This is a genomic window from Cohnella ginsengisoli, assembly GCF_029525555.1.
Lineage (GTDB): Bacteria > Bacillota > Bacilli > Paenibacillales > Paenibacillaceae > Cohnella > Cohnella ginsengisoli.
Genome location: NZ_JAPDHZ010000002.1, coordinates 1,534,385 through 1,590,961, shown reverse-complemented (window position 1 = coordinate 1,590,961; position 56,577 = coordinate 1,534,385). Strand labels below are relative to the sequence as shown.

Here is a 56,577-nt window from a genome sequence, read left to right as displayed (position 1 = left end):
CGTCCGGTGTTTGAAAACGCTGTCTGCCGGGTAAAGTTTCGTATAACCAACTCATGCACGAGAAGGGAGAGCATTCATATGGATCGGCATACGGAAGGCTGGAGCGACAAAATCAAAGGCGCCGTCAACCAGGCGAAGGGCGAGGCCAAGGACCAATGGGGCAACCTCACCGACGATCCCGGTCTCCAGGCAAGAGGCAAATGGGATAAAGCCAAGGGCAAGGTACAGGAAGAGATCGGCGAATGGAAGGAAAACACCAAGGCACGCACGGATCACTGACGTTTCCTCTTTATATAAGGTTTTGCCGGGCGTTCGCGCCGTCGGAACGCAGAAACGCAGCCCAAAGGCTGCGTTTTTGCTATAATCTAGCAATTTGTGCGAATATATAAACGATGCCAGCCATATAATCGATTAAAGACAAGGACAGGCCGTCGGCCTGAAGGGGCGGTACATTTGGAAAAGAAGGCGTCGATCCGCAAAATTCCGGTGCAATATCCGTTAGGGACAAAACAGATATCGGGCTTCGTCCTGCTTTTCTTGCTCTCGCTGGGCAACGTGATTCATGGCGCCGAACATTTTTTCTTGTACGTCCAAGCGGCGCTTATGACGCTGAGCGGCGGTTGCCTCGCCTATCTGCTCATTCGCCGGAAAGTGTTGAAGGCGGAGCTGACGCTGGCGGGCAGCCGTCTGACCGTGAACGGCCTTACGATCACGGGGGATTCGCTCCGCGAGCTGCGGATTAATCGAGGTCTCGTCGGCCTGCTGCCGCGCGGTAAAAAGGTCGTGCCCGTGCGTCTTTGCCTCGATCTGAAGGACAGGAGCGCCGGCTTGTTGTTGCTGCGTTGGGCTGAGAAGCAGGGCGTGCCCGTCAGGCAGGGGAGCTTCATGCGCTGGCTTTAAGGGCGAAGTCGCGCCCGTCGTCTTCGCGTCATTCCCCTTCGGATTCGACGATCGACTTGCCGGCCGCAAAGAGCACGGCGAGGCCGGCGACCATGCAGAAGGATAAGATGAGTATATATAGCATGCTGCGCAAACACCTCCTCGAACGGTCAGGGCTTCAACAGGGCTAAGAAGACGGCCAGCACGACGACGACGCAGAGCGCGTACAGCAAGCCTAGACGCGTCCATTTCTTCCCCGTGCCGCTGCCATAGCCCGCGTTTTCGCTCCGGTTGGCTTTGGACCAGCCGACGGTTAGCGTGCCCGCGAGCCCTGCGATCATGATGATGAATACCAAGCCGACCATATAAACCATGCTCATGGGGCCGCATCTCCTTTTTTCGGAGGCGCCAACCCGCCGGCCATTGCTTCGGGGTTAGCCTCCTTGTCGTTGCTACAAGCATAGGAGGCTTTTCGTCTGCCGGCATCCTCCAATCCGCCGATTTTTACGCCCATCCAATTTATCCTCCAATCGAAGGCCCTATTTCCTGCCGGCGCGCTTGCCGGGCTCCTTAGGTATGGGGATAATGGAAGCATTGGAGGGACGGCGCATGTGGCAACCCGATCGCGCGTTGGACAAGCCGGTGTACCGGCAGATCGCCGAGCATTTCGAACAGAGGATCAAATCGGGGGGAGCTGACGGCAGGCAGCCCGCTGCCCGCCGAACGCAAGCTGGCTGCGCAACTGGCCGTCAACCGGACGACCGTGATCCAATCCTACGAGGAGCTGCGCGCTTCGGGCTGGGTCGTGAGCAAGGTAGGCAGCGGCACCGTCGTAGCCGGCGGAGACGCCTCTCCGCTGCGTCCGGCGGATTGGCGAAAATATTTGGACGTCGGAACGATGCTGCCGAATTCGGACGCGATGCGCCGCATCCGGTCCGGATTGCGCAAGGAAGAAGGCCTCGTGGATTTCGCGAGCGGGGAGTTGTCGGAGGAGCTGTTTCCGGGAGAGACGGTGCGCGGCATTTTTAAAGAGCAACCCTACGATGGCCCGCTTGGCTACGACGACCCGCAGGGTTATGGTCCGTTTCGCGAAGCGTTGGCCGCCTTCTTGTCGAAGCATCTGCGTATAAGGTCTTCGGCTTCTTCCCTGTTGATCACGTCGGGTTCGCAGCAATCGCTTTTTTTTGATCGTGCAATGCTTGCTGAATCACGGCGATGCCGTGGGCGTCGAGACGCCTTCGTACTGCTTTTCGCTGCCGCTGCTGCAGTCTGCGGGGCTGCGGGTGTATCCGCTGCCGGTCGGCCCGGCGGGCATCGACCCGGATGACGTTCTGCGGCTGCATCGCCGGCACCGGCTCAAGATGCTGTTTTTGAATCCCAATTTCCAGAATCCGACGGGATCGGTGCTGTCCGGCGAACGGCGGGCCGCATTGCTGAGAATCGCGGAAAAGGAAGGCATTCCGATCGTGGAGGACGATCCGTTCAGCTTGACCGCATTCGACGGCCGGCCGCCGTTGCCGCTGAAGGCCGAGGATGCGGGCGGCCGCATCTTGTACGTCGGTTCGTTGTCCAAGATCGCGGCGTCGGGACTTCGGGTCGGCTGGCTGGCGGGCCCGCAGGAGATCGTCTCGCGGCTCGCGGACGCGCGGCAGCAGATGGACTTCGGGATGAGCGTCATCCCGCAGTGGCTGGCCGCCAAGCTGATCGAAGGAGCGGCGTTCGACAGGCAGATCGGCCGGCTGCGCGTCCGATTGGCAGAGCGTCTCGACGAGCTGCGCGCGAGCCTCGATTATCATCTGCCGGGCCTCGTATCGTTCGAACCGCCGGGCGGCGGTCTGAATCTGTGGGCGAAGTGGCTCGGAGCATCGGATCCGCGGCAGCTACGGGTACTCGAACGCGCGATGTCGGCGGGCGTCGCCTATGTACCGGGGCAAGTATTCGGCGCGGAAGAGCCGAGCTTGCGGCTATGCTATGCGAAGCCGGATGCGGGACAGATCGAACTCGGCGTCATGAGGCTGAAGGAGGCGTTGCTGCGAAGCTAGCGGAAGAGCGGACGCCGGCAGAGCCGCTGTTCAAGACAGTCCGCCCGGTTGGTGCCGCTATCGCGGTATGGGAGCGGCCGATGGCTTGATCCGTCGCCGGCGAAGCATCCACAGCGCTGCGAACAGCACTGCGTATGCGAAGACAGGAGCGGCCGCGCCCCAGGCTGCCGGCGCGTAGAACGCGAGGCTGGCGCCGGCGCCGTATGCGGCCGCCCGATAGGGCGCGACAAGGGCGGCCGAAGCGGCGCTCGTCGCTAGCGGGGCCGGCACGGGTTCGTCTTGCAGCCGTGCGGCGCCCCTCCACAAGCGCCATGCGCGGGGCAAGGCTGTCAGCCAGACGGCCCCGATCGGCAGCGCGATCAGCGCCATCTGCAGCGACGCCCGTCCGAAGGGGAGTGCGTCGTCGGAAGATCGCGCCAGCAGCCACACGGCCGCGCCTGCCCCGATGGCCGACAGCGTGGCGAGCGCGGTCCACGTGAGCAGCTTGCGAGACTTGCGGGAGAGCCGTTCGGCCGATCCGAACCATCTCAGCTTGCCGGCCCTGTTTCCGGCTGTCCATGCGAATGCGAGCAACATTAGCGTGAAGCACGCAGCGAGGCCGTTTAAGGCGCTGTACACGAGTCATTCCCCCCGTTCGATTCGTTCGTTATCTAACGTCATCATAACCTGCCGGCCCAGCCAGCCGGCACCTCCCCGAGGATAAAACCGCTTCCGACTTCGGGCGGGGCGGGAATTGGACTCGCGAAGGGCGCATCTCCTTAGGGGACGCCTTTCTTGGCTTTGCAAGTTCGCCCCTGCACCGATATAATTAAGGACAACCTGCGGACCATCCGCATTGAAGGAGAACGATCGACATGCACGATTGGAGCGAAGGCGGCAGACAAGCCGCCGGCGCCGGACGATTCGTGCTGGAGCTGAGGTCCGAGGCGGACACGGTGCGTTTCGCCGAACGGCTGGCGGACCTGTGCGTCCCCGGCGCGCTGATCGCGCTGGACGGCGATCTGGGCGCGGGCAAGACCCGCTTCGCGAAGGCGTTCGCGGCCGGTCTTGGCGTGCCGGGGATGGTGAACAGCCCGACGTTTACGATCGTCAAAGAGTACGAAGGCGGCCGATTGCCGCTCTATCATATGGACGTGTACCGCTTGTCGATCGAGGAAGCCGACGAGCTGGGACTGGACGAGTATTTCGAGGGCAACGGCGTTTCGCTCGTCGAGTGGGCTTCGCTCGTCGAACCGCTTCTGTCTCCCGAACGCCTGCATATACGGCTCGAGCTGACCGGACCGGAGAGCAGGCTGGCCATATGCGAACCGATCGGCGCCAGGTACGAGGCGTGGTGCAGGGAGCTTGGGCTTCGGCCGGCGAAGGGGGGAGGGGAGCGGCGATGACGTTAACGGATAATAGGACGGCAGGCGAAAATCCGCTGATGCTGTGCTTCGACACGTCTACGGCCGTGTTGGCAGCGTCGGTGTGCCGGGGCGCGGAGGTTCTGGCGAGCCGGCACTCCCATGCCGAGCGCAATCATGCCGTGCGCATCGTGTCCGATTTGAAGGCGCTGCTGAAAGAGGCTGGCGTCGGCGAGGTCGACGCGATCGCGGTCGGGCAGGGCCCGGGTTCGTATACGGGCGTGCGCATCGGCGTGTCCGCGGCCAAGACGCTGGCTTGGGCCTGGGACAAGCCGCTCGTCGGTCTCTCCAGCCTCGAGACGCTCGCGATGGCGGCGGGTCCTTATTTGCGCGGGGAAAAACAAGCGGCGGAAGCGGATCCCTTCGCCGCACGCCTAACGGGGCAGCCCGTCTGGATCGTCCCGATTATGGACGCGCGCCGCGGTCAAGTTTACGGCGCGCGCTTCGAGACGGCCGATGGATCCGTCTGGCGCAGGCTCGACGAAGACGCGATCCGGCTCATCGGCGATTGGGGCTCCGCGCTTGCCGCGAGCGCGGCCGAAGCGGGCGCGCAGCTCGCGTTCGTCGGCGAGATCGGCCCGCACGCGGCCGCCCTTGCGGCGCTCGAAGGCGCGGTCGCGCTGCCGCTGACGATAGACGCGGGCGAGATGGGCGAACTCGCGGCAGAACGACTGGCTCAGGGGCTCGTTGACGACGTTCATCGCTTCGCGCCCAACTACACGCAGCTGACCGAAGCCGAGACCAAGCTCGGAGACGGCGCCCGGACGGAGGGACAAGCTTGAACGACAAGATCGAGTTCCGGTCGATGAGTCTCGCGGACATCGATGACATCGTGGAGATCGAGCGGGAGGCTTTTACCGCGCCGTGGACGCCGGAAGCCTTTCATAATGAACTGACGCAAAACTTGTTCGCCAAGTATATGGTGATGTCCGAAGGCGACGAAGTGCTCGGTTACGGAGGCATGTGGCTCATCGTGGACGAGGCGCACGTGACGAACATCGCGGTACGCGAGGCGTATCGCGGCAAGGGTCTCGGCGAGCGGCTGCTGCGTGAGCTGATGCGGACCGCGGCCTGGCTCGGGGCGGCGCGGATGACGCTCGAAGTGAGAGTGTCCAACGAACGCGCGCAGCGCCTCTACCGCAAGTTGGGCTTCGGTCCCGCGGGGCTTCGGCCAGGCTACTATTCGGACAACAACGAGGATGCGCTCATCATGTGGGCGGACCTGGATCCGTCGCTTGGCCGGGAGCGCGGGGGGGGAAGTCATCATGATGGCGAACGTATCGGAAAAGAAAGATGGGAGCCTGCTGCTCGCGATCGAGACGAGCTGCGACGAGACGTCCGCCGCCGTCGTGCGGGGCGGGCGCGAGGTACTCTCCAACATCGTCTCGAGCCAGATCGAGACGCATCGCCGCTTCGGCGGCGTCGTGCCGGAGATCGCTTCGCGCAAGCACGTCGAGAGCATTACGGTGATTATCCAGGAAGCGTTGACGGAGGCCGGCGTATCGCGGCAGGCCATCGACGCGGTCGCCGTCACGCAGGGCCCGGGCCTGATCGGCGCGCTGCTGGTCGGCGTCGTGGCAGCCAAGGCGCTGGCGCTCGCGCTGGACGTCCCGCTGATCGGCACGCATCATATCGCCGGGCATATCTATGCGAACCGGCTCGTCGGGGATATCGTATACCCGGCGCTTGCGCTTGTCGTTTCCGGCGGTCATACGGAACTGGTGCTGCTGCCGGAAGAAGGCGTCTTCAAGATCATCGGACGCACGCGCGACGACGCGGTCGGCGAGGCTTACGACAAGGTTGCGCGCGCGCTGTCCTTCCCTTACCCGGGCGGCCCGCACGTGGACAAGCTGGCGCACCAGGCGGAGGAAGAGATCGTGCTGCCTCGCGCATGGCTGGAGGACGACTCTTACGATTTTAGCTTCAGCGGCCTCAAGTCGGCCGTGCTGGCGGAGATCAACCGGACGAAAATGAAGGGGCTGGAGCCGTCCTTCGGAGCGCTCGCGCGCGGGTTCCAGAGCTCGGTCGTCGACGTCGTAACGACAAAAGCGATGCGCGCAGCCGCCGAATTCGGCGCGCGCCAGCTGCTGCTATGCGGAGGGGTCGCGGCCAACCGGGGCATCCGCGAGCGGCTTGCGGCGCTCTGCGGGGAAGCCGGGCTGCCGATGCTCGTGCCGCCCATGTCCCTGTGCAGCGACAATGCCGCCATGATCGGCGCCGCCGCGGACTTGAAGTGGCGCAGAGGGCAGTTCTCGTCGCTGGATCTGGCAGCTTCCGCGCAGGTGTCGCTGGAGGCATGGTCCGTAACTTTGTAGGTTCATGTGAGGTTTTGAATTATTATGTTAATTTAGTTGACATGAACTGACGGCCGTGTTAAAGTAACAGCATACCCCCTTTTGAAAAGCGCTTGAACGGTTCGACACCGACCCCGTCGACCGTTCGGGCGCTTTTCTGCGTCTTGCCATCCGTTCCGATGGACATTTTTAAGGTTTCCGGATCCGTTCCATTCGGGAAGCGGTGCGGGCTCGAGTTCCTAATCGCGTAAAAGTCAATGGCTGCAGCTCCCAAATCAGCGCATGGAAGATGTGGGCAAAGTTATCCACACCCCCTGTGCGTAATGTGGATAAGCATCCGAAATGTGTTGGGAGAGTAAACGCAGCGTAATTTTGAAAACGTGGATTACATTTTCATTACAGTCGCATCGAAATTGTGGATTATGGGGGTAACTTGGGAATCCAAAGTTTCTTATAGCCTGATCAATTGTAGAATAGTGCGATACGAGGCTTTTTTTTTCGACTGAAAAGCTGACCGTCGTTATGACCGAAGTCGAAGATTAATCGTGGATAAAGTTGTGAATAAAAGATTTTTAAAATTTTTGTGAAAGATTGCGTAAAGGGGGGAGTCAATTTTTTTGATCAACATGCAAAGTAATCGGAAGCCATACTCCAGAGGGAAGACGCGCACTGGACAACGGGCCAGGTTCTGGGGAATATGCGATGGCGCTCGCGCAAGCCGGGTATCGGGTCGCGCTGACGGGTCTGTCGGTCCGATGCGGACGGCGCAGCGAGAAAAAGCCGCCCGGGAGCTTCGTCGGGTGACGAAGACGGGCGGCGACGTATTTGCTTGATCCCGATCGATGGCCACCATGCGGCACTTGACCGGGGCATCCGGGCATATCTGGATACGGACGTATTCAAGCTGGCCGATGAACCCACGATTCTCGGCGCATCGCCGCATTTGCTTTATGTGGGCAAAGTTCCCGAACGCTGATACGGCAGGCGCTTTCGCTCACTCCATCAACGATTCCCACAAGGCGAAGGTCGTCTCTAGCGCCAGCTGTTTCTCTTCCAGCTTCGACTGAACCTCGCGCAGCCGGACGAAGTCGGTGCACACTTCCGGCAGCGCCATCTCTTCCTCGAGCGCCGTGATCTCCGTCTCCAGCGTCGAGATGTCCGCTTCGGCTTGTTCCCGTTTGCGTTGCTTCGCGCGTTCTTCTCGCTTGGCCTGCTTGTCGGCCTCATAATCGGTTACGGGCGACAGAGCGGACTGGGACGCGCCGGATGCAGACGAAGCGCCGCCGGCGGCAGAAGCGGCGGCCCACTCCTCCAATTCGCGCTTTTTTGCGACCATTTCGTCATAATTTCCCAGGAAATGCACGGCCCCTTCAGGTCCGAGCTCCACGACGCGATCCGCGAGCCTGTTCAGGAAGTAACGGTCGTGGGACACGAACAGCAGCGTGCCGTCGTACTCCTCCAAGGCGCCTTCGAGCACCTCGCGGCTCCATAGGTCCAGATGGTTCGTCGGTTCGTCGAGCACAAGCACGTTGGCCTTCATCAGCATGAGCTTGGACAGCGCGACGCGCGCCTTTTCCCCGCCGCTAAGCGATCCGACGGTCTTGCGCACGTCTTCTCCGCTGAACAGAAAGTTGCCGAGCACGGTTCGGATCTCCGCTTCGGGCAGCATGGGATATTGACTCCAGACTTCTTCCAGCACCGTGTTGGCCGGATTGAGGCCGCGCTGCTCCTGGTCATAATAGCCGAGCTGCACGCCGGTGCCCCAGCGGATCGTGCCCGCCGCGAGCGGAAGCTGACCGACCAGCGCGCGCAGCAGGGTCGTCTTGCCGACGCCGTTGGGACCAAGCAGCGCGATGCGCTCGCCGCGCTTGGCCTCGAAGCCTACATGCCTGAACAGGGGGGCTGATGTCTGCCACAGGCGCGGCCGACGCATCGTACACTTGCAGCACGTCTTTGCCCGTGCGCCTTTCGGCCGAGAAGGAGAAGCTCGCCTGCTTCAGCGTGCCCGGACGCTCGAGCCGTTCGATGCGTTCGAGCGCGTTCCGCCGGCTCTGCGCGCGGCGCGTGGTGGTCGCGCGAACGATGTTCTTCTGGATGAACTCCTCCATCCGTTGAATCTCCTTGCGCTGCTGATCGTACAGTTTGACCTTCTGCGCGAAATCCGCCGCCTTGAGCTCCATGAAGCGCGTATAATTGCCGGTGTAGCGCGTCGCCGCTTGGCGTTCGATCTCGACGATAGAAGAGACGGTCGCGTCTAAAAAGTAACGGTCGTGCGAAACGATGACCATCGCGCCCGAGTACGTGCGCAAGTATTGCTCGAGCCACGTCAGCGTGTCGATGTCGAGGTGGTTCGTCGGTTCGTCCAGCAGCAGCAGCTCGGGCTGCACGACGAGCAGCCTGGCGAGCGCAAGGCGCGTCCGCTGCCCGCCGCTCAGCGATGAGACGACCGTTTGGGGCGCGAAGTCGCCGAAGCCCATGCCGTGAAGCACGGCCCGGATGCGGTTGTTCATCTCGAAGCCGCCGGCTTCGCGGAACCGGTCGTTCGCGTCGGCGTACTGGGCGAGCAGCGCTTCGTAACGGGCCGCGTCGGCTTGCTCGGCCGGATCGGCGATGCGCGCTTCGAGGCGTCCGAGCGCCCGCTCCTGCTCGAGCAGCGGGCCGAACGCGGCGTTCATCACTTCCTGGATGGTCAGTTGCGGGGCCAGCCCGCTGTTTTGCGCCAAATAACCGATCCGCAGCTCGCGCGGCTTGGACACCGAGCCTTGATCGGAGTCGAGTTCGCCAGCCAGGATCTTCAGGAAGGTGGACTTGCCCGCCCCGTTCACGCCGACGAGGCCGATGCGGTCGCGTTCGCCGATTTGCAGCGAGACGCCTTCTAATATAGGGGTGACGCCGTAGTGCTTGACGATGCCGGATGCTTGTAAAAGCAAGAGGATTCCCTCCGAACGAGATCTTTTAGTTGAATCAAGTTTATCGCAAATCTGCTTGAACGTCCAAAGCGCGCGAGGGCAGACGAAGGAGAACGGGGCCATTTTCTGTGAAAAAGCTCTTTGGCGTACGTAACGGAAAAATGATACACTGTTGCTATCTATGAATATGAATAGCAATGGACGAGGGATGGCGGATGAGTGCAAAGGAGCCGAGCGGCACGGAGAAGCCCGCGCTGCGCAAGGCGATGGCGGCCCGGCGCGACGCTCTGGCGCCGGACGAGCACGAGGCGCGTTCGCGCAGGCTCTGCGACATCGTCATCGCGCAGGCGTTGCAGCCGCTTAGCCAGAAGCTGGGGCGGCCGCTGACCGTGGTCTTGTACGGCGCATTCCGCTCGGAGGCCGATCCGGCGGGCGTGCTGGATTGGTGCGTCGCGGCAGGCCATCGGGCGGTCGCGCCCCGCATTCGGGAGGATGGCGGCGGCATGGAGCTGCGGGTCGTCGCTTCGGCGGCAGACTGGCGGCCGGAGCGCTACGGCGTCCCGAGTCCGGATCCGCTTCGCACGGAACCGCTTGCGGCGGGCGAACGTCCCGACGCGGTGCTGGTTCCGGGCATGGCCTTCGACAGGCAGGGCGGCAGACTCGGCTATGGCGGGGGGTACTACGACCGTCTGGCCAAGGCGATCGGACCGGGGCGGCTGCCCTACTGGATCGGCTTTGGCTATGCGCTTCAGCTGTCCGACGAAGCCTTGCCCAAGGAGACGCACGATCTGGCGCTCCAGGGCGTGGCGACGGAAGAAGGATTGATTTGGATTGCGGAGGAGGGGCCTTGATGACCGGCGGCGAAGGACGATTGACGCATTTTAACGAACAGGGCCGCGCCGTCATGGTAGACGTATCGGACAAGGCCGTGACGGCGCGCACGGCTGTCGCCGAGAGCCGGATCAAGATGGCGCCATCGACGCTGGCGCGGATTTTGGACCGTACGGTGGAGAAGGGAGACGTGCTGGCGGTCGCGCAGGTCGCGGCCATTCAAGCCGCCAAGCGGACGTCCGATTGGATCCCGATGTGCCATCCGCTGCCGCTGACTGGCGTGAACGTGAAGTTCGGCACGAGCGGCGACGACACGCTGACGATCGCGGCCGAGGTCAAGACGACGGGCAAGACCGGCGTCGAGATGGAGGCGCTGACGGCGGTGTCGGCGGCCGCGCTGACGGTCTACGATATGTGCAAGGCGCTGCAGAAGGACATGGTGATCGGGCCGACGATGCTGCAGAGCAAGACAGGCGGCAAGAGCGGAGATTACCGCGCGGAAGGTTAGGCCGGCCGAGCCGAAACCGCTGCGAAGTTTGAGGAGACGCGAATGGGGGGGATGGGCATGATTTGGAAAGTAGCGCTGCTTACAGCCAGCGACAAAGGCTCCCGGGGCGAACGCGAGGATACGAGCGCGCAGGTCATCCGGGAGCTGGTCGAGGAGGAGCTTGGCGGGGAGATCGTCGACTATCGCGTCGTGCCCGACGAACAGGACGAGCTGCGCGCCGCCCTGATCGAGATGTGCGACTACTTTCAGGCCGATCTGGTGCTGACGACGGGCGGGACCAGTCTCGGACTGCGCGACGTGACGCCCGAGGCGACGTTGATGGTGTCCGAGCGGACGGTTCCCGGCATGACCGAAGCGATGCGGGCGGCGGTCATGCAGCGAAGCAGGCACTATATGCTCTACCGCGGCGTCATCGCCATCCGCGGCCGCTCGCTGATCGTTAATCTGCCGGGCGACCCGAAGGGCGTCAACGACATGCTGATGGCGATCATGGATCAGTTGCCCGACGCCTTGCTGCTCGTGTCCGGCATCGGGAAGGACCGAGATTACTGATGAGCAATCCTTCCAAGCCGCACGAGACGGTGCTTCGCGAGGTGAAGGTGGAGGATGCCGTCGGGCTGACGCTTGCGCACGACCTGACGCAGATTTTGCCCGGGTCCTTCAAAGGGAGGTTGTTCAGCAAGGGTCACCGCGTCACCGCGGAAGACATTCCGAAGCTGAAGGACATCGGCAAGGAGCATCTTTACGTCATCGAGCTCGCGCCGGGAGATTTGCACGAGGACGACGCCGCGCTTCGGCTGGCTGCTTCGCTCGGCGGAGAAGGGATCGTGTACGGCGAACCCCATGAGGGAAAGGTGACGCTCAGTGCTGCGAGGCCGGGTCTCGCCGTCATCGCCCGCGAGGTGGTGGACGGCATCAACGGGTTGGGCGAGATCGCGCTCGCCACGATCGTCGGCGGACGATTCGTGCAGGCCGGAGAGGCGCTCGCCGCTTCCCGGGCGATTCCGCTCATCGTGCCCGAAGCCAAGATCGCCGCGGCGGAGGAGATCGTCGCGAGATACAGGACGGCGCACGGCGGCGCGGATCCGATCGGCGTCAAGCCGCTGCGCCGAATGCGCGCCGGATTGCTGTCCACGGGGACCGAGGTGTTCACGGGGCGCATCGCGGACAAGTTCGGGCCGGCTGTCCGGGCGAAGCTGGAGGCGCTCGGTTCGGAGCTGGCCGAGCAGCGCTTCGCGCCGGACGACCGACAAACAATTGTCAACCACTTGTACTACTTCCTTGAACGGCGTTATGATATGATACTGGTATCCGGCGGAATGTCCGTCGATCCCGACGACCGAACGCCAGGCGCCATCGCCGACGCGGGAGCCGAGATCGTCAGCTACGGGACGCCGATGCTCCCGGGCTCGATGCTGTTGTTCGGCTATTTGGAGGGCGTGCCGATCTTCGGATTGCCGGGCTGCGTCATGCACGATCCGTATACCTCGTTCGACGTGCTGCTCCCTAAGGTATTGGCGGGAGAACGGATCACGAGGCAAGAGATCGCCGCGATGGGCTATGGCGGACTGCACCGTTGACCGGCCAGAACTTATTCATTTCGGGCGCGATGCATGTTTACGCAGCATGCGCCATTTCGTTTTACGGTTTTCAGGCATGTCAAGACACCACGATAGGGGAGGGATAACCATGGGAGGTATTGGCGCATCAGGCTTGATCCTGCTGATCCTAATCGCCTTGCTGCTGTTCGGACCGAACAAGCTGCCAGAGCTGGGCAAGGCTTTCGGACGCACGCTTCGCGAATTCAAGAAGGGCGCAAACGATCTGATGGACGACAGCGAGCGTCCGGCTCGCCGCGAGGTCGCGGCCGCTCCGGAAGCGGAGCCGCTCAAGGCCGAACGCCGTCTGCCTGAATAACGGGCTGAAGATCGCCCGAACGGCATGAACTCGGTTAGCCCGGACGAACGCGATTCACGAATACGGAGGGCGGCTTGATTTTCGTGAGCCGTCCTGATTTTTTATGCCCGGTGGGGCGGAGGTCGCATATGGCGGAGCGCTCGGGCGCAAGCGCCGATACGTTGGAGATGGGCGGAATGCCGCTCATGGAGCATATCGGAGAATTGCGCAAAAGGGTTATTTATATCATCATCGTGCTGGTCCTCGCGCTGGTCGGAGGCTTGTTCGGCGCGGAGCCGCTGTTCGATTATCTTATCGACGCAGCGCCGTCGGGACAAATCGACCTTAGCGCCTTCTCGCCGTGGGACGCGATCAGCCTTTATATGAAGTTCGCTTTTATCATCTCGTTCGTCGTCGCGATCCCGTTCACGCTTTACCAGCTTTGGGCGTTCGTGAAGCCCGCGCTCGGGAAAAAGGAACAGCGGGCGACGCTGCGGTACATACCCGGGGCGCTCTTCATGTTTTTGGCCGGGCTGGCTTTCGCCTACTACGTGATTTTCCCGATGGCGTATTCGTTTACGGAGAAGGTTACGAGAAACCTGGGGCTGAAGCAAGTATATGGGGCCAACCAGTACTTCAGCTTCCTTTTCAACATCTTGGTGCCGATGTCGCTCTTGTTCGAGTTGCCGATCGTCATTTTGTTTCTGACCCGGATCGGCATCCTGAGCCCTTTGCTGCTGCGCAAGCTAAGGAAGCTGGCTTGGTTCGTCATGGCTGTCGTCGGCGTCGTCGTGACGCCCCCGGACGTCATCTCGGATCTGCTCGTGGCGGTGCCGCTCATTCTGCTTTACGAGATCAGCGTGCTGCTGTCGGCGAGCGCATACAGCAAGCGTATGCGGCGCGCTGCAGAACGGGAAGCCGCGTTGGACGAGGACGACTAGCGAATTTAGACGCGTTTGCCGCATAGAGGGCTAACCCAGCCTTCGCGGCAGACGCTTTTTTTTGTTTATCCAGATATAGCCAATGAGGGCGGCATAGCTTTCTCTACGCGTTTGAACGATATCCCCTCGGAGCAGGAAAGGCACCCGGTAGACGTTCGTCCACGGAGGGAGCTCCAGACTGCGAATTTTAAGCTTGGAACGATTATCCTGCCTTTATACAACAACTTTCCCGCCAGTCATTCTCCGAAACGGGCATCCACCACCTCTCTATTCTTTCACGGTCGCTCATCGGTATCGCGAGTTGCATGAGGCAGTGCTTAGGCGATTCGGCAGGTGTGCCTGACCGAAGGGGGATGCCGTTAAAACGGGATAAAAGCAGTCTTATAGGGCAAGAGAACCGTTCGCTTAGGGCAGTGGATTCAAGTTTGCCGACAAAAAGTTAAAATCCTTTCATGTATTCGACATAATCCGATATTATCCACTGCGAACATGTGCTAAAATGTGTCTGTGATTTAAAATGGAAGTGCTTACATAGAAAAGGCAAGCGACATTCATTCGGAGGGGTAAAGCATGCGCAATTCGGGACTCAGCTTGCAAACGAAGTTTTTAATCGGTTATGTGGCGATGGTCGTTCTGTTGGTGTTGTCGTTTATTTTGCTGGCGGCGGCTTCCGTGTTCAAAGGGCATTCCGCGTTATTAGTTGAAGTAATCGTCATTTACGCGCTTCTCCTGGTAGGCGGCGGTTTTGCGATGATGACCGTCTCGCGCAAGCTTCTGCATTCGATCGGAGGCGTGACGGGCACGCTTAAGAACATCGCGGGTTCGGGCGGCGACCTCACCCAGCGCATTCCGGTATACACGAAGGACGAGGTCGGCGACCTTGCCACGGCTGCTAACGCCATGCTGGACGGCCTTCAGAAGATGATGAAGGAGCTTCGGGAAAACACGGCCGAGCTCGCGGCGTCCGCCATCCAGCTGAAAACGGGCGCGGACGAAAACGCGAGAGTAAGCAGCGAAGTATCCAGGGCGGTGGAGCGGGTAGCCGCCGGCTCGGAGACGCAAGTTTCCCAGTCTCAGCAGATCTCGGCCGTCATGACCGAGACGATCGGCGGGCTGACGCAGGTCGCTTCCACGACGACCGGCGTTTCGGACGCGGCTCAGCTTACGAGAGACCGGGCCCAAGGCGGTTCCACGCTGCTTCAGTCGGCCTCAAGCGATATCGTGCAGGTCGAATCGGCGTTCCGCTCGCTGCAGGAGACGGTTCGCGGCCTTAATCACAAGTCGGAGAAGGTCATTGAAGTGATCGGATACATTTCGGAGATCTCGAGCCAGACGAACCTGCTCGCCTTGAACGCGGCGATCGAGGCCGCTCGCGCTGGCGAGCATGGACGCGGCTTCGCCGTCGTCGCCGGCGAGATCCGCAAGCTGGCCGACCAGACGCAGCAGTCCGCCGTGCAGATCGCGACGACGCTCGAAGCGATGTCCGGCGACATCACCAAGGTAGCCGCCATGTTCGAGCAGAGCGCGGAGCAGGTGTTCGGCGCCGTGTCCGGCATGCAGCACGCGGAGTCCGCGTTCAGGGAAATCGTCGGCGAAGTCGGCAAGCTGAGCGCCAATATCGGCGACGTCGCGGCGGCAGTCGAGCAGATGTCGGCGGGCAGCCAATCGGTGCAGCAGTCGATTAGCGACATTACGCGCATTACGGAAGAGAACGCGTCCTTCACCGAGCAAGTCACCGCGATGAGCCAGCAGCAGCTGTCCTCCACGGAAGAGATGGCACGCACGGCGGACAGGCTCAGCACGATGGCGGCCCGCTTGAAGACACTGGTCGGCAATTTCAGAACGTAAGCGGACGCAAAATGCCTCGGCCTAGGCGTATAGTCCGGGGTCTCTTGCGGAAACGATAAAAGGATGTCGAAAGAGCGCGGATTCGCACTTGATGCGGATCCGCCTTTACATTTTTAACGCAAAGGGACTTGAAATGGTTATCCAAAATCAGTATTATAGGTATTGGTTATTAGCACTTAACACGATTGAGTGCTAAACTTCGCAAACTTCTCCGTAACGGAGTAAAAAAAGGAGGCTATTTTCATGATCAAACCTTTGGGTGATCGCGTGCTTGTCGAAGCAAGCGCCAAGGAAGAAAAGACGCTGAGCGGTATCGTTCTGCCGGACACGGCCAAGGAAAAGCCGCAAGAAGGCACCATTATCGCGGTAGGCGCCGGCGCAGTCGGCAAAGACGGCGCGCGCATCGCGCTGGAAGTCAGCGTAGGCGATCGCGTTCTGTTCTCCAAATATGCGGGAACCGAGATCAAGTACGAAGGCAAAGAGTATTTGATTATGAAAGAAAGCGACATTCACGCGATCGTCGGCTAAGCCGGCGGATTAACCGCTGACATAAGCAATCGCAAGCAGCAGTACCTATCCTATTATGGGAACCACTTTCGAGGAGGGTTATTGAAGAATGGCTAAGGAAATCAAGTTTAGCGAAGACGCGCGCCGCGCGATGCTCCGCGGTGTCGACACTCTGGCCAATGCCGTTAAAGTAACGCTCGGACCGAAGGGCCGCAACGTCGTGCTCGAGAAGAAGTTCGGCTCCCCGCTGATCACGAACGACGGCGTGACGATCGCCAAGGAGATCGAGCTCGAGGACGCGTTCGAAAACGCGGGCGCTCAGCTCGTCAAAGAAGTCGCGACCAAGACGAACGACGTGGCCGGCGACGGCACGACGACCGCTACGGTTCTGGCGCAAGCGATCATCCGCGAAGGCCTGAAGAACGTCACCGCCGGCGCGAACCCGATGGGCGTCCGCAAGGGCATCGACAAGGCCGTTCGCGCGGCAGTCGAGCAGCTGAAGGCGATCTCCAAGCAAGTCGAAGGCAGCAACGACATCGCGCAAGTCGCCTCGATTTCCGCGGCTGACGAAGAAGTCGGCAAGCTGATCGCCGAAGCGATGGAGAAGGTCGGCAAGGACGGCGTCATCACCGTCGAAGAATCCAAGGGCTTCCTGACCGAGCTGGACGTCGTCGAAGGCATGCAGTTCGACCGCGGCTATGTCTCCCCTTATATGATCACCGACACGGACAAGATGGAAGCGGTGCTCGACAATCCGTACATCCTGATCACGGACAAGAAGATCTCTAACATCCAAGAGATCCTGCCTGTCCTCGAGAAGGTCGTCCAATCCGGCAAGCAGCTGCTGATCATCGCCGAGGACGTCGAAGGCGAAGCGCAAGCGACGCTGATCGTCAACCGTCTGCGCGGCACGTTCACTTGCGTGGCCGTCAAGGCGCCTGGCTTCGGCGACCGCCGCAAGGCGATGCTGCAAGACATCGCGGCTCTGACCGGCGGTCAAGTGATCACCGAAGAGCTCGGCCTTGAGCTGAAGTCCACGAACGTGAACCAACTGGGCTCCGCCCGTCAAATTCGCGTCAACAAGGAAAACACGATTATCGTCGACGGTGCAGGCGACTCCAACGACATCAAAGCGCGCGTCAACCAAATCCGCGCCCAAATCGAAGAGACGACCTCCGACTTCGACCGCGAAAAGCTCCAAGAGCGTCTGGCGAAGCTGGCTGGCGGCGTAGCCGTCATCAAGGTCGGCGCAGCGACCGAGACCGAACTGAAGGAGCGCAAGCTCCGCATCGAAGACGCGCTCAACGCGACTCGCGCAGCCGTCGAAGAAGGCATTGTATCCGGCGGCGGCACGGCGCTGGTTAACGTATACAACGCCGTAGCGGCCATCGATGCGACCGGCGACGAGAAGACGGGCGTCAACATCATCCTGCGCTCGCTCGAAGAGCCGATCCGCACGATCGCTGCCAACGCCGGCCAAGAAGGCTCGGTCATCGTCGAGCGTCTGAAGAAGGAAGAAGTCGGCGTCGGCTACAATGCCGCTACCGGCGAATGGGTCAACATGTTCGAAGCCGGCATCATCGATCCGGTGAAGGTGACCCGCTCCGCGCTGCAAAACGCGGCGTCCGTCGCCGGCCTGTTCCTGACGACCGAAGCGGTCATCACCGACAAGCCCGAGAAGGACAAAGCGCCTGCCGGCATGCCTGGCGGCATGGGCGATATGGGCGGCATGGGCGGATTCTAATCCACGCCCCCTCGAATACAGCCATACAGACCGGACTCCAATCGGAGTCCGGTTTTTTGCGTTGCGGGAAACCGCCAGCAGGGGTAATAAAACGGTTATGGGCACTATTTTTCACAGGCTACGAAGAAAGAGGGCGCGATCCGGATGGAATGGGAATGGCTGCTCCGCATCGCGGCCGCGGGACTGTGCGGAGCGATCATCGGTTACGAACGCAAGAGCAGGATGAAGGAAGCGGGCATCAAGACGCACTTTATCGTCGGCATGGGCGCGGCGCTGATGATGGTGCTGTCCAAGTACGGCTTTAGAGATCAGAGCGATTGGGAAAATGTGTCGCTCGACCCGTCCCGCATCGCGTCGCTGGTTGTCAGCGGCGTCGGCTTTTTGGGGGCGGGTATGATCATCCTGCAGAAGCAGACGGTTAAAGGGCTGACGACGGCGGCCGGCGTGTGGTCGACGGCGGGTATGGGCATGGCGATCGGCGCGGGGCTCTACATCGTGGGCGCCGGATCGGCGCTGCTGATCGTGCTTGGCCAGACGCTGCTGCAGCGCACCATCGGGCGTATCGGCCAGGCGGCGGCCGAGCATATCGGGATTCGGCTGGAGGACTGCGAAGGCGCGATGGAAGACCTGCTCGCCAAGCTGAAGGCGCTTCAGGTGTCGTTGATCGCGATTCAGACGAACCGAGACGACAAAGGCGGGGTGTCAGTCGATCTGGCGCTCAAGCTGCCCGCTTCTTGCGACAAGGAAAACTTGCTTGCGGCGCTGCACGGACTGAGCCATGTCCGGCACGTCGAATGGCAATAAAGCCATAAAAGTGCGCAAAAAACGCAAGATTTGTAAAGGGACAGCTTTTCCAGTCTATGGTACAATGAATACGCTTCAATGCGGACGGAGCCGGGAACGCCATCCCGCCATACCAATCGTCAAAGGGGAAGATCATTGTGCCTGCACTTGACATGCCATTAGAGCAACTAAAAGAATACCGGGGACGCAACCCGCGCCCGGCCGACTTCGACGAGTACTGGGAGCGCGCGCTCGCCGAACTGAAGGCGACCGATCCGCAGGTCGAGCTCGTTCCGAGCGAATTCCAGACGCCGCAGGCGGATTGCTTCGACCTGTACTTCACCGGCGTCCAGGGCGCGCGTATTCACGCGAAGTACATTCGTCCTAAAAACGTTCAGGAGCCGCACCCGGCCGTCGTTCAGTTTCACGGCTATTCCGGCAGCGCAGGAGATTGGAGCGACAAGCTCGCTTTCGCGGCGCTGGGCTATTCCGTGCTATCGATGGATGCCCGCGGTCAAGGCGGCAAGTCCGAGGACGTCGGCGGCGTGAAGGGCAATACGCTGAACGGTCATATTATCCGCGGGTTGGACGATCATCCGGACAATTTGCTGTTCCGCCATATCTTCCTCGACACGGCGCAGCTTGCGGGCATCGCGCTGGGCCTGCCCGAAGTCGACCCGTCCCGCGTCTACGCGGCAGGCGGCTCCCAGGGCGGCGCGCTCACGATCGCTTGTGCGGCGCTTGAACCGCGTATTTCCAAGCTTGCTCCGGTCTTCCCTTTCCTTTGCGACTACAAGCGTGTCTGGGAGATGGACCTGGCGAAGGACGCGTATCAGGAGCTGCGCGACTACTTCCGCCGCTTCGACCCTACGCACGAGCGGGAGGAAGAAGTATTCACCAAGCTCGGCTATATCGATCTTCAATACCTGGCCGATCGCATTCAAGGCGAAGTGCTCATGTTCGTGGGGCTGATGGACTCGGTCTGTCCGCCATCGACGCAGTTCGCCGCCTACAACAAGATCACGGCGAAGAAGGATCTCGTCGTTTATCCCGACTTCGGGCACGAAGGCCTGCCGGGCTCGAACGACAGAACGATGCAGTTCTTTATGCGGGACTAAACCGGTATACCGTGCTATACTCATTAAAGTACGGACTCCCCCCAGCGCGGGGGGGGTCTGCTTTTGTTATTTCACCCGAGGAAGTGAATGGCTTTGAACGTTTCATGGAAGAGGAATCTGTACGTACTCTGGACCGGCGTGTTTTTTTGCAGCATGGCTTACTCGGCCGCCATACCGTTCATCCCTTTGTTCCTGAAAAACGACCTGGGCGTGGCGCATCACGTCAATCAGTGGTCGGGCTTCGCGTTCGGCGTTACTTTTCTCGCAAGCGCGCTGATCGCCCCCTACTGGGGGGTCGCTGGCCGACAAATACGGGCGCAGGCCGATGCTGATCCGCTCGGGCTACAGCCTCGCGGCGTTGTACCTGATCACTTTTTTCGTGAAGGATCCGTACGTGTTTTTGTTGGTCCGGGTGTGCCAAGGCTTGCTCGCAGGCTACGTGCCGGCTTCGATCGCGCTCGTCGCGACGAACACGCCGGAGGAAAAATCGGGATACGCGCTCGGCGTCATGGCGACGGCCAGCGCAAGCGGCGGCATCATCGGGCCGCTCGTCGGGGGCGTCGTGAGCCATCTGACGAGCAACCGGGAGGCTTTTTTTATTTTCGGCCGCGGTGGTGTTTATCTCGGCGCTTATCGCGAGCTTTTTCGTCAAAGAGGAGAAGTTCAACCGCTCGGGCAAGCGGTCGAGCATTCGAGAGGATCTGTCGCAGGCGGTGCACAACCGCACGTTCATCACGCTGCTCCTACTCGTCGGCCTCAGTACCTTCTCCGTCATGATCCTCGAGCCGCTGCTCACGATCTACATGACGCAGCTCGGCGGGGAGCAGTCGGACGCGTCGCTGCAGGCGGGCATCGTCTTCTCGGCCGTCGGCATCGCGACGCTCATCGCGGCGCCGCAGTGGGGCAAGATCGGACAGCGGATCGGCTTCATCAAGGTGCTCGTCATCGGGCTCGCAGGCGGCGGCATCGGCAATCTGCTCCAATACTTCGTGGGACATTATACGGAATTCGGCGCGCTTCGATTCGTGTACGGCCTGTTCTTCGCGGGCGTCTATCCCGCGCTGAACGCCATGATCGTGCGGGTCACGGCACCGGCGTTCCGGGGACGCGCGTTCAGCCTCAGCCAGTCGTCCACGCAGCTGGCCACGATGCTCGGACCGGTGCTCGGCGGCTTGCTCTCCGGCTGGATACCGATCCGCTGGGTATTCGTGCTTAACGGCGTCATGCTGCTGTGCTCGGCCGTCCTGCTGTTCCGCAAGCGTCACTTGGACCGTCCTGAACCCGGCGCGGTCGGGGAGGGCGCGGCATGAACGTTTTTCTGCATATTCTCGTGAACAACGTACTTCCGATTTCAATATTGATCGCGCTGGGCATCGTGCTTCAGCGAAGCTTCAAGCTTGATATTCGAACGCTGTCCAAGCTGAACTTTTATTTATTTTCTCCGGCGATCATGTTCAAGCTTCTGTACAATACGGCGATCTCGCTTTCACTGTTCGGCACGGTCATGGCGTTTTTCGCCCTATTCATGCTGCTCCAGTACGCGCTCGTCTCGGCGGTCGTCCGTCTTCGCGGATACGAGCCGTCGATGCGCAGCGCGATGCGCTGCAGCGTGCTTTTCTACAACAGCGCGAACTACGGGATTCCGCTTAATCAGCTGGCGTTTCACAACAATCCGTATACGCTGTCCGTTCAAGTGCTGATCATGATGATGCAGTCCCTCATCCCGAATACATACGGCGTCTATAGCGTCAATGCGCACAAGTCGGATTGGCGCCAGATTCGCCGCGTCATTTTGTCGATGCCGGTCATCTACGTGATACCCGTGGCGCTGCTGATGCGCTACCTCTCGGTGCCGCTGCCGGATTCCGTCGTGACATCCGTCGATTATTTGTCCAATGCCTTCATCGGCACGGCGCTGATCACGCTCGGCGTTCAGCTTGGCAGCATGGCCTGGCGCATCAGCCGCAAGCTGCTGTCGGACATCGGCTTGTCCCTGTTGCTGCGCTTGGCTGCCGGTCCGCTGCTCGCATGGGGCGCTTGCGAAGCGATCGGCGCGCACGGCTTGCTGGCAAGCGCCTTGATCGTCTCGTCGGCCGTGCCGACTTCGCTCAGCAGCGTCCTGCTCGCCGTCGAGTTCGACAACGAGCCCGAGTTCGCTTCGCAGACCGTATTCGCCTCCACCGCGGTCAGCACGGTGACGGTGGCGGCGGTGATCGCGATGCTGGGCGTGTAAAGGCGGCCGCGAAGTCGTCGCACTGCCATTCTGGCGAGTGAATGAGTCGACCCGAGCGTCATCGTCTTTCAAACGCGCCTTGCAACCTTTCCTGATCTGGAAGCGTCTGGATGTTAGACGGATTCAGATCGGAGGGATGGTTGATGAGGAAATACGCGGTCTGCTGGATTCTATTCGCGCTGCTGATCTTGCAGGGGTGCGGGGATCGCGAGCGTTTTACGGGGACGGAGAGCGGTGGGGAATGGTCGAAGTCTCCTTCCGCGTCCGCTTCGACCGCACAGTTACCCGGGCCGTCTGCGGACGCTTTTAAGATGCCGGATGTCGTGCCGCATCTTGAGGTGACGGTCGGCGGCGCAACCTTCGAGGCACAAAAGGGCGGCTATTGCTGGGACGATAAGGAAAAAGGCATTAGCGAGTGCGCGGATGCGGCAGCGATGCCGCCCAGCATCGAAGACGTCAAGGTCAAGCTGCCCGCGCACGCAGGCGACGAGATTGCGCTTGCCTGGTCGGGCGATCCGCCGGACAGCGTGCACAGTATTGCGTACTTCCCCGGTACGGAGCGACCCGTCGAGGCCATCGAGGTGAAGGATGGAAAACTTCGGGTCGCGTCCGGCGAAGGGGATCAGCTGTACGTGGTGACGGCGGTCTGGCCGCAAGGGACCGTGCCTTACTTTTTCGGCGTTCGCGTAGAAGCCGACGAAGATGCCGAAAATGCCCGAAAGACGGACAACGCCCTGCGCCAGCTCGCTTGGGAAGCGATGCCGGAAGGCGACAAAACGTCCGTGGTTGGCGATTGGCACGAGGCAGAAGTGGATGCGGCGGGATTCGATCCGTCGGGCCTCGCAATCGTGAATAGCGAAGGCGACATGATCGATCTTCCTTCAACAGGCAGCGAGCGATGGAGCACGTTGACCTTTCATACGAAAAATGAAGCCATGCTCGGGCCGATGGTTGCGGTGATCGATCGCGAATCCCGCGAGCTGCTCGGCTGGGTGCTCCGTTTTTGAAACTTCAATACCGCTTGTACGACAGCTCGTTCTCGCCATAGGCGGGGACGGCTTTTTTTAAATGTAAGGAGAAAATACACAGTTGACAGCAGCCTGGAATTACTCTATATTTAGGATATGTTACTTAACTTAATAAAGCATGTTCCAAAATGTTAGTTAATTATGAGGAGGAAAATAAAATGGCAAAATCCGTATGGGGTATTGACGCGTCGCACAGCTCGATCGATTTCTCGATCCGCCACTTGATGATCTCGAAGGTAAAAGGCACGTTCCACACGTTCGAAGCGAACGTTAACGCGGACGCGGACGACCTGACGACGGCCGACATCGAGCTGTCCATCGACCTGTCCAGCATCGACACGCGCAACGCCGACCGCGACGCGCACCTGCGCAACGCCGATTTCTTCGACGTCGAGAACCACCCGAAACTGATCTTCAAGGCGACGAACATCGTCAAGACCGGCAATGGCGAATATGACGTGACCGGCGACGTCACGCTGCACGGCGTCACGAAGCAAGAAACGTTCGAAGTCACCTACGAAGGCGCTTCGAAGGATCCTTGGGGCAACCAACGCGCGGGTTTCAGCGCGAAGGGCAAGATCAAGCGCAGCGACTACGGCCTGACGTACAACGCGGCGCTGGAAACGGGCGGCGTCATGCTGGGCGACGACGTTGCCATCTCGCTCGAGTTGGAAGCCGTCAAAGCGTAATGCACTCACTTATTCATAAGAAGAAGCGGCGGAGCAACGGCTCCGTCGCTTTTTTTTGTTGCCGGATATCCCGGTCCGCAGGTATATTAGCGCTAAAGCGCCGGGCGGCTATCGGCGCGAACGCAAGGAGAATCGATATGCTCGAGATGTTCAGCTTCGACGCCGCGGTGCCCCTTCATCTGTTCGAATACGGATTGAAAAGGGAGCGCACCGAGCAGCATTGGCATTCCTTCTTCGAAATCGGCTACTGCCTCGAGGGCCGCGGCACGTTTTTCATCGGCGAAGAGACGGTGGTCGTCGAGCCGGGCACGCTGATGCTTTTTCCGCCATACGAGCCTCATATTGCCATGGCGGAGGCGGAAGGGTGCCGGTTCGCTTTCGTTTATTTCAGCGAGTCTTTGTTTTACCCCGAGGATCGGTACTTGCTGCGGCCCTTCGCGCGGGCGGCGATCTGGAACGAACCGGAATGGCGATCGCATCGGCCTTCGGCGTCCGAGCGGCCCGGACCGCTGCTCGCCGCCATGCTCGCCGAGTACGAATCGAAGCCGTCCGCGTACGGCCCGCTTCTGCGATCGTCGATGCTGACGCTCGCCGTCTGGCTGTACCGGTCCGAAGAAGCGCGGTACGGGCGCAGGGAATGGCGGGAGCGAAGCGACGCGCTCGAGCGACTGCGCCCCGCGCTGGAGGCGGTGGCCGAGCGGTTCAGGGAGCCGTTCGGCCTGCGAGAAGCGGCGGAGGCGCTGTCGCTTAGCGAATCGCGAACGCGTCATCTGTTCGTCGAAGGCGTGGGCAAGCGGTTCAAGGCGTACCTGACGTTCGTGCGCGTGCAGGAGGCGAAGCGCCTCCTCGCGACGAGCGACCTGTCGGTGACGGACGTGTATCTGGCTTGCGGCTTTCAGAGCGCGGCGCCTTTTTACCGTTCGTTTCGACAGCTGGTGGGCTTCAATCCGCAACAATACCGGGAGAGGTACATGGGCGAAGGATAGCCGTTTTTAAGAACAGAAGCTGGCCAAAACGAGATGAATGCGGGTGCCGTTCGCGTTAAGGTGAGGATAGAATTCACCGATACCGAAGGGGTGCGTAAACGATGGCGGGATGGGAAAAGTTGAGCAGGCTCGTGCGCAGGGAAATTATTCAGCGGGGCGAGGAAGGCTGCGCCGTAATCGGATTCGAGAGCCGGCTGGCGCAGTGCGGGGAAGACGAAGCGAAGCTGATGGCGCTGTATGAAGAATTAAGCGGGCTCGAGCCGATGCCGGACTTTCCGTTTGACGAGCCGTCGGATCTGGCCGGCATCCGCGCGCTGCGTCCCGATGCGGATCGGAATCGCGGCGGCGGCGTCCCGGATCTGAGCGAAGCGGTTTGGCGCGACAAGTTTCTCGGTGCGTGGTCGGGCAGACTGAGCGGCTGCGCGCTCGGCAAGCCGCTGGAGTCGTGGCCGATGATGGGCGGCACGAACGGCAATCCGGGCTGGCGCAACGTGCAGCTCTGGTTCGAAGGCGCTGATGCCTGGCCGATCCGCGGCTATACGCCGCAGCGATCGCGCGCCGAGTCCGAGCATATTCATCTGGCGCCATGGTGCATGAAGAGCACGCGCGAGCAGATCCGCTTCATGGAGAGCGACGACGATGTCCGGTACACGGTGCTCGGACTTCTGATGCTCGAGGAGAACGGGCTCGACTGGGACGCCTGGGATATCGGCAAGCTCTGGCATTCCCGACTGACTTTTCAACAGGTGTGCACGGCCGAGACGCAGGCTTATCTCAATTTTACGCAACTCACCTGGCGAGTCGCCCCGGAGAAGCCTTCGGACTGGGCCGACAAAATCGATTGGGTGCGCACGCATCTGAATCCGTACCGCGAATGGATCGGCGCGCAGATCCGCGCGGACGGCTTCGCTTACGGAGCCGCGGGCAATCCCGAGCTGGCCGCCGAGCTGGCTTGGCGGGACGCCTCCTTTTCCCACGTGAAGAACGGCATCTACGGGGAAATGTTCGCCGCCGCGATGATCGCGGCAGCCTTCACGGAGACCGATCCGGAGCGGATCGTCGAAGCGGGACTGCGCGAGATCCCGAGCACCTCGCGGCTTGCCCGCGACATTGCCCGGGCAGTGGACATCGCGAAGGACGCGAAGGATCAGATCGAACTCGTTGACCGCATCTGGGAGGCGTTCAAGCATTACGACCCGGTCCATACGAACAACAACGCGGCGCTGGTGGCGGCGGCGCTGATCCATTCGGGCGGCGACTTTGAAAAAGGGATCACGACCGCGGTGCTCGGCGGCTGGGACACGGACTGCAACGGCGCGACGGTCGGATCGATCCTGGGGGCCAGCCTTGGCGCGTCGGCTTTGCCCGCATCGTGGATCGAGCCGTTGAACGATACGTTTTACGCGGACCTGACCGGGTTCGACCCGATCTCGATATCCGCTTGCGCGGAGCGGAGCTACCAGGTCTTTCTTCGCATCCGCGAACAAGCCGCGACGCTTGCCGGAAGTTAAGGCGAACGCCGATCTATTTTGCGCCTTCCCCACATAAGCATGAAGAGAGTTCGTCCTGAATTCGGCATGCTTAAGGAAGGGATGTGAAGTCCCGGATGCGCAGAAAATGGGGACGCTGGCCGCCGGCCGGCAGAAGCTGGAGCTTGAGATTGCCCGCCTCAAGAGGCTGGAGGCGCGCAAGAAACGCGAGAAGCGCGTCCTTTCGGCCGAGGCCGTCGCCAGGCTTTGGCAGAAGCAAGGGCTTCGTCGCCCGGCCTGCCAGGAGCAGACCGTCCTTATCGGCGGGCGCGTATCCTTACCGGCCCCGTACGTCCGGCAGGCGCGCGAGGCGGACCCCGCGTTTGCCGCGAAGGTACTTTTTCCTCGCGCTGCTCGCGATCGCTCTTTTCGCCGCCGTTCAATCCTTTGTGTACCTCGATCGCTATCTGAGGGAGCCGCTCATGTTTCTCGCCAAGGAACGAATCACCGAGATGGCCGTTCAGGCGATCAACGCCGCCATTACCGAAAATATCGCGGCAGGCGCGGACGGCAGCAAGATGGTGAAGTGGAGAACGAACGCGGACGGCAAGACGGCGGGCATCGAGATCGATTATAAGGAACAAATGCGGATCACCGCGCAGACGATCGCTGTCGTCGAAAACGCGCTGAAGGAGCAGGAGGCGCTCCATGAGCGCATCCCGATCGGCCATGCCGTCGACAGCCCGTTCCTGTCGTCGCTCGGCCCGAGCGTGGCGGTCAGGCTCCACCCGATCAGCATCGTGCAGGCGGAGGTGCGAACCCGACAGACGAGCGCGGGCATCAACAATGTCCTCGTCGAAGTGTACATCCATGTGACGACCGATATCGCGATCGTCATCCCGTTCGACCGGGAGCCGAACCGGATCGAGACGGACATCCCTCTCTCCTACGTGATGGTGGCGGGGGACACGCCGCTTTATTATTACGACGGCAACGGCAATCCCGTCGGCAGCGGCGCTTCGCAGGCGCCGATTCTGAGCTTGCCGGAGCCTGCTGGGGCCGCCGGCCCATGAACGCCGGCTTGTTCCCTCCGAAGCCGGACTGCTATAATACTGGCAGCAAGCATCGAGCGAGAATGGAGGTCGGCGACATGGAGCTTCGCATATCGAAGGCCGCGGCGGCCTGCTTCCTGGAGGAATGGGAATACAGGCGGGGAGACAAGGTGCGCGTCTACGTCCGTTATATTAGCGGAGGCAGCGAGCCCTACGGCTTCGGCATCATGCTGGACGACCCGGTGGACCCCGCTGCCGAAGCGGATGCGGACGGCCTTCATTTTTATATGGAGAGCAAGGATGTCTGGTTCATCGAGCACGGCACGCTTACGATCGACCGCGACGAAGGCGGCATCGCCTTCAAGGTCGGATAGACATGACGCGCATACACTGACATCGCCGGAGGTAGAACCCTTGAGCAAGATCGCAGTCATAGGCAGCATTAATATGGATATCGTCAACCAGGTCGAAGCGTTCCCGCAGCCGGGCGAGACGATTCACGGCCGCGGTACCTCGTACCAGCCCGGAGGCAAAGGCGCGAATCAGGCCGTTGCCGCCGCACTGGCGGGGGACGGAGCGATCATGATCGGCGCCGTCGGCGACGACGCGTTCGGCGGCGTGCTGACCGATTCGCTGCGGTCGCGCGGCGTGGACACGGCGGGCGTGTCGGTCAAGGCCGGCTCGTCTGGGCTCGCGTTCATCACCGTCTCCGGGAGCGGAGAGAATACGATCGTCCTGTCCGCGGGCAGCAACGGCAAGCTGACGGAAGCGGACGTCTCGGGCGACGCGCTGGCGGGCGCGGAGATCGCGCTGCTGCAGAACGAGATTCCGGCCCAGGTCAACTTGCATGCGCTGAAGCTGTGCGCGAAGCTCGGGATCAAGGCTTGCTACAATCCGGCCCCGGCGGCGAAAATAGCTGCGGAGGCGCTCCAGCTCATCGACACGCTCGTCGTGAACGAGACCGAGGCGGAAGTCGTGAGCGGCTTGGCGGTGGACAGCCTGGAAGACGCCGAACGGGCCGCGCGCGCGCTGCAGGCCGAAGGCGTCGGGCGCGTGATCGTGACGCTGGGCGGCAAAGGCGCGCTCGCGCTCGATCGGGACGGCGCCGCGCTGCGCGTGCCGGCCTTCAAGGTCGAGCCCGCGGATACGACCGCCGCAGGCGACACTTTTATCGGCGCCTATGCGGCAGCGACGGCGGCCGGCCGGACCCTGACGGAGGCGCTGCGCTACGCGGCAGCCGCGGCGGCGATCTCCGTCACGCGGCACGGCGCGCAGAGCTCGATTCCGGCGAAGGCCGAGATCGAGCGGTTTCTGCAGGAACGGGCGTAATCGGAACGAGCGCGGCGAAGAGGAAGGCATCGTTGGCAGTTCAGTCGGGATTGCAGAAAACGGCGCTCAGCGGGCGCCGTTTTTTTTGTGCAGCATTGGATTTTAGTTAAAGTGGTTCTTCGGAACGCCTTCTTCGTTGATTCTACCGCGCATGGCTGCGCCGGCAAGCGCAAATGGGCGCTATCGAAGGCTGAGTGGGGAGCGTTGCGTCGTCGATAAGCGCAAGTTCGGCAATCATGCTGAGCTGGTCCACCGGAGATGCCGATAGCCGGAAAAACCGGTTAACTCGAGCTCCCCCTGGGCCGGTAAGGCCGCCGATAGCCGGAAAAACCGGCTAACTCGAGCTCCGCCGGGCCGCAAAGGCCGCCGATAGCCGGAAAAACCGGCTAACTCGAGCTCCGCCGGGCCGCAAAGGCCGCCGATAGCCGGAAAAACCGGCTAACTCGAGCCCCGCCGGGCCGCAAAGGCCGCCGATAGCCGGAAAAACCGGCTAACTCGAGCCCCGCCGGGCCGTCGAACCCGCCATTTGCCGATACGGACTCAACCGCCGCCCTCGTTGCGGCTCCGAAGCTCCTTGCGCTCGGACCGCTCCCAGTTATGGAGCATCGGATACGGATCGAACGCCCATTCCACCAAGCCTCGGTCCCGGTATACGCCGTAGTGCAGATGCGGCGGGAATTTGCCCTGCGTGCCCGGTCTTCCGTAACCCGAGCTGCCGACCCAACCGATCACGCGGCCGGGCTCCACGACATCTCCGGTTTTGATGCTTTTATCGAAACCGGACAGGTGCGCGTAGTAGTGGTACAGGTTGTCGATGTCCCTGATTCCGATACGCCAGCCGCCGAATTTGTTCCAGCCCTTGACCTCTACTACGCCATAGCTGGTACTGCGCACGGGTACGCCTTGGCCGGCGAAAATGTCCGTTCCCTCGTGGATTCTCACGCCGCCCCAGCCGCGCCGGTTGCCCCAGGTGCTGCGGTAGGAGTAGACGCTGTTCAGCGGCAGCGGAAATACATGCTTGGACAGGTCCAGCGTGCCGAACGCTGAGTAGATCTTGTCGAACTGCTGCACTCTTTGCACGGCTCTCGAGCTTTGGTAGTACGTCCACAGCCCGATCGCCACATGGTCGGCGCCCGGTCCCTGCATCATCGTTTGCCGAACGACTGAATAAAGTCTGTCGACGTCGTTATTTGGGTCGGCCTTGCCGTCGCCGGACCCGTCGCGGCCGATGCCGCCGAATACCGCGATCGAGAGCGGCGAGCGGTCCTCCTGATTCGGATTGAGCGCGCCGGCCCATCGCTCGGGCGAGACGTAAGCCCCGCTGACCGACTGCTCGCCGAGCGGACGCTCCTTGGGCCGGAGCCGCGTCATCGAGCGCTCGTATTGGTCGACGGCCGCCACCTTTTGCCAGGTCAATCCCGCGATCGCCGCGACGTGGTCGTAGAGCTCGCGCCGCGCCTTGTATTCGCCCCCCGGCTCTTGACCGTAAACATGAGATGCCAACGCAAAGCCCAAGGCAGATGCTGCCGCCACCCGCAGCGGATGCCGCAGGCAGCTCGCCTGCCGTCTTAGCCGTTCTAACATGACGCCACCTCGCATCGACTCCCCTTTCCCAAGTATCCGTAGCCTTTGCAGAACGTTGGTTTTTATGTGAATCATGCTATAATAAAGGACAGAAAGCGGGGGGAATGGCATGAAGAACGGCGAGAAGACGCCGAAGCCCGACTGGCTGCGCATCAAGCTGACGACCGGCGACAATTATCAGGAAATCAAGCAGATGATGAGGACCAAGACCCTCCACACGGTCTGCGAAGAAGCACGGTGTCCCAATATATACGAATGCTGGGCGAACCGCACGGCAACCTTTATGATACTTGGCGATATTTGCACGAGAGCGTGCCGCTTCTGCGCGGTGAAGACGGGGCTCCCGACGGAGCTCGACTTGCAGGAACCGGAGCGGGTGGCCGAAGCCGCCGAGCAAATGAACCTGCAGCACTGCGTCGTCACCTCGGTGGCGCGGGACGACCTGAAGGACGGCGGGGCCTCGATCTTCGCGGCCACGATCAAGGCGATTCGCCGCAAGCTGCCTCTTTGCAGCGTCGAGGTGCTGATTCCGGATTTCCAGGGAGATCTCGAATCGCTGCGCATCGTGATGGATGCCAAGCCGGACATTCTGAACCACAACATCGAGACGGTAGCGCGGATGTCGAACCGCGTGCGCGCGAAGGCCAAGTATCCGCGTTCGCTCGAGCTGCTGCGCAGGGCCAAGGAGCTGGCGCCGAACATTCCGACGAAGTCCAGCATCATGCTCGGCGTAGGCGAGACCTACGAGGAAGTGCTGGCCGCGATGGACGATCTTCGCGCGAACGACGTGGACATCCTGACGCTCGGTCAGTATCTCCAGCCGAGCCCCGCGCATATGGCGATCGCGCGCTACGTCCATCCGGACGAATTCAAGCAGCTCAAGGCCGAAGGCCTGGCGCGCGGCTTCTCGCACGTGGAGTCCGCGCCGCTCGTGCGCAGCTCCTATCATGCGCATTCGCAGGTGAAGTCCGCGGCGGCGACCGCGTCCGCCGCTCAAGCGGCGCCTGATACCGTACCTGCTACGGCGGCATCGGGCGGCTGACGGCGATCGCGCCGACGGCCATGAATACCTTATTCGCGCGCGGCCCCCTGCGGCCGGTGCACGGGAGACGGAAGGAGAGCCTTGCGTGATCTATCTGACCGGGAACAACGCTTATTCGGTTGTTCACGACCACAAGAACGGATGGAATCCCGAAGCGTTCCGGGAAAGATTCAGCGAGGTGCTGGAGCGATACGATTATATCGTCGGCGACTGGGGCTACAGCCAGCTTCGGCTGCGCGGATTTTTCCGCGAGCCGCAGCCGAAGGCGCCGAAGGAATCCGTCATTTCGCATTTGTATGAATATATACACGAATATTGCAATTTCGGCTGCGCTTACTTCGTCATCGAAAAGCTCGATCCTGCCGCCGTGCCCGAAGGCGCGGGCGTACGGCTGGAAGAGCTGCCGACCGGCGCGCCGGCCGCGGAGCAAGCCCCAGGCGACGGCGACGACGGTCAAGAGGGCGATCCGGCCGCTCAAGCGCCCGCAGCCGCGATCTCGCTGCCGTCGGGCGGCATGCTCATGCGCTGGCCGCTGAAGGAAAGGCCGGGAGGCCGGGTACCGGGCACGAGCCCGTCCGCGGTCGCGCGCGCCGTATCCGAAGGCGCGGAGCGGCGTGCAGCCGCGGCTCAGACCGCAGCCGCGAGCTCGCGCGACGAGATGTACGGGCGCGGCAGCCCCTTCGACGGCGCGCGCCAGGATCGCGGCGGCGACGGCCGTGACCGCAAGCCGGGAGGCGGCGGTTACCGCGGCGCTTCCGGCGGCGGATACGAGCGGCGGACCCAGTCCGGCGGCTACAACAAGCAAGAGCATCGCCAGCATCCCCGGGATGCCGGCGATCGCGCGTCGGCTTCCGGCGGCGAAGGCGGCGGCTATCGCGGCGGAGGCCAGCCATCCGGCGGCGCGCCGGGCGGCGGGCATCGCAGCGGCGGCGCGCCTGGCAAGTGGCAGAATAACAAAAACCGGCGCCGCGGGCCGCAAGGCGGGGGCCAGCCGGGAGGAACGCTGCCGGGCGGCGGGAATGCGCAGCAGAGGTATTCCTCCGGCGGCGGACAGCAGCAGGGCCAGCCCTCCGGCAAGCCGCGGCACGACGGAGGCCATCGGACTGAGCAAAGCCAGCGCGGCGAGCGGCCCGATCATGGCCAGCGGTCCGAACGGGGCGATCGTTTCGACCACGGTCCGCGTCCTGAACGGGCCGATCACGGCCAGCGGCCGGAACGTCCGAACGGCGGCGCCTCCCGTTCCGGCGGCGGACCGCGTACCGATGGCGGGAGCAGACCCGAACGGGGCGCTCCGGCAGGCGAGTAAGCAAGTTTGAAATGCACGACCGGCAGGGCGGCGATAGACTGCAGCCCTTCCGGTCTTTTTTTGGCATTTCAGCCACGAAAAAGCCCGCTGCCTCCGCATCGCACCGGGGTGCAGCAGCGGGGACGGCGGGCAGCGGGAGCGCCAGCCTTACTTGGTTTCCTCTTTTTCGTCCAAGCCGGTGAACTTTTTGCGCGGGAAGTCCTGGCTCACGATTTCCTTCGGCGATCCGATGAACGCGTTGCGGACCCGATTCCAGAACGGATGCGGCCGGTAACGGGCGAAGTGGATCTTCTGCTCCGCGACCGTGCAAATAATCGAGCGAACGCCTTGAAAACGCAAGGTCAAATGATCGACGAGCAGCGAGAGATCGTCGGACGGATCGGTCACGATATCGCAATGATGATGCTTCGGGAGGATGACGGACGACCCGAGCGTACGGTAAATCCGGTTGTTGATGGACGCCAGCTCCGCGATCTGCAGCGCCTCGAGCGACGGGTGGAGGATGGCGCCGTGCACGCTCTTGTTGTACCCCGTACTCCCCGAAGGCGTAGAGACGACGATGCCGTCCCCGCGGAACATCTCGAAAGGCTCGTCGTTAATGTTAAGCTGTGCGACCAGCGTGCCGCCGGGCCGTTTGAGCGTAAATTCGTTCAGGGCGAGATACGACTTGGTCTCCGTATCCGTGACGACCTGAATGTGCAGCAGCGGATAGCTGACTTTCTGCGGCTCGGTGGACGCGATCAGCGTGACCAGTTCCTCGAGCTCGTTTTTTTTCCAATCGGCGTAAAATCCCAGGTGGCCCGTGTGCACGCCGACGAAAGCCACGTCCTCGACGCGGTCCGCGAAGGAATGAAAGGCTTGCAGCAGCGTCCCGTCGCCTCCGATCGAGACGATCAGATCCGGACTGCCGGGGTTTGACGTCAGCCCGCGTTCGCGCGCGAGCTTGTGGAACGACTCCGCGAGTTCGCGGGACAGCGAATCGCCCCGGTCGAGCAGCGCATACTTCAATGGAATGCTCCTTCCCAGCTTAAGCGCTCAATCGTTGTCTGACATAGATGATAAACAATATCCGCGCTTAAGACAATGTCGGCGCGGCGCTCAGGCCGCATAGAGCCAGGGCCAGAGCAAGTAGACGAGCGCGACGCTGATCCCTGCGTGCAGCAGCCGCGCGCGCGCGAAGGGACCGTACCGCCAGCCGGTGCGTCCCATGAGTCCCGCGACCTGCGCGTGCACGGACAGGCCGGCCCAGGCCAGGACGAACGAAGCGACCGCGACGCGGTCGATCAACGCGGCGGGGATGCCGCCCGGACCGGCTCCGGCTGCCGACGCAGCGTTGCCCAGCGTCACCTCGAACGCGCCTTGCACGAAGGCCCCGGCGAGACCGGGCTCGAGGCCCACGGTCTGAAGGACGAGGACGATCGCGTGCTTGAGCGGCAGCAGCAGTCCGCTGTGCAGGAGCAGCTGGAGCGTGGCCGAGAAGCAGACGACCAGTCCGCCGACGACGATCATGAGGGCCAGCGAGGATTTGACGGCCTGGTTCAGCACGATGCCGAACGGCCGTCCGTCCGCCATGCGCGCTTCGTGCATCGCGAGGATCGCCTGTTTGACTCTGCCGATTCCAAGCCTTGATGCGCGGAGCCCGGTTTCATCGCGTAAAGCAGGATTATCAGGAGCCTGCCTTGACCGCTCCTCCGGTTCGGGCTCGTCCTTGCGCCACCGCAGCAGCAGCCCGAGCAGCATCGCACCCCCGTAATGCGCCGCGGCCAGCACCGGCACGATGTCGAGCCGTCCGAAAAATCCGAGGCAGACGGCGCCGATGAGGAAAATCGGATCGCTGGTCGTCGTCATCGCGACCAATCGCTCGCCTTCGCCTCGGCTGAGCAGATTTTGCTCCATAAGCCGGGACGTCAGGCGGGCGCCGATCGGATAGCCGGCCCCGAAGCTCAGCGCCAGCACGAAGCCGCCGGCCCCGGGAATGCGGAACAGCGGACGCATGAGCGGATCGAGCAGCGCGGCGGCCAGATGGACAATGCCGAATCCGAGCAAGACCTCGGACAGGACGAAGAAGGGAAACAGGGCGGGAAAAAGCACTTCCCACCAGACGGACAAGCCCTTGAGCGAGGCTTCGAGCGCGACGCCGGGCATGAGCAGGACGAGCAGCCCGATGAGCAGGACGCATGCGCCCGCCCCGGTCACCGCAGCCAGCCGCAGCCCTCTCCGGACGAAGCCGGCACTGCCTTTTCGCGACAAGATGAAGTCGGACACAAGCGCACTTCCTTCCCTGGACCAAGCTACTCTCTTGTCCGAGTATATGCGCGGCCTGCCGGAAAATTTCAAAGTCGGCGCCATGCGTTTGCCGAATCCCGGTTGCTTAACGGGAGCCGCTGCTATATATTGCAAGCATGGGTTTGTCAAAGCAGATTGCCGCGCAAGCTTTTCGTGAACGAAACGACAGCAAGGAGGGGCGCGATAAATGAGCAGCGCGAAAGCAGAATCGAGGCTTTATCGGGGAGATTGCCCCGTCATTCCGTACTTCGAGGCGCTGTCCGCCATCCCGCGGAGTTCGGGCCACGAAAAAGCCGCCAGCGACTACGTGGCAGCATTCGCGAGGGAGCGCGGATATGAAACCGTCCAGGACGCCTCGTTGAATCTCGTCATTCGCAAGCCTGCCTCGCAAGGTTACGAAAAGGCGCCGCCGGTCATCGTGCAGGGTCATCTGGACATGGTCGGGGAAAAAACGAAGGGGTCTCGCACGACTTCCTGCGCGATCCGATCCGGCTGCGATTGGACGGCGACTTCATGTCGGCCGAAGGTACCACCCTTGGCGGGGACAACGGTCTGGGCGTCGCCTTCGCGATGGCGCTGCTCGATGCCCGCGATGCCGCGCATCCCGCGCTCGAGATCGTGCTGACGACGGAGGAAGAGACGTCGATGAAAGGCGCGAGAAAGCTCGATCCCGGCCTGCTGCAAGGTCGAATGATGATCAACCTGGATTCCGACCGCGAGGGCATCCTCTACGTCAGCAGCGCCGGCGGGGCGCGGGCTTACCACACGCTGCCCGTCGCTTGGACGGATGCGGCCGGGGCCGGGCGCCCGGGTCGGCTGCGCGTATTCGGCCTCGTCGGCGGTCATTCGGGCGACGATATCGTCCACGAGCGCGCCAACGCCTGCGAACTGCTCGGGCGGGTGCTCGACGGCTTGCGCAAGCGGCTGCCGTACGCGATCGCGGACGTGCGGGGCGGCTTGGCGTCCAATGCGATCCCGCGGGAGGCCGAAGCGTCCTTATTCGTGCCGGAGGCGCAATTCGGGGAGGCCGAAGAGGAAGTGCGGGAATGGGAAGCAAAGTTCAGAACGGAGTATGCGGTATCCGACCCTGGCGTGAGCGTTTCTTTCGAAGCGAACGATGCCGGCGAGGTTAAGGCGAACGGGGTTGCGGGCATATTTTCCGAAGCGTCGAAAAGCAGGCTCGTCGATTCGCTGCTGCTTATCCCGAACGGCGTCCTCCGAATGGACAAAGCGATCCCTGGATTGCCGCGCACGTCGACCAACGTCGGGATCGTAAAATTGACCGAAGAGGGCGTGCGCTTCGAGAGCCTGGTGAGAAGTTCGCTCAGATCGGAGCTCGAAGCGGCCATGAGCCGGATGGAGGCGCTTGCCCGCATACTAGGCTGCGGCTTCGAGGCGGGAGATTACTACCCGGGCTGGCCCTACCGGATGTCGTCCCGGCTGCGCGACGTTTTTGTCGACGTTTATAGGCGCGAATGCGGGAAGCCGATGGAGGTCAAGGCGGTGCACGCAGGCATCGAATGCGGGATATTCGCCGACAAGATGCCGGACCTGGATGCCGTCTCGTACGGGCCCGACCTTTACGACATCCACACGCCTGATGAGCGGTTCCGCATCTCCTCCGTCGAACGGACATGGCTATATCTGCTCCAAGTGCTGCGTGCGCTATAGGATCCATCCGAATTGAAAACGCGGAAGAGGCCTGCCCTTGCGGAGCAGGTCTCTATTGTCCGCCGCATGGCGAAAGCAGGGATTGCGTTATGTCTCACGGAAATCGCGCTGCGCTCGGGTTTTGTCCATCTGCCGGAAGAGGAGGCCATAGAATTTTAACGTTTCGCGGGTTTTGGGATTTACTGCCACCATTTCTTGCTTGAGCGATACTTAATTTTTTTTGTAAGCGATTGCAAAAAAAGTAATGTCGCTGTTACATTCGTGTGGTACAATAGAACCACGATATTGCTTCAGGGAGTGATTAACGTGGCAGGAATCGTGGCAGGTCTTCTGATGTGCGCTTTCGTATATGTCATTCGGGAGTCGCTCAGCGGTCCCGAGGAAGAGATTTAGCTCCCGGATCAACCCGTTTTCTATTTTATCCGATCGCCCGACGAGGGCGATTTTTGTTTTGTGCAAAAACGGCAAAATTAGGATAGAAGTCTTATGTCTTTGTGGTATAATAAAGGGACTTCAGGTAGTAAGTCCCGATACTTGCAAAATGAATCGGGAGGAGATTGCAACCTATGAACTACGGAAGTGTGTACGAAGCGATCGGCGGAGCGGCTACCGTCCGCAAGATGGTCGAAGGATTTTACCCGAAGGTGCTGCAGCATCCGCTGCTGGCTCCGCTATTTCCGGAAGACATCACGCCTGTCATGGACAAGCAGTACATGTTTCTGACGCAGTTTTTCGGGGGACCTACATTATATTCCGACGCCTACGGGCATCCGATGATGCGGGGCAGGCATCTGCCGTTCCCGATCACGCCCGCGAGAGCCGAGGCATGGCTGGATTGCATGCGGCGGTCGCTCGACGAGACGGAGCTGTCCGAGGAACTCAAGGCCTTCGTGCTGGAGCGGCTGTCCGGTCCGGCGCATCATTTTGTGAACACCGAAGAGTAACTGACCGTCTCGCGCGTTCGCCGGGACGCGTCCACATGGAGGGATCGGGATGGAACCCCTGTACCAGACCAAGGTTGCATGCGTATGCTGCGAAGCCGAGTTCGTGACCTCCCGTGTTAGGCCGAGCCTGAAGCGCGCGATTCGTTCGGATTCGGACTTTTGTTCTTATTTCAAATCGGTCAATCCCGATTTTTATGTCGTGCGCGTCTGCCCGTACTGCGGATTCGCCTCGACGGAAAATTCAAACCAGCGCCTCGTGGACTGGCAGCGGAACGCCTATCTCGAGCGCATCGGCAAGCATTGGAAAATGAACGACTACGGCGGGGAGCGCAGCGCGGCCGACGCGCTGGCCTGCTACAAGCTTGCGCTTCTGACGGGACAGATCATCAAGGAAAAGGATCGCGTCGTCGCCGGCATCCTGCATCATATCGCTTGGCTGTACCGGTACGAGGGCAATGCGGAGCAAGAGCGCAGATTCCTTCAGTACGCGCTTGAAGCCTATATCAAGACGTATCAGTCGGAGCGCGAGCTGATGAACAACGCCCGCCTGCTGTACCTGATCGGCGAGTTGAACCGGCGTCTCGGTCATTTTCACGAGGCGGTCAGATGGTTCAGCCGGGTCATCCACGACAAGAGCATCATGGATTCGGCGATGATTCGCGCCTCGCGCGAAGGCTGGCATGCGGTCCGCGACGAGATGTCGGGCAGGGGCGCCGAATTGCCGGAAGAGATGCAGCGGATCGGAAGCTGAGGACGGCTCAGGCGCGGAGCGGCTTGTTCGCCAGCAGGTAGTCGCTGTCGGCGTCCACGAGCTGAAGTCTCGACCGGCAGCAGGGCATTACGATCGTGCGCTTCATGAGGCCGCCGCGCAGCTGGTCGAGCTCCTCGGTTTTCAGCGGCAGGCGAACGTGGGATTGACGGCAGAACGGGCATTCGGAGGCGTATACCTCGTTCATCTGGATGTCGTAAGGCAAGCTGTTGCGAAATGGGATCATGTCTTCCCCTCTCCTCTCTGGCAATACCGTGTCCATTAACGATACAATAGATGGGACGGGCTGACAATGTCCGGGTGCCGAAGGCAATCGGTACGCCGATCGCCGGCAACGCGAGAGAGGACGGGATCATAGATGACGGACAGCTACTCCCAGATATGGGATCTGGACCAAATTTTCTCCGGGGGTTCCGAATCCCCGGAATTTGCTGCGTTCTCGGAGGCGCTCGAAAAGGAGACCGGCGCGCTCCTCGCGGAGCTTCAAGCCGCAGGCGAAGAAGAGGTTGCGAGCGATGAAGCGTTGAACGACTGGACGTCCAGGCTGCAGGACCTAATGGCCAGGCTGCGCGAAGCATTCTCCTACGTGGGCTGCCTGTCCGCGCAAAATATGGAGGACCGAAAGGCGACGGCCTGGACGGAGAAGCTACAGACGTTGTCCGCCAAGCTCGGCCAGTCGCTCGACCTGTACGATGCGGCGCTGGCCCTGGTACCGGAGGAGCGGCTCGAGGCTTGGATCGCTTCGGAGTCCGTCTCCGAAATCGCCTTCGTCGTCCGCGAACGCCGGGACTTCGTCAAAGAAAAGCTGCCGCCTGCTCTCGAGGCGCTCGCCAGCGAATTGGCCGTCGACGGCTATCACGGCTGGGGCGAGAATTACCAGACCATCGTGAGCCGGATCGCGATTCCATGGGAAGAAGACGGCGAGACCAAGACGTTGTCCGCGGGACAGGCGTTCAACAAGCTGTCGAACCCCAACCAGCGGGTTCGCGACGAGATGGGTGCCAAGTGGGAAGAGGCTTGGGCGGGACAAGCGGATCTAGCGGCGGACTCGCTGAACCGGCTTGCGGGCTTCCGCCTGAAGCTGTATCAGGCGCGCGGGTGGCAGGATCCGCTTAAGGAGCCGCTGCTCATCAACCGGATGAGCCGGGACACGCTTGAGGCGATGTGGGAGGGCGTCTCGGGCGGGATGGAGCCGCTCAAGCGCTACATGGCGGCTAAGGCCCGGCTGCTCGGCAAGGAGAGGCTCGACTGGCACGACGTGTCGGCGCCGGTAGGCGCGGAAGGCGGCGCGATCGGCTACGACGAAGCGGCCGCGCTGATCAAGGACGCCTTCGGCAGCTTCTCGCCCGCACAGGCCAAGCTTGCCGAGCGCGCGTTCGGCGGGCGCTGGATCGAGGCCGAAGACCGGGCGGGCAAGCGGCCTGGCGGCTTCTGCACCGACTTCCCTTTAACCGGTGAGACGCGTATCTTCATGACCTACTCCGGAACGCCGGACAACGTCTCGACGCTGGCTCACGAGCTGGGGCACGCCTATCACGACGTCTGCGTGGACGGCTTGCCGCAGTTCGGACGGAACTATGCGATGAACGTGGCCGAGACGGCATCCACGTTCGCCGAAGGGCTCGTGAGCGATGCGCTGCTGCGGGCGGCAGGCAGCGACGCGGAGCGGCTCTCGCTGCTCGACGAGCGGCTGCAGCGGGCTTCGGCGTTCTGCAACAACATTAGAGCGAGGTTCCTGTTCGAGACGAGGTTTTACGAAGCGCGCAAGAGCGGAATGCTCGATGTCCAGGCGCTGAACGAGCTGATGGTGGCGGCGCAAAAAGAAGCGTTCGGGGATGCGCTGGCTTCCTGGCACCCGCACTTCTGGGCGGCCAAGCTGCACTTTTATGCGACGGACGTGCCGTTTTACAATTTCCCATACACATTCGGGTACTTGTTCAGCACGGGCATCGCGGCCGTGGCCGAGGCCGAAGGTCCGGGCTTTCACGAACGCTACGATCGGCTGCTGCGGGATACCGGCCTGATGACCGTCGAGGAACTCGGCCGGAGGCATCTGGGCGTCGAGCTCGACAAGCCGGCGTTCTGGCAAGCTGCCGTGAGCCGCGCGACGGCTGACGTCCATGCGTTCGAAGCGCTTTGCGGGCGTTAAACGTTCAAGGGTAGCGAGATATATTTTGGAAGAGAGCGGAAGAACCGCACACATGAGGTGTGCGGTTCTTTGCGTTGTACGCCCAGCATGGGCGTCATCTTTAGGGTGAAAGTCCCGAACGGGGGCTGGCGAGCGCCTACCGTAGCCAAGGGCAAGGGTGTCCGTCGCGAGGCGGAATCTGAAGGAAGCCGGAGGCAAATGCACGGGCCAAGGTATACGAACTGGATTCGAGGCAGGGTTAGCCGGATGAGTTGTCAACACACAACGAAATCCAAAGCCGCCAAGGGCTAACCCTGTAAACTCCAGTGGTCGCGGGCAGACAGATGGCGTTCTTATCTGGGGAGGCCTGCGGGATGAAAAAAAAAAAAAAGCGAAGTCATTTCGTAACCGCAACCGGGAGGTTGCGCTGAACCCGCAGGAGTCAGCAGAGGCCATAGTACGCAGACTGTTGCAACAGCTGCGGAAGGGCCGAACCGAAAGGAGAGAGGAAACCGATGCGTTCGCGCGATGAGCAACGACAGCCGAATATCCCGCAAGGGAGCTTGCTGCAAAGAGAAGCGGTGAAGCCGCAAGGGTATGCAGGAGCGCCGAGTTCATCGCCGGCACAAGTCGCCCCTTCCTCTCGCAAAGCCAGTAACGACTTGCTGGAGCGGATGCTCGAGGGCGCAAACCTGAGGGACGCGTACAAGCGAGTGGTCCAAAACGGAGGAGCGCCCGGTGTGGACGGTGTAACGGTAGCGCAGCTACAAGCTTACCTGAAAACGCACTGGGAGTCGGTGAAGACCGAACTCCTCGCGGGAACCTACAGACCTGCGCCCGTCAGACGGGTGGAAATCCCCAAACCCGGAGGCGGCGTACGGCTGCTTGGCATCCCGACCGTGATGGACCGACTGCTACAGCAAGCGCTTCTGCAAGTGATGAATCCGATTTTCGATGCCGAATTCTCTCCAAGCAGCTACGGCTTTCGGCCAGGCAAGCGTGCGCACGATGCGGTGCGGCAGGCTCAATCCTACATCCAGAGCGGACTGCGCTGGGTCGTAGACATGGACCTGGAGAAGTTCTTTGACCGGGTGAACCACGACATGCTCATGGCCAGAGTGGCACGTAAGGTGACGGACCAACGCGTCCTGAAGCTGGTTCGCGCCTATCTGAATGCCGGCGTCATGGAGAACGGGGTTTGCCAGCGAACGGAGGAAGGGACGCCGCAAGGCGGACCGCTTAGTCCACTACTGGCAAACATCCTGTTGGACGACCTGGACAAGGAGTTAACGCGCAGAGGACTGCACTTCGTCCGCTATGCGGACGATTGCAACATCTTCGTAGCCAGCAAACGCGCCGGAGAACGCGTCATGGGGTCGGTGGTTCGCTTTGTAGAAGGAAAGCTAAGACTGAAAGTGAACCGGGAAAAGAGTGCGGTAGCCAGACCGCGGGAGCGAAAGTTTCTAGGATTTAGCTTCATGAACAACCGGCAAGCGACGATTCGATTGGCACCAAAGACGATTTCTCGGTTCAAGGACAAGGTCCGGGAACTGACGAACCGTACGAAGTCTATGCCAATGGAGGAACGGATAAACCGGCTAAACCGCTATACGATGGGGTGGCTGGGCTACTTCCGGATGGCTGCTGCGAAGAAACACCTCGAGCAATTCGATGGCTGGATTCGTAGACGGCTGCGCATGTGCCTGTGGAAGCAATGGAAGCGAGTGCGAACGCGCATCCGCGAACTAAGAGCGCTGAATGTACGGGAGTGGGCCTGTTATGTCATGGCCAACTCCCGGCGCGGCCCTTGGGAAATGTCCCGGAACATAAACAACGCCCTTCCGACCTCCTACTGGGAGGCAAAAGGGCTGAAAAGTCTGCTTACTCGTTACAAGGAGCCTTGTTAACCTTTTGGAACCGCCGTATGCGGACCCGCATGTACGGTGGTGTGAGAGGACGGAGGCTAGCCGCCTCCTCCTACTCGATTTTCGGGGACTGGGCGCAGCCTGAAAATTGTTGAAAAGTAACAGAAAGTGAAAAAAAATAAATGATTTAGTCGAATTTTCTAAATTTATTGTTGAAATAATTAATATACCTACCCTATAATGATTCATAAGTCGTAGGTAATGCCTGGCGACAATGGGGAGTATCTCCCAGATAAAAGGAGGAGAATTATGACTTATGAGTTTGAAGTCCCGCTAGCCAGGCAGGTGGATATGGCATTTCGGCAAATGGAAGGCGAGTTGAAGGGCATGACGGCCGGGACGATCGTCCTGCAAGTGCGCAATGATACCGTTGGAAAATTCGGCATTCGCCATTTGCCGGTCGATCTGGCGGAACGCAGGACGACGGGGGATGCTAAGCCGGAAGGCTTGACGGATGGCTCGATCGGCGAGCTGCGGAAAGCGGCGGTGGAGTCGATCAAGCGCAAAACGAGCTGGACACATGGGGAAGTTACATATGATTTTGGAATCAAGCACGGCAAGTTATACTTAAGCGTGACGTTCGAATCGAACTACAATATGGCAAACGTTTTATTTCATGTGAACAACAGGAAATTGGGCAAGCGCGATAGATCCGGCGAGCATTGAGCGAGGGTTCGTAAGAGAAGAGGCAGGCGCCGTCGGCGCTTGCCTCTTCTTTGTCCCGTTCGCCACGCGCATGAATGGCGTTCAATTGAGCAACCGCAGTCTTTCGGCCACGATCGAGCCGGCCAGCACGAGCGCGAAGACGAGCAGCGCGAACCGGATGACGAAGCCTTGGCGGAAGACGGACAGCATAACGGTCAAACCTTTGAGGTCGATCATCGGTCCGAAGACGAGGAAGGCCAGAATAGCGCCGGGATGGAACAAGCCGTCGAGCGGTGCTGCCACGAAGGCATCGGATGTGGAGCAAAGAGAGAGCAGGAACGCGAAGCCCATCAGGAAAATATGCGACAACCAGCTATGGCCGGCAGCGGCCTCCAACGTCTGCGTTCGCAGCACGGTCTGAACGAGTGCGGTCAACGCGGCTCCGATCAACAAATACTTCCCCATGTCGCGAAGGTCGATCACGGCATGAGAGGCGATGGAAGAGACGACCGCCGACATGTGCGCGCGCCGACCTGCCGCCTCTGGAGCTTCATGCCTATGCTCATGCCCATGCTCATGCCCATGCTCATGCCCATGCTCATGCCCATGCTCATGCCCATGCTCATGCCCATGCTCATGCCCATGCTCATGCCTATGCTCATGCTCACGCCCATGCTCATGCTCATGCCCATGCCCGTGCTCATGCCCGTGCTCATGCTCATGCCCATGCTCATGCCCGTGCTCGTGCTCATGCCCATGCCCGTGCGCGCATCCGATCGGACCTGCGCCTTCCTTGAGCGGATTCCGCCGCAGGAAGAGCAGCAGGGCCGTGCCTGCGGCTAGCGCGACGGCCAAGGCGAGCAGCAAGCGGGCGATGGCCATCGACGGATCGCCGTCAAACGCGGCGACGGTGGACGCGAAGACGATCGGATTGACGACGGGGCCGGCGATGATATAGACGATGCCGATATAAGCGGGCAGCCCTTTGCGGATCAGGCGGCGGGCGACGGGGATCATGCCGCACTCGCACAGCGGGAGCGCGAGGCCGAGCAGGCTGCCGAACAGCACGCCGCCCAGCCGGCTCTTCGGCGCGGCGGCGCTGACGAGCCTGTCGCTGACGAACGTCTCGAGCGCCGCGGAGACCAGGGCGCCGAGCACGAGAAAGGGAAACGCGTCGAGCAGGACGGAAAAGAAAGAACGAAAAAAAACGGACGGCCAGTTCGGATTCAGTTTCCAAACGAGATATAGGCATCCTGCGGCAGCCGCCCAAGTCGCGCCGCGCAGCGCGGTTAAAGTCATGGCCGTGCACGCTCCTCTCCGATCGGACGCGCGCGGGTCACCGCCCGGCAAGGCCGGAGCGCCGCGTCGCCGTCAACGATTACAAATATGCGCGACTTGTCCGGTTCCAGAACAGCGAAATGACGGGCGCATGCGCGGATTGCGTCGTCGCCTTTTTAGGGCAGCCGAACCGGCGGTTGACTTCTAACGTTCCTCGCGTATAATGGACGATAACATACGAGGCGATGATGAGAACAAGTAAGCGTGGCAAGGAACTTCAGAGAGCCGGTGGCTGCTGCGAACCGGCGTTCCTCCAAGGCCGAATGGATCTCGGAGCCGACTGGGCAACGAATCTTTTGCGTCTTTCAGGCCATAGGCCCGCTTGACCGGCGAGGTTCCCATCCAGTCCGTCCGTTCCCCGTTACCGGAACCTAAGGCTTGCGTCGGGCGTCCGTCTTCCATGGGCGGCATGCGATCGGCGAGAGCGAATTAAGGGTGGCACCACGACTTCTTCGTCCCTTTGGCGGAGAGGTCTTTTTTGCGTTCACCGCGAGCTTGCCCGCAAGCGCGCATATCCCTGCGAACCGAAGGAGCAATGAACAATGAGCGAAGCAAACGGACAAAAGCGCGTCCTCTCCGGCATCCAGCCGAGCGGACAGCTGACGCTTGGCAATTACATCGGCGCGATGAAAAATTATGTATCCCTGCAGCACGAATGCGACAGCTACTTTATGATCGTGGATCTGCACGCGATCACGGTGCCGCAAGAGCCGGCGGCGCTGCGCGAGAATACCGAATCGGTGGCGGCTCTCTATCTGGCGGCGGGTATCGATCCGGCCAAGGCGGCCGTGTTCGTGCAATCCCACGTGCATGAGCACGCGGAGCTGGGCTGGATGATGACGACGCTCTCCTACATGGGCGAACTGGAGCGGATGACTCAATTTAAGGATAAGTCGGCGGGCAAAGAGGCGGTTGGCGCGGGATTGTTCGTGTACCCGTCCCTGATGGTCGCGGACATTCTTTTATACAAAGCGGACCTGGTACCCGTTGGCGACGACCAAAAACAGCATCTGGAGCTGACGCGCGATCTCGCGGGCCGCTTCAACCATCGCTTCGGCGAGACGCTGGTCGTCCCCGAGCCGTTCATACCAAAGGTGGGGGCGCGCATCATGTCGCTCGACGACGCCTCCAAGAAGATGAGCAAGAGCAATCCGAACGCGGGCAGCTACATCGCGCTGCTCGATCCGCCGGACGTCATCCGCAAGAAGCTGTCGCGCGCCAAGACCGACCTCGGCCGCGAGGTCGCATACGACCCGCAGAACAAGCCGGAGATCAGCAACCTTCTCAGCATCTACGCGAACTGCTCGGGAGAATCGATCGCGGACATTCAGAACCGTTACGAAGGCAAGGGCTACGGGGACTTCAAGAAAGATCTCGCGGAACAGGTCGTCGGCGTGCTCGAGCCGCTGCAGCGCCGCTACGCCGAGATCCGCTCTTCCGGGGAGATTCATCGCATCCTGCAGCAAGGCGCCGAACGGGCGCGCGCAGTCGCCGCGAAGACGCTTTCCGAGGTGAAGGAAGCGATGGGCTTCCTGCCGCCGCTCAAATAAGACGCGGAAAAGAAAAAGGCCTGCATGGTCCTCCGAGGAGGCCTGCAGGCCTTTCATTCCGATTAGCGCTGCTGAATCTCACGCCGCTTCGAGATCTTCGACTTGAGCGTGAAGCCCCAGCCGATGAAGGCGAACGCCAGCACGGCTAAGCCGGATGCGAGCCATCCGTTATAATCGATCGATATCGCCGTACCGAGCAGGAGCAGCATCGAGACGACCGCGAACAACAGTCCCAAAGGTTTGTTCAAAATGTGTTCACCTCCGAGTATAGTTTTCTCCGAGCATAGCATAATAACAACGCAAGCTTGCAACCAACACCAATCTAAGCAGGGCGAAAGGAGAAATATCAATCATGGCAAGCAATAGCTCCGGTTCCCGTAATCAAGTTCTGGTCCCTCAAGCAAAGGCTGCGCTGCAAAGCATGAAGACGGAAGCCGCTCAATCCCTGGGCGTGCAAATTCCGGCTGACGGCTACTACGGCAACGTAACGTCCCGCGACGCCGGCTCCCTTGGCGGCTATATCACCAAGAAGCTGGTTCAAATGGCCGAGCAACAACTTTCCGGTGGCAGCCGCTAACATCCGTTAGCTCACCGAAAGCCCGAGGAAACCCCTCGGGCTTTTATTGTGCGCCTAAGCGTCGCCCAGGTCAACCTTTGCGGCAAAAAAAAGACCGCTCTCGCGAAAAAGACGGCGAACGCCGTCTGATCGCGAAGCGAATGGGAATCGAACGGCCGGTCAGTAAGCGTTCATGCGAAGACGCTTCTCGAGGCGGTCGTCGCTGAGCCAGCCTACGTACGATTGAACAACCTTAAAGGAGGCATCCATCATGACCGTCGCCACGAACGGATACTGCTTCCGGTGCCGGTAACGGATATCGATCCAGCGAACCTCGTAGCCCCAAGGCTGCTCTCGGACTTGCGCGCAAGGAAACGGCGTGACGTTCAGCAGCGCCTGCACGTCCTTGTTCTTTTTTGGAAGCTTCGACCGCCGGATGGACGTCGCACTTCGTATGGTCGATCCAGTGAACCGCGCCTTTGTCCCATTCGCCGATGGCGAACGTGCAGTCCGTCGATTGACGCACCAGGTTCCAACGATGCAGGTTCAGCGTGGGCAGCAGCGTGTACTGGTCGCCTTCGCGCCGTTCGGGATCCCGGGACGGGATGCGGGCCGACAGCCGACGATGCACGACGCTCCGCCAGGCGTAATAAACGGCCAACATGGCGTACAACACGGGAAAGACGACGGTGGGGCTCGCCCAGCCCGTCAACCAGAGCAGAATGGCAACCAGATGCGCGCCGAAAATAAACGGATCGAAAATATGAATGATATTCCATGCGATCCATTTGCGCGTCACGGGCCGGAAAGCCTGCGTGCCATAAGAGTTGAAGAGGTCGCTCAGCACGTGGACGATCACGGCGAGCAGCACCCACAGGCCGATATGCCACCAGGACACGCTTCGGAAAAGAAGCGAAAGCGCCAGCGTGATCAGGACGGCCCACCCGGCGATGGCAGGAAAAGAGTGGGACATGCCCCTGTGGTTTTTGATATAATCGGCATTGCTCTTCAATCGCAGCACGGTGTCGAAGTCGGGGGCTTGGGAGCCCGCGATCGTGCCGATCAGCACCGCGACAGGGCCGTACGGCTCGTAGGCGATGACGGGATCGATCAAGGCGAGTCCGCCCAGTCCGAGCCCGAAAACGAGATGCGTCCCGGAATCCATGATCATGATCTCCTTTGCCGTCAGATTCGCCGCGTGGCGCGGCATCGGTATAGTATGGGCGCAGCTCCATTCAAATATGAGGGGAAGAAGCCGCATGTCTTTGATCTTGTTTTGCGAATACAGCATTCCGGAAGCGCACCGGGAACGCTTTCTGGCATGGGTCCGCGAGACGCCGTCAAGATGGGAGGGCGCGGAGCTGGCGGAAAACCGGGAACAGCCCGGCGTATTCGTCGAGCTTCGTCGGTCCGCGAACGAGCGAGAAGCATCGGACATAAAAAAAGAACGCCTCGAAGGGCGTTCTTGGTCGGAGATGGTTTCATGGGTGAAGGGGGGGACGGCAGGGCTTAAGGGTGTGGACCTTCGCCCCCGTTGACTTCGTCTCCCCCCGGAATCGGGCCGATTAGCGGCGAGTGATCGGATTGCTCGCCGTGCCGAAGGGCAAATTATAAATAAGCGGCTCGTCGAACGTGATGTAGTCGAGGTTCAGCGTAAGCAGCAGGTAACGCATGCCCGTCGCGGGATCGCTGATGATGATGTGATCGCGTCCGGCGGCTTCGAGGACGCCCTTGAAGATTTTGGCGTTCCATTCGCTGTTGTTCTCGTAGGTCATGTAAAGCGTGGCCACTTTGCCGAGGTTCATGCGCAGGATGTTCTCGACGTAGGACTCCTCGCGGCCGGGCGCCTGGATGAACGTGGTGACCGGCAGGCCGCCTGGTGCGGCCGGGGGCATCATGTTCATCGGCATCGAACCGTTCGGAACGGCCGCCATGCCGGAAGGCATTGCGGGCATCATGCCGACGTTCGGGTGCGCGGCCGTCGTTGCGTTCATCGGCATCTGCTGCATGCTTCGTTGGGGCCAAGCCAGTTGATTGTACAAGGGAGATCCTCCTTTAATTGGGGCGCCTAAGCGCGGGTTAATAAACGAGCGGGCAATCGGACCGACCATCCTGTCGCTTCGCAGCGGTCCGTGGCGAGTCGTCGCCTGCCCGGTCGCCTGGGCGAATGTCTCCGTACAGTGTATTGCGCCCATGGGCGAAAGGTGACAGCGAACGCCGACGCTTTTTTGACGCTTTGAAGGCGGGCGGATGTCGACCCGATGGCGCACAGGTGGCGATTTGATGAACAGCCCCGCGCGAACATTGTCAAGGTGTGCAGATTTGGTTATCATCTAATAGAAGGAAATAGATAAACGATTCGGCCGTTCTCGGCTTTTTATGTTTGAAGGAGGCACACCGTGTTCAAAGATCTTGTGGCCCTGACCAAGCCGCGCATCATTCGTCTTAACCTCGTCGCGGCATTTGGCGGGTTCTGGGTCGCATCGAGGTGGCAAATCGGGAGCTGGGACTTTTGGCTGAACCTGCTCTGGATGCTCATCGGCACGACGCTGACGATGGCCGCGGCTTGCGTCTTCAACAATTACTGGGACCGGGACTTCGATACGAAAATGTCCCGCACGAGCGACCGTGCGCTCCCGCAGGGACGGCTCTCCCCGGGCTTCGTCCTCGGCTACTCCATCGCGCTGGGCGTGCTCGGGATCGCCACGCTGTTCATTCTCGTCAATCCGCTCTGCGGCTGGCTGGGACTGCTTGGCATGTTCGTCTATGGCATCGTCTACACCATCTGGCTGAAGCGCACCTCCACCTGGAGCACGTCGATCGGCGGGATCTCCGGCGCCATGCCGCCCGTGATCGGGTACTGCGCGGTGACCGGCGAAGTGGACGCCGGCGCATGGATTCTGTTCGCGCTGCTGTTCCTCTGGCAGCCGCCGCACTTCTGGTCGCTGACGATCCGCCGCGTAGAGGAATACCGGGCCGCCGGCTTCCCCGTACTCCCGGTCGTGAAGGGCATTCTTCGCACCAAGTGGCAGATGATTCCTTACATTTTGCTCCTGCTGGTCGCCTCGATCCTGATGTATACGTACGACTACGTCGGCATTTATTATCTGGTGCTGTCGGTCGTGATCGTCGGCGCATGGCTGATCCACGCGATCTCGGGACTTGTCGCCAAGGATACCGAGAAGTGGGCGAAAATGGACTTTCTGTTTTCCGTCAATTATTTGATGATTATGTTCCTCGTGATGATACTCGATACGAACGGAGTGTAGCGTAACATGTCCCAAGAGTTCGAAGGACCCGGCGTATCCGGGAATCAAGATCGGCCCGGCGCGGGTCCTGCGCCTCTGAACGTCAATGCCAACGGCACCGTTCAGGTCAAGCCTGCGAAGCCTTGGTACGTGCGGTACGGCTTTTCGCTCGCGCTGTTCGCGCTGCTGCTCGTGTTGATCGCCTGGCTCCTTATCCGCCAGCAGCAAGCCGACAAGCTCCCCGACCAGGGAGCCGCGCCCGACTTTACTTACCAGGATATCGACGGCAACGACGTTAGCATGAGCTCGCTCGACGGCAAGGTGCGCTTGGTCTACTTCTTCTTCACCAACTGCCCGGACGTCTGTCCGCCGACGACGTTCATGCTCTCGCAGGTTCAGGACAAGCTTAAGGCAGACGGCCAGTTCGGTAAAAACGTGGACATCGTCTCCGTGACGATCGATCCGGTTCGCGATACGCCGGAAGCGCTGCGCACGTTCGGCGACAAGTACCACGCCGACTATACAGGCTGGAAGTTCCTGCGCGGCGACGAAGCCGAGACGGCGGATCTCGCTTCCAAGTACGGCTTGCTCGCGGTCAAGGACGCGGACGGATTTTTCTCCCACGCCAACCTGATCGTCCTCGTCGACAAGAAGGGACGCATGCGCCAGCAGATTTTGCCGGAGTCGTCCGGCGTTCCGAGCTCGGCGTCCGCCGACGACATCTACGCGATGGTCAAGAAGCTGATGTAAAATCGATAAAGCACCCCTTAGCGCATCGATGGATGCGACGAGAGGTGCTTTGTTTTTTTGCTGACACGGGTGGCTTGGGATAGATGCCGGCGTCGATCGCTATTCCTTCCAGCGGTCGGCATCGGGAGCCGGATATAGGATGAATTCGTCGAGCCCCGCCTTTTCCAACTGCTGTATCAGATATTCCTCTGGCGTGCCCTCTACGCCGGCGTAGCCGCGCCTGGTGTAGATGTGGTCCGCATCCGGGAATACGTCGCGCAGGACGCCGCGGATGCGTCTCCCGGACGAATCGTTGTCCATGTATAAGTAGACGTGCCGCCGGCCGATCGCCTTGCGCAGCGCTTCGATCCGGCTCGTGCTGAGCGTACCGAAGGTGCAATGGATCGGCACTTCCGGAGACAGGACGCGCGCGAGCCGGCTGCGGTCGTTTTTTCCTTCGACGATGATGGCGATGTCCACGCGTTTGCGCCTCCTGGTGCCGCGAAGAACCGTATAAGCGCCGGTTTTCGACGTCCGTATTTTGTTTTATTGTACCACAGGCTCCGGGTATTCTAAGCGTAAGGAGGGACAGGCGCGTTTGAGACCGCTGTCAAAAAGTTTTAGAATAGGGCCTATACGCAAGGACCATCTCTCTCCGGGAAGTGATGCAGGTTGAAGCCGAAACGGATGCTCAGGGATTACATCAAGTCGAAATGGCACGTATACGGTTTTGCGATCCTGCTCATCGCGGCGGGCAATGCGATTCAGTCCTACTACCCCCCGCCTACTCGGCAGCTTTACGGACCGGCTGCAGAAGGGACAGCTGTCCCATGGGGCGATCGTCGATTACAGCCTGGCGTTGCTGGCGGTCGGCGTTGCCTTCGGCGTGCTGGCCGGCGCAGGCCAGTACGTCGTCATGCGGCTCGGCAGATTGTACGAGTTCGATATGCGCAAAAAGCTGTTCGCCCACTTCACCACGCTGAGCGAGCGCTTCTATTCGAAAAACGGCGTCGGCAAGCTGCTCAGCTACGTGATGAACGACGTGACCGCCGTCCGGGAATCGATCTCCATGGGGATCAACCAGACGACCAACGCGACGATTCTCATTTTGTCGGCGATCGTCATGATGACGCTCAGCGACATTCCGCTGCGTCTCGTCCTCGTCTGCGTGCTGCCGCTGCTGCTGATCCCGTGGATCGTGACGCGGTTCGGTCCCGTCATCCGCAAGCGTTCCCTGAATGTCCAGGACTCGCTTGGCAAAATGACGGAGTCGGCGGAGGAGCAATTCGGCGGTATTCGGGTCACGAAAAAGTTCGCTGCCGAAGAGACCATGAACCGGCGCTTCGGAGAGACGGTCGATCGCATTCGCGACAACCAGCTGCGCCTCGTGCGCGTCTCTTCGCTTTTTCAAGCCATCATCCCTTTTCTCGGCGCGCTCTCCATGATCGGGACGATCGCCTATGGCGGGTACCTGACCCTTCGGCATACGATCACGCTGGGCAACTTCGTCGAGCTCACCTTGTACATCCGCATGATGGTCGCGCCGCTGCAGTCGATCGGCAATGTCATCAACGCGATGCAGCGTTCGCGCGCTTCGCTCGAGCGGATCGGCGACCTGATGGCGGTAGAGCCGGATATCCGGGAAACGGAGAGCGCGCGTCACCGCAGCATCGATCAGGCCGCGATCGGCATCCGGCATCTCAACTTCGCCTACCCCGATGCCGAGCGGCCGTCGCTCCGCGATATCAGCCTCGATATCGCGCCGGGCCGGACGCTCGGCATCCTAGGCAAGACGGGCAGCGGCAAGACGACGCTCGTCAAGCTGCTGCTGCGCGCATACGATCCGCCGCCCGGTACGATACGCCTCGCCGGCACGGACATCCGGGATCTTACGCTCGAGAGCCTGCGGAACCAGATCGCCTACGTCCCCCCAGGAGGGATTTTTGTTCAGCACGACGATTCGCGACAACATCGCCTTTTACAAGCGGGATACGGAGCTGCCCACGGTAGAAAAGGCCGCCAAGCAGGCGCAGATCTACGGATCGATCGCCGAGCTGCCCGAGAGCTTCGACACGCGATTGGGCGAGCGGGGCGTCACGCTATCCGGCGGACAGCGCCAGCGGACGGGGCTCGCCCGCGGGCTCATCAAGGACGCGCCGGTGCTCATCATGGACGACAGCGTCAGCGCCGTGGACGCGGTGACCGAGAAGCGGATCATCGACGGCATCCGCAAAGCCCGCAAAGGAAAGACGACGATCATCATCGCTCACCGGATCAGCGCGCTCAAGCATGCGGACGAGATCGTCGTCATGGACGAGGGACGCATCGTGCAGCGGGGCACGCACCTCGAGCTGCTGGCGCAAGCGGGCTTGTACGCGACGTTGCACGCCATTCAAGAGGAGGGAGGCCGCGAAGATGCAGAACCGACCGCCCGTTGATCAGCGTTCCGCCGCCGACCGGAGTTCCGCCGACCCAAGATCGTCCGTTGATCAAAAGGCCGCTTTTCGCGCCTTTTTCGGATACATTCGGCCGCACAAGCTTTCCTTTCTTCTCGTCTTCTGCTGTACGGTGCTGGCCATCGCGGCCGATCTGGCGCAGCCTTATCTCGTCAAGATCGCCATCGACGACAACATCCTGAAGGGACGCGACGACTTCGGAACGCTGCTCGTCATCTGCGCGGTCTATCTCGGACTTGCGCTGTCCGGCTTCCTTTTCACTTATTTGCAGAACAATCTGCTTCAATATTTAGGCCAGAATATCATCGGCCGGATCCGCAAGGACCTGTTCGCGCATATCGGCAAGCAGTCGATGTCGTTTTTCGACCGGATGCCGGCAGGCAGCCTCATCACGAACGTGTCGAGCGACACGGAGACGCTGAACCAGTTTTTCTCGCAGGTGCTGCTCTCGCTCGTGCGCGACGGACTGACGCTCATTTTTATCATTGCGATCATGTTCCAGCTCGACGTTACGCTTACGCTTTATTGCCTGATTTTGCTGCCGGTCATCGCGCTCATCGCGATCGGATTTCGGACCTATATGCGAAAAACGTACCAACTCTCCCGCGCCGCGCTGTCGCGCCTGATCGCGTTCGCGGCGGAAAATCTGGCGGGGATGAACCTGATCCAGGCGTTCCACCAGGAGCGGAAGCAGCAGAACCGGTTCACCGACAACAACCGGACGTACCTGCGGGCTAATCTGCGCGAGATCCGCACCAACGTGCTTTTCAACCGCTCGTTCGACATCTTGGGCAGCCTATCCATCGCGCTCGTCACCTGGCTGGGCGGCGTGGCGGTGTTCAACAGCGCGATCGAATTCGGCGTTTTATACGCTTTTATTACGTACATCCGCCAATTCTTCCAGCCGATCAGCACGATTACGTCGCAGTGGAACACGCTGCAGTCGACCACCGTCTCGGTCGGCCGCATCTGGAGCTTGTTCGCCGTGAAGCCGGAGATCGAGGACGCGGCGGAGATGAAGCAGCTGGCGCGCGATCAGGTCGCCGGACGGATCGACTTCAATCATGTCCGGTTCGGCTATCAAGCGGGCGTGCCGGTTCTGCACGATTTGGATCTGCATATCGCGCCGGGCGAGATGATCGGCATCGTCGGCACGACCGGCGCCGGCAAAAGCTCGCTGATCAGCCTGCTGTGCCGTTTCTACGATGTGTGGGAAGGCGATGTCCGTATCGACGGCACCGACATTCGGACGCTGCCGCAGTCGTCCCTGCACCGGCTCATGGGGCTCGTCCAGCAGGAGCCGTATTTGTATTCGGGCAGTATCGTCGACAATATCCGCATGTTCGACGAGGAGATCACGCGCGAGGAAGTCATCCGCGCCTGCAAGTTCGTCGGCGCCGACGATCTGATCGGCCGGCTGAAGGACGGCTACGACACGCTGCTGTCGGAGCGCGGCAGCGGGCTGTCCGCGGGCGAGCGCCAGATGATCTCGTTCGCGCGGATCATCGTGTTCAAGCCGAAGATCCTGATCCTCGACGAAGCGACCGCCAATCTGGATTCGTACACGGAGCACCTGATCCAGCGCGCGCTCCGGGTCGTCTCGCGGGAGCGGACGACGCTCGTCATCGCGCACCGGCTCTCGACCGTCATGCGGGCGAACCGCATCATCGTCATGAGCGGGGGCCGCATCGTCGAGGCGGGCAGCCACGCCGAGCTGCTCGAGCAGCATGGGTACTATGAGGAGCTGTACTTGCATTCGCAGGGCAAGGAGGAGCGGGGAACGGGGTAAGGCGTGCGCGTCGTCGGAGGCAAAGAGGCGAAGGCGGAGCATAGGGGACGCGCCGCCGGTGCTGCCGGTGCCGGGCACGCAGGTGTCGGGTGCGTTAGCAAAAATGAGGCGACTAGAGTGAAAGTGTGTCGACGCGCCGGTTGGGTGGGAGTGCGAAGAAGTGCCGACTGAGACGATCGAGCCAGATAGCGTTTTTGGACAGGTAATGAACAGCTGAGTTCGGCGATTTCCGCTTCCATTTTTGAACAAGCATAAGCCCTGTGGTCGGACGGCATCGTCTCCCCCGCTAAGCTGCCGATAAAAGTAGCCGTAGACCAAAAGTGCAAACGGGACGAAGCAGGAAACTCCTCTGCTTCGTCCCGTTTAACGATTCCGGCATCTTTTCAGCTGCCTGGTACAGCCACTTTTGCGCTAAGCGTGAGGCACCGCCGGCTGCGGATGCCAGCCTTCCTTGTACACCGGCTTGGGAGCCAGCGCCAGCAGCGCGAGCATGAGGATAGCGAAGGAAAGGAAGAACGGCGATAGCTGCCCGCGAAACGCGCCGGCCGCCACCGGTCCGAGAAATGCGCCGACCGACGAGGCGATCGCCATGAGCGAGAACGTCCGGCCGTACCGGGTCGGGCCGCTGAGCTGCAGCAGAAACGATGTCATCGCGGGAAAGACGACGCCTTTGGCCATGCCGACCACAAACAGCAGCGCCATCATCGGGACCGGCCAGTCCGAGGCGAGTCCGTAGTAAGCGAGCGCGAGCAGCAGCACCCCGATGACACAGCGCGAGTAGGGCAAGTAACGCTGCAAAAACAGCAGGCCAAGCGTGGCGAGCGCGCCCAGGCTCACGACGGAAAACAGGATGCCCGTCGTCAGTACGCCGCCGTCCTCGGCCGAGATCGCCCGCAGCGGCAGCTCGAAGGAGAGGATGCCTTGCGCGAACGCCATCGCCACGGGCAGCAGGAACACCGCCCAAGGAAACCTGCGCGGCACAGCCCCGGCCGAGCCTCCTTCAGCTTCTTCGTTCGGCCCGGGCGCGCCCATCGAAGCCTGCTCCGCCAGCGCGGCTTCGCCCGCGGCCTCGGCCGCATCGGCAGCGACATTCGCATCGGCGCCGCGCCGCGGGTCTCGCACGAACCATAGCGACAGCAGGCCGGTCGCGAGCAGTCCCCAACCGAGAAGCGCGAACGACTGGGCGAAGCCGACCTTGGCGGCAAGATAGGCGCCCGCTGCGGGAGACACGACGGAGGCGACCGTATGGACGAGTCCGTTGCCGGCCATCAGTTTGCCGCGCTTGATATGATCCCGCGTCAGCTTCGCCAGCAGGGACAGACAGGCCGGCGACAAGAAGGCGAGCACGAATCCGCTGAGCGAGCGGACATAGAGCAGATGCCAGGGGTCGGTGACCCTGGACTGCAGCAGAAGCAGCACGCCGGCGCCGACGAGACTGGCCGAGATAAAAAATCGGCTCCCGTACCGGTCGACGCCATACCCCGCCAGCAGGTTGCCGGGCAGGTGCGTGAGCGAGTACATCCCCATCACCAGGCCGATGAACGAAGGCGCGGCGCCGAGCGACACGGCGAACGGCGTGAGCATGGGATATTGGGCATGCAGATCGAAGAACGCGACGAACAAAAACAAATACAGCCAAATGGCCATCCTCACTGCGTTCGCCTCCATTTGCAAAGACGCAGGACGGGCGTCTTAAACGTTATTCCTACTTGTACGCCGGGGCGGACGAGGATATGACCTTTCGCGGGAAAGAGGGGCTTGAAGTGTATGGCGCTGCATGGTACACTTTACGCATATAGTGTATGGCGTGTTTCCATACACTTCACACAAAGGAAGCGGGGTGTGGCGATGCCGCCGATCCGCATATGGAAGCCGGAGGACTTCCGGCTCGATCCTTCCCGGCCGCTGTACGAGCAATTCGTAGAGCAGGTGCGCGCGATGATCGCCAGAGGCGAGCTCGGGCCCGGGACACGGTTGCCGTCCGTGCGCGAAGCGGCGGCGAGCCTGCGCGTCAATCCGACGACGATCATGAAGACGTATCAGGAGCTGGAGCGCCCGGGATTAATCGTGACTTACAGGGGGCAGGGGACGTTCGTGACGGAGGATGAAGCGGTGATAGGGA

54 protein-coding genes and 5 pseudogenes (1 of these 59 running past the window's edge) are annotated in these 56,577 nt (G+C 61.2%); 45 read left to right on the top strand and 14 right to left on the bottom strand.

Annotated elements, in window-relative coordinates:
- The first annotated feature begins 78 nt into the window (after window positions 1-78).
- Both OMP38_RS07695 and OMP38_RS07690 read left to right on the top strand, forming a co-directional pair.
- On the top strand, window positions 79-279 hold the full coding sequence (locus tag OMP38_RS07695; protein WP_277564549.1) for a CsbD family protein: 201 nt from the start codon (window positions 79-81) through the stop codon (window positions 277-279).
- A gap of 174 nt (window positions 280-453) precedes the next feature.
- Window positions 454-900 carry a hypothetical protein gene (locus OMP38_RS07690; protein ID WP_277564548.1) on the top strand — a complete coding sequence of 149 codons (447 nt, stop codon included), beginning with the start codon at window positions 454-456 and terminating at the stop codon, window positions 898-900.
- Window positions 901-1,049: 149 nt separating this feature from the next.
- On the opposite strand, the gene OMP38_RS07685 is transcribed toward OMP38_RS07690, so the two are convergent.
- Window positions 1,050-1,259, bottom strand: a complete 210-nt coding sequence (locus OMP38_RS07685; RefSeq protein ID WP_277564547.1) for a hypothetical protein — start codon at window positions 1,257-1,259, stop codon at window positions 1,050-1,052.
- A 242-nt stretch (window positions 1,260-1,501) separates the two neighbouring features.
- Between OMP38_RS07685 and OMP38_RS34545 the strand changes: the two are divergent.
- Window positions 1,502-1,654 (top strand): annotated as a pseudogene (locus tag OMP38_RS34545) (GntR family transcriptional regulator); the annotation flags it as partial.
- Here OMP38_RS34545 and OMP38_RS34540 read toward each other — a convergent pair.
- Window positions 1,654-1,827, bottom strand: a complete 174-nt coding sequence (locus tag OMP38_RS34540) for a hypothetical protein (RefSeq protein ID WP_338130431.1) — start codon at window positions 1,825-1,827, stop codon at window positions 1,654-1,656. The pseudogene OMP38_RS34545 and the gene OMP38_RS34540 overlap by 1 nt on opposite strands.
- Window positions 1,828-2,069: 242 nt before the next feature.
- Between OMP38_RS34540 and OMP38_RS34535 the strand changes: the two genes are divergently transcribed.
- Complete coding sequence (locus OMP38_RS34535; RefSeq protein WP_338130485.1) at window positions 2,070-2,921, top strand: aminotransferase-like domain-containing protein; 852 nt, start codon at window positions 2,070-2,072, stop codon at window positions 2,919-2,921.
- A 57-nt stretch (window positions 2,922-2,978) separates the two neighbouring features.
- Here the strand turns inward: OMP38_RS34535 and OMP38_RS07675 are convergent, their stop codons facing one another.
- The gene (locus OMP38_RS07675) at window positions 2,979-3,539 is read right to left on the bottom strand and encodes a hypothetical protein (RefSeq protein WP_277564546.1); all 561 of its coding nucleotides are present in this window, start codon (window positions 3,537-3,539) and stop codon (window positions 2,979-2,981) included.
- Window positions 3,540-3,775: 236 nt separating this feature from the next.
- Between OMP38_RS07675 and tsaE the strand changes: the two genes are divergently transcribed.
- The 5 genes and pseudogenes from tsaE (at window position 3,776) to OMP38_RS07650 (ending at window position 7,594) form a co-directional block, all read left to right on the top strand.
- Window positions 3,776-4,306 carry a tRNA (adenosine(37)-N6)-threonylcarbamoyltransferase complex ATPase subunit type 1 TsaE gene (gene tsaE / locus OMP38_RS07670; protein ID WP_277564545.1) on the top strand — a complete coding sequence of 177 codons (531 nt, stop codon included), beginning with the start codon at window positions 3,776-3,778 and terminating at the stop codon, window positions 4,304-4,306.
- Entirely contained in the window at window positions 4,303-5,106 is an 804-nt protein-coding gene (gene tsaB, locus OMP38_RS07665) for a tRNA (adenosine(37)-N6)-threonylcarbamoyltransferase complex dimerization subunit type 1 TsaB (protein ID WP_277564544.1), read from the top strand. The genes tsaE and tsaB overlap by 4 nt, the downstream gene beginning before the upstream one ends.
- Window positions 5,103-5,567, top strand: a pseudogene (rimI, locus tag OMP38_RS07660) (ribosomal protein S18-alanine N-acetyltransferase); the annotation flags it as partial. The gene tsaB and the pseudogene rimI, both read left to right, overlap by 4 nt.
- Before the next feature lie 25 nt (window positions 5,568-5,592).
- On the top strand, window positions 5,593-6,639 hold the full coding sequence (gene tsaD, locus OMP38_RS07655; RefSeq protein ID WP_420869628.1) for a tRNA (adenosine(37)-N6)-threonylcarbamoyltransferase complex transferase subunit TsaD: 1,047 nt from the start codon (window positions 5,593-5,595) through the stop codon (window positions 6,637-6,639).
- 808 nt (window positions 6,640-7,447) lie between these two features.
- Window positions 7,448-7,594 carry a hypothetical protein gene (locus OMP38_RS07650; protein WP_277564542.1) on the top strand — a complete coding sequence of 49 codons (147 nt, stop codon included), beginning with the start codon at window positions 7,448-7,450 and terminating at the stop codon, window positions 7,592-7,594.
- A gap of 18 nt (window positions 7,595-7,612) precedes the next feature.
- Here the strand turns inward: OMP38_RS07650 and OMP38_RS07645 are convergent.
- A pseudogene (locus tag OMP38_RS07645) lies at window positions 7,613-9,548 on the bottom strand (ABC-F family ATP-binding cassette domain-containing protein).
- Between the two features lie 194 nt (window positions 9,549-9,742).
- On the opposite strand from OMP38_RS07645, the gene OMP38_RS07640 reads away from it, so the two are divergent.
- The 20 genes and pseudogenes from OMP38_RS07640 (at window position 9,743) to rbsK (ending at window position 28,489) form a co-directional block, all read left to right on the top strand.
- Window positions 9,743-10,378: a 5-formyltetrahydrofolate cyclo-ligase gene (locus OMP38_RS07640; RefSeq protein WP_277564541.1), complete on the top strand. Its 636-nt coding sequence runs from the start codon at window positions 9,743-9,745 to the stop codon at window positions 10,376-10,378.
- On the top strand, window positions 10,378-10,866 hold the full coding sequence (gene moaC / locus OMP38_RS07635) for a cyclic pyranopterin monophosphate synthase MoaC (RefSeq protein WP_277564540.1): 489 nt from the start codon (window positions 10,378-10,380) through the stop codon (window positions 10,864-10,866). Before OMP38_RS07640 ends, moaC begins: the two co-directional genes overlap by 1 nt.
- Before the next feature lie 57 nt (window positions 10,867-10,923).
- Window positions 10,924-11,418 carry a MogA/MoaB family molybdenum cofactor biosynthesis protein gene (locus OMP38_RS07630; RefSeq protein WP_090111088.1) on the top strand — a complete coding sequence of 165 codons (495 nt, stop codon included), beginning with the start codon at window positions 10,924-10,926 and terminating at the stop codon, window positions 11,416-11,418.
- Window positions 11,418-12,446 (top strand): molybdopterin-binding protein, encoded by a 1,029-nt coding sequence (locus OMP38_RS07625; protein WP_277564539.1) that lies wholly within the window; start codon window positions 11,418-11,420, stop codon window positions 12,444-12,446. The genes OMP38_RS07630 and OMP38_RS07625 overlap by 1 nt, the downstream gene beginning before the upstream one ends.
- A 109-nt stretch (window positions 12,447-12,555) precedes the next feature.
- Window positions 12,556-12,783 carry a twin-arginine translocase TatA/TatE family subunit gene (gene tatA, locus OMP38_RS07620; protein WP_090110747.1) on the top strand — a complete coding sequence of 76 codons (228 nt, stop codon included), beginning with the start codon at window positions 12,556-12,558 and terminating at the stop codon, window positions 12,781-12,783.
- A gap of 128 nt (window positions 12,784-12,911) precedes the next feature.
- Window positions 12,912-13,703, top strand: a complete 792-nt coding sequence (gene tatC, locus OMP38_RS07615; RefSeq protein ID WP_277564538.1) for a twin-arginine translocase subunit TatC — start codon at window positions 12,912-12,914, stop codon at window positions 13,701-13,703.
- 570 nt (window positions 13,704-14,273) lie between these two features.
- Window positions 14,274-15,551: a methyl-accepting chemotaxis protein gene (locus tag OMP38_RS07610; RefSeq protein ID WP_277564537.1), complete on the top strand. Its 1,278-nt coding sequence runs from the start codon at window positions 14,274-14,276 to the stop codon at window positions 15,549-15,551.
- A 243-nt stretch (window positions 15,552-15,794) separates the two neighbouring features.
- The gene (groES, locus tag OMP38_RS07605; protein ID WP_090110743.1) at window positions 15,795-16,079 is read left to right on the top strand and encodes a co-chaperone GroES; all 285 of its coding nucleotides are present in this window, start codon (window positions 15,795-15,797) and stop codon (window positions 16,077-16,079) included.
- A gap of 88 nt (window positions 16,080-16,167) precedes the next feature.
- Window positions 16,168-17,802, top strand: coding sequence for a chaperonin GroEL (gene groL / locus OMP38_RS07600; protein ID WP_277564536.1), 1,635 nt, complete (start codon window positions 16,168-16,170; stop codon window positions 17,800-17,802).
- Between the two features lie 144 nt (window positions 17,803-17,946).
- Window positions 17,947-18,606 (top strand): MgtC/SapB family protein, encoded by a 660-nt coding sequence (locus OMP38_RS07595; protein ID WP_277564535.1) that lies wholly within the window; start codon window positions 17,947-17,949, stop codon window positions 18,604-18,606.
- A 137-nt stretch (window positions 18,607-18,743) separates the two neighbouring features.
- Window positions 18,744-19,703 carry an alpha/beta fold hydrolase gene (locus OMP38_RS07590; protein ID WP_277564534.1) on the top strand — a complete coding sequence of 320 codons (960 nt, stop codon included), beginning with the start codon at window positions 18,744-18,746 and terminating at the stop codon, window positions 19,701-19,703.
- A 93-nt stretch (window positions 19,704-19,796) separates the two neighbouring features.
- Window positions 19,797-21,013: pseudogene (locus OMP38_RS07585) on the top strand (MFS transporter).
- The gene (locus OMP38_RS07580) at window positions 21,010-21,936 is read left to right on the top strand and encodes an AEC family transporter (RefSeq protein WP_277564533.1); all 927 of its coding nucleotides are present in this window, start codon (window positions 21,010-21,012) and stop codon (window positions 21,934-21,936) included. Before OMP38_RS07585 ends, OMP38_RS07580 begins: the two are co-directional and overlap by 4 nt.
- A gap of 143 nt (window positions 21,937-22,079) precedes the next feature.
- Complete coding sequence (locus OMP38_RS07575; RefSeq protein ID WP_277564532.1) at window positions 22,080-22,943, top strand: hypothetical protein; 864 nt, start codon at window positions 22,080-22,082, stop codon at window positions 22,941-22,943.
- 179 nt (window positions 22,944-23,122) lie between these two features.
- Complete coding sequence (locus OMP38_RS07570; protein WP_277564531.1) at window positions 23,123-23,653, top strand: YceI family protein; 531 nt, start codon at window positions 23,123-23,125, stop codon at window positions 23,651-23,653.
- 137 nt (window positions 23,654-23,790) lie between these two features.
- A complete protein-coding gene (locus OMP38_RS07565; protein ID WP_277564530.1) occupies window positions 23,791-24,639 on the top strand; it encodes an AraC family transcriptional regulator in 849 nt (282 codons plus the stop codon).
- Window positions 24,640-24,740: 101 nt separating this feature from the next.
- A complete protein-coding gene (locus OMP38_RS07560; protein WP_277564529.1) occupies window positions 24,741-26,150 on the top strand; it encodes an ADP-ribosylglycohydrolase family protein in 1,410 nt (469 codons plus the stop codon).
- 341 nt (window positions 26,151-26,491) lie between these two features.
- Window positions 26,492-27,181, top strand: coding sequence for a sporulation protein YunB (gene yunB, locus OMP38_RS07555; protein WP_277564528.1), 690 nt, complete (start codon window positions 26,492-26,494; stop codon window positions 27,179-27,181).
- Window positions 27,182-27,258: 77 nt separating this feature from the next.
- Window positions 27,259-27,534: a Fe-S cluster assembly protein HesB gene (locus OMP38_RS07550; protein ID WP_277564527.1), complete on the top strand. Its 276-nt coding sequence runs from the start codon at window positions 27,259-27,261 to the stop codon at window positions 27,532-27,534.
- 40 nt (window positions 27,535-27,574) lie between these two features.
- Entirely contained in the window at window positions 27,575-28,489 is a 915-nt protein-coding gene (rbsK, locus tag OMP38_RS07545; RefSeq protein ID WP_277564526.1) for a ribokinase, read from the top strand.
- A 540-nt stretch (window positions 28,490-29,029) separates the two neighbouring features.
- Here the strand turns inward: rbsK and OMP38_RS07540 are convergent.
- Complete coding sequence (locus tag OMP38_RS07540; RefSeq protein WP_277564525.1) at window positions 29,030-30,073, bottom strand: M23 family metallopeptidase; 1,044 nt, start codon at window positions 30,071-30,073, stop codon at window positions 29,030-29,032.
- Between the two features lie 109 nt (window positions 30,074-30,182).
- Between OMP38_RS07540 and lipA the strand changes: the two genes are divergently transcribed.
- Window positions 30,183-31,115 carry a lipoyl synthase gene (lipA, locus tag OMP38_RS07535; protein ID WP_277564524.1) on the top strand — a complete coding sequence of 311 codons (933 nt, stop codon included), beginning with the start codon at window positions 30,183-30,185 and terminating at the stop codon, window positions 31,113-31,115.
- An 85-nt stretch (window positions 31,116-31,200) separates the two neighbouring features.
- Window positions 31,201-32,421 (top strand): YutD-like domain-containing protein, encoded by a 1,221-nt coding sequence (locus tag OMP38_RS07530; RefSeq protein ID WP_277564523.1) that lies wholly within the window; start codon window positions 31,201-31,203, stop codon window positions 32,419-32,421.
- A gap of 147 nt (window positions 32,422-32,568) precedes the next feature.
- Here OMP38_RS07530 and OMP38_RS07525 read toward each other — a convergent pair whose 3' ends face one another.
- Window positions 32,569-33,429, bottom strand: a complete 861-nt coding sequence (locus tag OMP38_RS07525) for an NAD kinase (RefSeq protein WP_277564522.1) — start codon at window positions 33,427-33,429, stop codon at window positions 32,569-32,571.
- 90 nt (window positions 33,430-33,519) lie between these two features.
- Window positions 33,520-34,686: a nucleoside recognition domain-containing protein gene (locus OMP38_RS07520; RefSeq protein ID WP_277564521.1), complete on the bottom strand. Its 1,167-nt coding sequence runs from the start codon at window positions 34,684-34,686 to the stop codon at window positions 33,520-33,522.
- A 519-nt stretch (window positions 34,687-35,205) separates the two neighbouring features.
- On the opposite strand from OMP38_RS07520, the gene pepD reads away from it, so the two are divergent.
- The 3 genes from pepD to OMP38_RS07505 all read left to right on the top strand — a co-directional run bounded on the left by pepD (window position 35,206) and on the right by OMP38_RS07505 (window position 38,073).
- The gene (gene pepD / locus OMP38_RS07515; RefSeq protein WP_277564520.1) at window positions 35,206-36,378 is read left to right on the top strand and encodes a beta-Ala-His dipeptidase; all 1,173 of its coding nucleotides are present in this window, start codon (window positions 35,206-35,208) and stop codon (window positions 36,376-36,378) included.
- 566 nt (window positions 36,379-36,944) lie between these two features.
- Window positions 36,945-37,322, top strand: coding sequence for a globin domain-containing protein (locus OMP38_RS07510; protein WP_090110702.1), 378 nt, complete (start codon window positions 36,945-36,947; stop codon window positions 37,320-37,322).
- Between the two features lie 43 nt (window positions 37,323-37,365).
- The gene (locus OMP38_RS07505; protein WP_277565203.1) at window positions 37,366-38,073 is read left to right on the top strand and encodes a DUF2225 domain-containing protein; all 708 of its coding nucleotides are present in this window, start codon (window positions 37,366-37,368) and stop codon (window positions 38,071-38,073) included.
- Between the two features lie 7 nt (window positions 38,074-38,080).
- Here the strand turns inward: OMP38_RS07505 and OMP38_RS07500 are convergent, their stop codons facing one another.
- Complete coding sequence (locus OMP38_RS07500) at window positions 38,081-38,317, bottom strand: hypothetical protein (RefSeq protein ID WP_277564519.1); 237 nt, start codon at window positions 38,315-38,317, stop codon at window positions 38,081-38,083.
- 132 nt (window positions 38,318-38,449) lie between these two features.
- On the opposite strand from OMP38_RS07500, the gene OMP38_RS07495 reads away from it, so the two are divergent.
- The 3 genes from OMP38_RS07495 to OMP38_RS07485 all read left to right on the top strand — a co-directional run bounded on the left by OMP38_RS07495 (window position 38,450) and on the right by OMP38_RS07485 (window position 42,810).
- A complete protein-coding gene (locus tag OMP38_RS07495) occupies window positions 38,450-40,240 on the top strand; it encodes a M3 family oligoendopeptidase (protein ID WP_277564518.1) in 1,791 nt (596 codons plus the stop codon).
- A gap of 494 nt (window positions 40,241-40,734) precedes the next feature.
- A complete protein-coding gene (ltrA, locus tag OMP38_RS07490; protein WP_277564517.1) occupies window positions 40,735-42,126 on the top strand; it encodes a group II intron reverse transcriptase/maturase in 1,392 nt (463 codons plus the stop codon).
- Window positions 42,127-42,393: 267 nt separating this feature from the next.
- Window positions 42,394-42,810, top strand: coding sequence for an O-methyltransferase (locus OMP38_RS07485; RefSeq protein ID WP_277564516.1), 417 nt, complete (start codon window positions 42,394-42,396; stop codon window positions 42,808-42,810).
- A gap of 81 nt (window positions 42,811-42,891) precedes the next feature.
- On the opposite strand, the gene OMP38_RS07480 is transcribed toward OMP38_RS07485, so the two are convergent.
- Window positions 42,892-44,088 (bottom strand): permease, encoded by a 1,197-nt coding sequence (locus tag OMP38_RS07480; RefSeq protein ID WP_277564515.1) that lies wholly within the window; start codon window positions 44,086-44,088, stop codon window positions 42,892-42,894.
- 581 nt (window positions 44,089-44,669) lie between these two features.
- On the opposite strand from OMP38_RS07480, the gene trpS reads away from it, so the two are divergent.
- On the top strand, window positions 44,670-45,677 hold the full coding sequence (gene trpS, locus OMP38_RS07475; protein WP_277564514.1) for a tryptophan--tRNA ligase: 1,008 nt from the start codon (window positions 44,670-44,672) through the stop codon (window positions 45,675-45,677).
- Between the two features lie 62 nt (window positions 45,678-45,739).
- Here trpS and OMP38_RS07470 read toward each other — a convergent pair whose 3' ends face one another.
- Window positions 45,740-45,925: a hypothetical protein gene (locus OMP38_RS07470; RefSeq protein WP_277564513.1), complete on the bottom strand. Its 186-nt coding sequence runs from the start codon at window positions 45,923-45,925 to the stop codon at window positions 45,740-45,742.
- A 104-nt stretch (window positions 45,926-46,029) separates the two neighbouring features.
- Here OMP38_RS07470 and OMP38_RS07465 point away from each other — a divergent pair, with 104 nt between their 5' ends.
- The gene (locus OMP38_RS07465) at window positions 46,030-46,254 is read left to right on the top strand and encodes an alpha/beta-type small acid-soluble spore protein (RefSeq protein WP_277539477.1); all 225 of its coding nucleotides are present in this window, start codon (window positions 46,030-46,032) and stop codon (window positions 46,252-46,254) included.
- Window positions 46,255-46,486: 232 nt separating this feature from the next.
- On the opposite strand, the gene OMP38_RS07460 is transcribed toward OMP38_RS07465, so the two are convergent.
- Window positions 46,487-47,398, bottom strand: a complete 912-nt coding sequence (locus OMP38_RS07460; RefSeq protein ID WP_338130429.1) for a metal-dependent hydrolase — start codon at window positions 47,396-47,398, stop codon at window positions 46,487-46,489.
- A 94-nt stretch (window positions 47,399-47,492) separates the two neighbouring features.
- On the opposite strand from OMP38_RS07460, the gene OMP38_RS07455 reads away from it, so the two are divergent.
- Window positions 47,493-47,771 carry a hypothetical protein gene (locus OMP38_RS07455; protein ID WP_277564512.1) on the top strand — a complete coding sequence of 93 codons (279 nt, stop codon included), beginning with the start codon at window positions 47,493-47,495 and terminating at the stop codon, window positions 47,769-47,771.
- A 27-nt stretch (window positions 47,772-47,798) separates the two neighbouring features.
- Here OMP38_RS07455 and gerQ read toward each other — a convergent pair whose 3' ends face one another.
- Window positions 47,799-48,242 carry a spore coat protein GerQ gene (gene gerQ, locus OMP38_RS07450; RefSeq protein ID WP_420869627.1) on the bottom strand — a complete coding sequence of 148 codons (444 nt, stop codon included), beginning with the start codon at window positions 48,240-48,242 and terminating at the stop codon, window positions 47,799-47,801.
- Window positions 48,243-48,632: 390 nt separating this feature from the next.
- Between gerQ and cyoE the strand changes: the two genes are divergently transcribed.
- On the top strand, window positions 48,633-49,502 hold the full coding sequence (cyoE, locus tag OMP38_RS07445) for a heme o synthase (RefSeq protein ID WP_277564510.1): 870 nt from the start codon (window positions 48,633-48,635) through the stop codon (window positions 49,500-49,502).
- A gap of 6 nt (window positions 49,503-49,508) precedes the next feature.
- Window positions 49,509-50,231: an SCO family protein gene (locus tag OMP38_RS07440; RefSeq protein ID WP_277564509.1), complete on the top strand. Its 723-nt coding sequence runs from the start codon at window positions 49,509-49,511 to the stop codon at window positions 50,229-50,231.
- Between the two features lie 99 nt (window positions 50,232-50,330).
- Here the strand turns inward: OMP38_RS07440 and OMP38_RS07435 are convergent, their stop codons facing one another.
- Window positions 50,331-50,690, bottom strand: coding sequence for a DNA primase (locus OMP38_RS07435; RefSeq protein WP_277564508.1), 360 nt, complete (start codon window positions 50,688-50,690; stop codon window positions 50,331-50,333).
- Between the two features lie 192 nt (window positions 50,691-50,882).
- Between OMP38_RS07435 and OMP38_RS07430 the strand changes: the two are divergent.
- Both OMP38_RS07430 and OMP38_RS07425 read left to right on the top strand, forming a co-directional pair.
- Window positions 50,883-52,648 (top strand): annotated as a pseudogene (locus OMP38_RS07430) (ABC transporter ATP-binding protein).
- A complete protein-coding gene (locus OMP38_RS07425) occupies window positions 52,626-54,455 on the top strand; it encodes an ABC transporter ATP-binding protein (RefSeq protein WP_277564507.1) in 1,830 nt (609 codons plus the stop codon). The pseudogene OMP38_RS07430 and the gene OMP38_RS07425 overlap by 23 nt, the downstream one beginning before the upstream one ends.
- Before the next feature lie 411 nt (window positions 54,456-54,866).
- Here the strand turns inward: OMP38_RS07425 and OMP38_RS07420 are convergent, their stop codons facing one another.
- Entirely contained in the window at window positions 54,867-56,108 is a 1,242-nt protein-coding gene (locus OMP38_RS07420; protein WP_277564506.1) for an MFS transporter, read from the bottom strand.
- 195 nt (window positions 56,109-56,303) lie between these two features.
- Between OMP38_RS07420 and OMP38_RS07415 the strand changes: the two genes are divergently transcribed.
- Window positions 56,304-56,577, top strand: partial view of a GntR family transcriptional regulator gene (locus OMP38_RS07415; RefSeq protein WP_277565202.1) — the 5' portion only. The gene runs 110 nt beyond the window's last position; the window shows 274 of its 384 coding nt (coding positions 1-274); its start codon is at window positions 56,304-56,306; the stop codon falls past the right edge of the window.

Excerpts from the sequence above, each read along its gene's own strand:
- OMP38_RS07640 (WP_277564541.1), top strand. The coding sequence starts at position 9,743 with ATGAGTGCAAAGGAGCCGAGCGGCACGGAGAAGCCCGCGCTGCGCAAG.
- tsaE (WP_277564545.1), top strand. The coding sequence starts at position 3,776 with ATGCACGATTGGAGCGAAGGCGGCAGACAAGCCGCCGGCGCCGGACGA.
- gerQ (WP_420869627.1), bottom strand. The coding sequence starts at position 48,242 with ATGCAGCAGATGCCGATGAACGCAACGACGGCCGCGCACCCGAACGTC.
- OMP38_RS07575 (WP_277564532.1), top strand. The coding sequence starts at position 22,080 with ATGAGGAAATACGCGGTCTGCTGGATTCTATTCGCGCTGCTGATCTTG.
- OMP38_RS07595 (WP_277564535.1), top strand. The coding sequence starts at position 17,947 with ATGGAATGGGAATGGCTGCTCCGCATCGCGGCCGCGGGACTGTGCGGA.
- OMP38_RS07560 (WP_277564529.1), top strand. The coding sequence starts at position 24,741 with ATGGCGGGATGGGAAAAGTTGAGCAGGCTCGTGCGCAGGGAAATTATT.
- groES (WP_090110743.1), top strand. The coding sequence starts at position 15,795 with ATGATCAAACCTTTGGGTGATCGCGTGCTTGTCGAAGCAAGCGCCAAG.
- OMP38_RS07480 (WP_277564515.1), bottom strand. The coding sequence starts at position 44,088 with ATGACTTTAACCGCGCTGCGCGGCGCGACTTGGGCGGCTGCCGCAGGA.
- OMP38_RS07565 (WP_277564530.1), top strand. The coding sequence starts at position 23,791 with ATGCTCGAGATGTTCAGCTTCGACGCCGCGGTGCCCCTTCATCTGTTC.
- OMP38_RS07425 (WP_277564507.1), top strand. The coding sequence starts at position 52,626 with ATGCAGAACCGACCGCCCGTTGATCAGCGTTCCGCCGCCGACCGGAGT.
- OMP38_RS07685 (WP_277564547.1), bottom strand. The coding sequence starts at position 1,259 with ATGAGCATGGTTTATATGGTCGGCTTGGTATTCATCATCATGATCGCA.
- tatC (WP_277564538.1), top strand. The coding sequence starts at position 12,912 with ATGGCGGAGCGCTCGGGCGCAAGCGCCGATACGTTGGAGATGGGCGGA.
- OMP38_RS07550 (WP_277564527.1), top strand. The coding sequence starts at position 27,259 with ATGGAGCTTCGCATATCGAAGGCCGCGGCGGCCTGCTTCCTGGAGGAA.
- OMP38_RS07540 (WP_277564525.1), bottom strand. The coding sequence starts at position 30,073 with ATGTTAGAACGGCTAAGACGGCAGGCGAGCTGCCTGCGGCATCCGCTG.
- OMP38_RS07455 (WP_277564512.1), top strand. The coding sequence starts at position 47,493 with ATGTCTTTGATCTTGTTTTGCGAATACAGCATTCCGGAAGCGCACCGG.
- ltrA (WP_277564517.1), top strand. The coding sequence starts at position 40,735 with ATGCGTTCGCGCGATGAGCAACGACAGCCGAATATCCCGCAAGGGAGC.
- OMP38_RS07625 (WP_277564539.1), top strand. The coding sequence starts at position 11,418 with ATGAGCAATCCTTCCAAGCCGCACGAGACGGTGCTTCGCGAGGTGAAG.
- tsaD (WP_420869628.1), top strand. The coding sequence starts at position 5,593 with ATGGCGAACGTATCGGAAAAGAAAGATGGGAGCCTGCTGCTCGCGATC.
- OMP38_RS07570 (WP_277564531.1), top strand. The coding sequence starts at position 23,123 with ATGGCAAAATCCGTATGGGGTATTGACGCGTCGCACAGCTCGATCGAT.
- groL (WP_277564536.1), top strand. The coding sequence starts at position 16,168 with ATGGCTAAGGAAATCAAGTTTAGCGAAGACGCGCGCCGCGCGATGCTC.
- OMP38_RS07460 (WP_338130429.1), bottom strand. The coding sequence starts at position 47,398 with ATGGATTCCGGGACGCATCTCGTTTTCGGGCTCGGACTGGGCGGACTC.
- OMP38_RS07465 (WP_277539477.1), top strand. The coding sequence starts at position 46,030 with ATGGCAAGCAATAGCTCCGGTTCCCGTAATCAAGTTCTGGTCCCTCAA.
- moaC (WP_277564540.1), top strand. The coding sequence starts at position 10,378 with ATGACCGGCGGCGAAGGACGATTGACGCATTTTAACGAACAGGGCCGC.
- trpS (WP_277564514.1), top strand. The coding sequence starts at position 44,670 with ATGAGCGAAGCAAACGGACAAAAGCGCGTCCTCTCCGGCATCCAGCCG.
- OMP38_RS07630 (WP_090111088.1), top strand. The coding sequence starts at position 10,924 with ATGATTTGGAAAGTAGCGCTGCTTACAGCCAGCGACAAAGGCTCCCGG.
- tatA (WP_090110747.1), top strand. The coding sequence starts at position 12,556 with ATGGGAGGTATTGGCGCATCAGGCTTGATCCTGCTGATCCTAATCGCC.
- OMP38_RS07440 (WP_277564509.1), top strand. The coding sequence starts at position 49,509 with ATGTCCCAAGAGTTCGAAGGACCCGGCGTATCCGGGAATCAAGATCGG.
- lipA (WP_277564524.1), top strand. The coding sequence starts at position 30,183 with ATGAAGAACGGCGAGAAGACGCCGAAGCCCGACTGGCTGCGCATCAAG.
- OMP38_RS07495 (WP_277564518.1), top strand. The coding sequence starts at position 38,450 with ATGACGGACAGCTACTCCCAGATATGGGATCTGGACCAAATTTTCTCC.
- OMP38_RS07510 (WP_090110702.1), top strand. The coding sequence starts at position 36,945 with ATGAACTACGGAAGTGTGTACGAAGCGATCGGCGGAGCGGCTACCGTC.
- tsaB (WP_277564544.1), top strand. The coding sequence starts at position 4,303 with ATGACGTTAACGGATAATAGGACGGCAGGCGAAAATCCGCTGATGCTG.
- OMP38_RS07610 (WP_277564537.1), top strand. The coding sequence starts at position 14,274 with ATGCGCAATTCGGGACTCAGCTTGCAAACGAAGTTTTTAATCGGTTAT.
- OMP38_RS07485 (WP_277564516.1), top strand. The coding sequence starts at position 42,394 with ATGACTTATGAGTTTGAAGTCCCGCTAGCCAGGCAGGTGGATATGGCA.
- OMP38_RS07695 (WP_277564549.1), top strand. The coding sequence starts at position 79 with ATGGATCGGCATACGGAAGGCTGGAGCGACAAAATCAAAGGCGCCGTC.
- OMP38_RS07580 (WP_277564533.1), top strand. The coding sequence starts at position 21,010 with ATGAACGTTTTTCTGCATATTCTCGTGAACAACGTACTTCCGATTTCA.
- OMP38_RS07500 (WP_277564519.1), bottom strand. The coding sequence starts at position 38,317 with ATGATCCCATTTCGCAACAGCTTGCCTTACGACATCCAGATGAACGAG.